General features: G+C 68.7%; 52 protein-coding genes and 1 CRISPR repeat array (1 of these 53 running past the window's edge). Of the genes, 39 read left to right on the top strand and 13 right to left on the bottom strand.

Features of this window, described 5'->3' with window-relative positions; translation table 11 throughout:
- Window positions 1-600, bottom strand: partial view of an acetyl-CoA C-acetyltransferase gene (locus EV683_RS04960; protein WP_131862049.1) — the 5' portion only. 582 nt of this gene lie to the left of the window's left edge; the window shows 600 of its 1182 coding nt (coding positions 1-600); it begins with the start codon at window positions 598-600; its stop codon lies off the left edge, out of view.
- Between the two features lie 156 nt (window positions 601-756).
- On the bottom strand, window positions 757-2454 hold the full coding sequence (locus EV683_RS04955) for a PHA/PHB synthase family protein (RefSeq protein ID WP_207910402.1): 1698 nt from the start codon (window positions 2452-2454) through the stop codon (window positions 757-759).
- A 277-nt stretch (window positions 2455-2731) separates the two neighbouring features.
- Here EV683_RS04955 and EV683_RS04950 point away from each other — a divergent pair, with 277 nt between their 5' ends.
- From EV683_RS04950 to accD, 17 genes are all read left to right on the top strand, one after another.
- Window positions 2732-3388, top strand: a complete 657-nt coding sequence (locus EV683_RS04950; protein ID WP_131862047.1) for a fumarylacetoacetate hydrolase family protein — start codon at window positions 2732-2734, stop codon at window positions 3386-3388.
- On the top strand, window positions 3385-3804 hold the full coding sequence (locus EV683_RS04945) for an RNA-binding S4 domain-containing protein (RefSeq protein WP_131862046.1): 420 nt from the start codon (window positions 3385-3387) through the stop codon (window positions 3802-3804). Before EV683_RS04950 ends, EV683_RS04945 begins: the two co-directional genes overlap by 4 nt.
- A 103-nt stretch (window positions 3805-3907) precedes the next feature.
- On the top strand, window positions 3908-5062 hold the full coding sequence (locus tag EV683_RS04940) for an MFS transporter (RefSeq protein WP_165916788.1): 1155 nt from the start codon (window positions 3908-3910) through the stop codon (window positions 5060-5062).
- 165 nt (window positions 5063-5227) lie between these two features.
- A complete protein-coding gene (gene leuC, locus EV683_RS04935) occupies window positions 5228-6634 on the top strand; it encodes a 3-isopropylmalate dehydratase large subunit (RefSeq protein ID WP_066610488.1) in 1407 nt (468 codons plus the stop codon).
- Window positions 6635-6810: 176 nt separating this feature from the next.
- Window positions 6811-6939 (top strand): entericidin A/B family lipoprotein, encoded by a 129-nt coding sequence (locus EV683_RS04930; RefSeq protein ID WP_082824107.1) that lies wholly within the window; start codon window positions 6811-6813, stop codon window positions 6937-6939.
- Entirely contained in the window at window positions 6939-7577 is a 639-nt protein-coding gene (leuD, locus tag EV683_RS04925; protein ID WP_131862044.1) for a 3-isopropylmalate dehydratase small subunit, read from the top strand. The genes EV683_RS04930 and leuD overlap by 1 nt, the downstream gene beginning before the upstream one ends.
- Before the next feature lie 10 nt (window positions 7578-7587).
- A complete protein-coding gene (locus EV683_RS04920; RefSeq protein WP_131862043.1) occupies window positions 7588-7917 on the top strand; it encodes a hypothetical protein in 330 nt (109 codons plus the stop codon).
- Between the two features lie 4 nt (window positions 7918-7921).
- The gene (gene leuB / locus EV683_RS04915; protein WP_131862042.1) at window positions 7922-8992 is read left to right on the top strand and encodes a 3-isopropylmalate dehydrogenase; all 1071 of its coding nucleotides are present in this window, start codon (window positions 7922-7924) and stop codon (window positions 8990-8992) included.
- 43 nt (window positions 8993-9035) lie between these two features.
- Window positions 9036-10148, top strand: a complete 1113-nt coding sequence (asd, locus tag EV683_RS04910; protein ID WP_066609465.1) for an aspartate-semialdehyde dehydrogenase — start codon at window positions 9036-9038, stop codon at window positions 10146-10148.
- Between the two features lie 74 nt (window positions 10149-10222).
- The gene (locus tag EV683_RS04905; protein WP_131862041.1) at window positions 10223-11179 is read left to right on the top strand and encodes an Asd/ArgC dimerization domain-containing protein; all 957 of its coding nucleotides are present in this window, start codon (window positions 10223-10225) and stop codon (window positions 11177-11179) included.
- A gap of 82 nt (window positions 11180-11261) precedes the next feature.
- Window positions 11262-13490: a FimV/HubP family polar landmark protein gene (locus EV683_RS04900; protein ID WP_131862040.1), complete on the top strand. Its 2229-nt coding sequence runs from the start codon at window positions 11262-11264 to the stop codon at window positions 13488-13490.
- A 60-nt stretch (window positions 13491-13550) separates the two neighbouring features.
- A complete protein-coding gene (locus tag EV683_RS04895; protein WP_243694712.1) occupies window positions 13551-14195 on the top strand; it encodes a hypothetical protein in 645 nt (214 codons plus the stop codon).
- Complete coding sequence (gene truA / locus EV683_RS04890; protein ID WP_131862039.1) at window positions 14192-14980, top strand: tRNA pseudouridine(38-40) synthase TruA; 789 nt, start codon at window positions 14192-14194, stop codon at window positions 14978-14980. The genes EV683_RS04895 and truA overlap by 4 nt, the downstream gene beginning before the upstream one ends.
- A 2-nt stretch (window positions 14981-14982) precedes the next feature.
- Window positions 14983-15606, top strand: a complete 624-nt coding sequence (locus tag EV683_RS04885) for a phosphoribosylanthranilate isomerase (protein ID WP_131862038.1) — start codon at window positions 14983-14985, stop codon at window positions 15604-15606.
- Window positions 15593-16792, top strand: a complete 1200-nt coding sequence (gene trpB / locus EV683_RS04880; protein ID WP_131862037.1) for a tryptophan synthase subunit beta — start codon at window positions 15593-15595, stop codon at window positions 16790-16792. Before EV683_RS04885 ends, trpB begins: the two co-directional genes overlap by 14 nt.
- An 8-nt stretch (window positions 16793-16800) precedes the next feature.
- Entirely contained in the window at window positions 16801-17592 is a 792-nt protein-coding gene (gene trpA / locus EV683_RS04875) for a tryptophan synthase subunit alpha (RefSeq protein WP_066609458.1), read from the top strand.
- 90 nt (window positions 17593-17682) lie between these two features.
- Window positions 17683-18552: an acetyl-CoA carboxylase, carboxyltransferase subunit beta gene (gene accD, locus EV683_RS04870; RefSeq protein ID WP_131862036.1), complete on the top strand. Its 870-nt coding sequence runs from the start codon at window positions 17683-17685 to the stop codon at window positions 18550-18552.
- Window positions 18553-19044: 492 nt separating this feature from the next.
- Here the strand turns inward: accD and EV683_RS04865 are convergent, their stop codons facing one another.
- Together EV683_RS04865 and tsaD are read right to left on the bottom strand one after the other, a co-directional pair.
- Entirely contained in the window at window positions 19045-20955 is a 1911-nt protein-coding gene (locus EV683_RS04865) for an ATP-binding cassette domain-containing protein (protein WP_131862035.1), read from the bottom strand.
- A 47-nt stretch (window positions 20956-21002) separates the two neighbouring features.
- The gene (tsaD, locus tag EV683_RS04860) at window positions 21003-22028 is read right to left on the bottom strand and encodes a tRNA (adenosine(37)-N6)-threonylcarbamoyltransferase complex transferase subunit TsaD (RefSeq protein WP_066609455.1); all 1026 of its coding nucleotides are present in this window, start codon (window positions 22026-22028) and stop codon (window positions 21003-21005) included.
- A gap of 112 nt (window positions 22029-22140) precedes the next feature.
- Here tsaD and EV683_RS04855 point away from each other — a divergent pair, with 112 nt between their 5' ends.
- The 12 genes from EV683_RS04855 to flgL all read left to right on the top strand — a co-directional run bounded on the left by EV683_RS04855 (window position 22141) and on the right by flgL (window position 32995).
- Window positions 22141-22560 carry an OsmC family protein gene (locus EV683_RS04855; protein ID WP_066609454.1) on the top strand — a complete coding sequence of 140 codons (420 nt, stop codon included), beginning with the start codon at window positions 22141-22143 and terminating at the stop codon, window positions 22558-22560.
- Window positions 22561-22790: 230 nt separating this feature from the next.
- Window positions 22791-23201 carry a flagellar basal body rod protein FlgB gene (flgB, locus tag EV683_RS04850; protein WP_131862034.1) on the top strand — a complete coding sequence of 137 codons (411 nt, stop codon included), beginning with the start codon at window positions 22791-22793 and terminating at the stop codon, window positions 23199-23201.
- Window positions 23202-23203: 2 nt separating this feature from the next.
- Window positions 23204-23614, top strand: a complete 411-nt coding sequence (gene flgC / locus EV683_RS04845) for a flagellar basal body rod protein FlgC (RefSeq protein ID WP_066609452.1) — start codon at window positions 23204-23206, stop codon at window positions 23612-23614.
- A 23-nt stretch (window positions 23615-23637) separates the two neighbouring features.
- Entirely contained in the window at window positions 23638-24312 is a 675-nt protein-coding gene (locus tag EV683_RS04840) for a flagellar hook assembly protein FlgD (RefSeq protein ID WP_066609451.1), read from the top strand.
- 36 nt (window positions 24313-24348) lie between these two features.
- A complete protein-coding gene (gene flgE, locus EV683_RS04835; RefSeq protein WP_066609450.1) occupies window positions 24349-25602 on the top strand; it encodes a flagellar hook protein FlgE in 1254 nt (417 codons plus the stop codon).
- A 29-nt stretch (window positions 25603-25631) separates the two neighbouring features.
- Window positions 25632-26366 carry a flagellar basal body rod protein FlgF gene (locus tag EV683_RS04830; RefSeq protein ID WP_243694718.1) on the top strand — a complete coding sequence of 245 codons (735 nt, stop codon included), beginning with the start codon at window positions 25632-25634 and terminating at the stop codon, window positions 26364-26366.
- A gap of 20 nt (window positions 26367-26386) precedes the next feature.
- Window positions 26387-27169, top strand: coding sequence for a flagellar basal-body rod protein FlgG (gene flgG / locus EV683_RS04825; RefSeq protein WP_066609448.1), 783 nt, complete (start codon window positions 26387-26389; stop codon window positions 27167-27169).
- 7 nt (window positions 27170-27176) lie between these two features.
- Window positions 27177-27854: a flagellar basal body L-ring protein FlgH gene (locus tag EV683_RS04820; RefSeq protein WP_066609447.1), complete on the top strand. Its 678-nt coding sequence runs from the start codon at window positions 27177-27179 to the stop codon at window positions 27852-27854.
- 58 nt (window positions 27855-27912) lie between these two features.
- Window positions 27913-28968 (top strand): flagellar basal body P-ring protein FlgI, encoded by a 1056-nt coding sequence (locus EV683_RS04815; protein ID WP_066609446.1) that lies wholly within the window; start codon window positions 27913-27915, stop codon window positions 28966-28968.
- Between the two features lie 98 nt (window positions 28969-29066).
- Entirely contained in the window at window positions 29067-30035 is a 969-nt protein-coding gene (gene flgJ, locus EV683_RS04810; protein WP_131862032.1) for a flagellar assembly peptidoglycan hydrolase FlgJ, read from the top strand.
- A gap of 67 nt (window positions 30036-30102) precedes the next feature.
- Window positions 30103-31962 carry a flagellar hook-associated protein FlgK gene (gene flgK / locus EV683_RS04805; RefSeq protein WP_131862031.1) on the top strand — a complete coding sequence of 620 codons (1860 nt, stop codon included), beginning with the start codon at window positions 30103-30105 and terminating at the stop codon, window positions 31960-31962.
- A 22-nt stretch (window positions 31963-31984) separates the two neighbouring features.
- Window positions 31985-32995 (top strand): flagellar hook-associated protein FlgL, encoded by a 1011-nt coding sequence (gene flgL / locus EV683_RS04800; RefSeq protein ID WP_131862030.1) that lies wholly within the window; start codon window positions 31985-31987, stop codon window positions 32993-32995.
- 61 nt (window positions 32996-33056) lie between these two features.
- Here the strand turns inward: flgL and astE are convergent, their stop codons facing one another.
- From astE to EV683_RS04785, 3 genes are all read right to left on the bottom strand, one after another.
- Window positions 33057-34052, bottom strand: a complete 996-nt coding sequence (astE, locus tag EV683_RS04795; RefSeq protein WP_131862029.1) for a succinylglutamate desuccinylase — start codon at window positions 34050-34052, stop codon at window positions 33057-33059.
- Between the two features lie 122 nt (window positions 34053-34174).
- A complete protein-coding gene (locus EV683_RS04790; RefSeq protein ID WP_131862028.1) occupies window positions 34175-34960 on the bottom strand; it encodes an enoyl-CoA hydratase-related protein in 786 nt (261 codons plus the stop codon).
- A gap of 64 nt (window positions 34961-35024) precedes the next feature.
- A complete protein-coding gene (locus EV683_RS04785; RefSeq protein WP_066609440.1) occupies window positions 35025-35816 on the bottom strand; it encodes an alpha/beta fold hydrolase in 792 nt (263 codons plus the stop codon).
- Here EV683_RS04785 and EV683_RS04780 point away from each other — a divergent pair.
- The gene (locus EV683_RS04780; protein ID WP_131862027.1) at window positions 35815-36012 is read left to right on the top strand and encodes a hypothetical protein; all 198 of its coding nucleotides are present in this window, start codon (window positions 35815-35817) and stop codon (window positions 36010-36012) included. The genes EV683_RS04785 and EV683_RS04780 overlap by 2 nt on opposite strands.
- Window positions 36009-37766, top strand: coding sequence for a GGDEF domain-containing protein (locus EV683_RS04775; RefSeq protein ID WP_131862026.1), 1758 nt, complete (start codon window positions 36009-36011; stop codon window positions 37764-37766). The genes EV683_RS04780 and EV683_RS04775 overlap by 4 nt, the downstream gene beginning before the upstream one ends.
- A 5-nt stretch (window positions 37767-37771) precedes the next feature.
- Here the strand turns inward: EV683_RS04775 and EV683_RS04770 are convergent, their stop codons facing one another.
- Both EV683_RS04770 and EV683_RS04765 read right to left on the bottom strand, forming a co-directional pair.
- Window positions 37772-37960, bottom strand: a complete 189-nt coding sequence (locus tag EV683_RS04770) for a hypothetical protein (RefSeq protein WP_131862025.1) — start codon at window positions 37958-37960, stop codon at window positions 37772-37774.
- A 75-nt stretch (window positions 37961-38035) separates the two neighbouring features.
- Window positions 38036-38215 carry a hypothetical protein gene (locus tag EV683_RS04765; RefSeq protein ID WP_131862024.1) on the bottom strand — a complete coding sequence of 60 codons (180 nt, stop codon included), beginning with the start codon at window positions 38213-38215 and terminating at the stop codon, window positions 38036-38038.
- 145 nt (window positions 38216-38360) lie between these two features.
- Between EV683_RS04765 and speA the strand changes: the two genes are divergently transcribed.
- Complete coding sequence (gene speA, locus EV683_RS04760; protein ID WP_131862023.1) at window positions 38361-40241, top strand: arginine decarboxylase; 1881 nt, start codon at window positions 38361-38363, stop codon at window positions 40239-40241.
- Between the two features lie 95 nt (window positions 40242-40336).
- Here speA and EV683_RS04755 read toward each other — a convergent pair whose 3' ends face one another.
- The 3 genes from EV683_RS04755 to EV683_RS04745 form a co-directional block, all read right to left on the bottom strand.
- Window positions 40337-41527 (bottom strand): EAL domain-containing protein, encoded by a 1191-nt coding sequence (locus EV683_RS04755; RefSeq protein WP_131862022.1) that lies wholly within the window; start codon window positions 41525-41527, stop codon window positions 40337-40339.
- Window positions 41524-43668 (bottom strand): methyl-accepting chemotaxis protein, encoded by a 2145-nt coding sequence (locus EV683_RS04750; protein ID WP_243694711.1) that lies wholly within the window; start codon window positions 43666-43668, stop codon window positions 41524-41526. The genes EV683_RS04755 and EV683_RS04750 overlap by 4 nt, the downstream gene beginning before the upstream one ends.
- A gap of 159 nt (window positions 43669-43827) precedes the next feature.
- A complete protein-coding gene (locus EV683_RS04745; RefSeq protein WP_131862021.1) occupies window positions 43828-45111 on the bottom strand; it encodes an MFS transporter in 1284 nt (427 codons plus the stop codon).
- 110 nt (window positions 45112-45221) lie between these two features.
- Here EV683_RS04745 and EV683_RS04740 point away from each other — a divergent pair, with 110 nt between their 5' ends.
- Complete coding sequence (locus tag EV683_RS04740) at window positions 45222-46127, top strand: LysR substrate-binding domain-containing protein (RefSeq protein ID WP_131862020.1); 906 nt, start codon at window positions 45222-45224, stop codon at window positions 46125-46127.
- A gap of 40 nt (window positions 46128-46167) precedes the next feature.
- Here EV683_RS04740 and EV683_RS14255 read toward each other — a convergent pair whose 3' ends face one another.
- Window positions 46168-46332: a hypothetical protein gene (locus tag EV683_RS14255; protein WP_165916787.1), complete on the bottom strand. Its 165-nt coding sequence runs from the start codon at window positions 46330-46332 to the stop codon at window positions 46168-46170.
- 20 nt (window positions 46333-46352) lie between these two features.
- On the opposite strand from EV683_RS14255, the gene cas1f reads away from it, so the two are divergent.
- The 6 genes from cas1f (at window position 46353) to cas6f (ending at window position 54763) form a co-directional block, all read left to right on the top strand.
- On the top strand, window positions 46353-47327 hold the full coding sequence (gene cas1f / locus EV683_RS04735) for a type I-F CRISPR-associated endonuclease Cas1f (protein ID WP_131862019.1): 975 nt from the start codon (window positions 46353-46355) through the stop codon (window positions 47325-47327).
- Window positions 47324-50638, top strand: a complete 3315-nt coding sequence (gene cas3f, locus EV683_RS04730) for a type I-F CRISPR-associated helicase Cas3f (RefSeq protein ID WP_131862018.1) — start codon at window positions 47324-47326, stop codon at window positions 50636-50638. Before cas1f ends, cas3f begins: the two co-directional genes overlap by 4 nt.
- Before the next feature lie 145 nt (window positions 50639-50783).
- The gene (gene csy1 / locus EV683_RS04725; RefSeq protein WP_131862017.1) at window positions 50784-52175 is read left to right on the top strand and encodes a type I-F CRISPR-associated protein Csy1; all 1392 of its coding nucleotides are present in this window, start codon (window positions 50784-50786) and stop codon (window positions 52173-52175) included.
- A complete protein-coding gene (gene csy2, locus EV683_RS04720; protein ID WP_066609430.1) occupies window positions 52162-53157 on the top strand; it encodes a type I-F CRISPR-associated protein Csy2 in 996 nt (331 codons plus the stop codon). The genes csy1 and csy2 overlap by 14 nt, the downstream gene beginning before the upstream one ends.
- Complete coding sequence (gene csy3 / locus EV683_RS04715) at window positions 53154-54176, top strand: type I-F CRISPR-associated protein Csy3 (protein ID WP_131862016.1); 1023 nt, start codon at window positions 53154-53156, stop codon at window positions 54174-54176. Before csy2 ends, csy3 begins: the two co-directional genes overlap by 4 nt.
- Complete coding sequence (gene cas6f, locus EV683_RS04710; protein ID WP_082824067.1) at window positions 54176-54763, top strand: type I-F CRISPR-associated endoribonuclease Cas6/Csy4; 588 nt, start codon at window positions 54176-54178, stop codon at window positions 54761-54763. The genes csy3 and cas6f overlap by 1 nt, the downstream gene beginning before the upstream one ends.
- 165 nt (window positions 54764-54928) lie before the next feature.
- A CRISPR array of direct repeats spans window positions 54929-56337; the repeat unit is 28 nt; unit sequence GTTCACTGCCGGATAGGCAGCTCAGAAA.
- Window positions 56338-56350: the final 13 nt, after the last annotated feature.

Below are 56350 nucleotides of genomic sequence, written 5' to 3'. Positions count from 1 at the left end.
GACGATCTCGGCGTCGAACTTGCCGGCGGCCTGCGCGGCCTCGGCGCGGTTCTGCGAGGTCACCGCCAGTTGGTCCTGTTCTTCGCGGCTGATGCCGTATTTGGCGGCGATGTTCTCGGCGGTGATGCCCATGTGGTACTGGTTGTAGGCGTCGGTCAGGCCGTCGTACACCATGGTGTCGATCAGCTGCGCGTTGCCCATGCGGAAGCCGTCGCGCGAACCCGGCAGGATGTGCGGCGACAGGCTCATGTTCTCCTGGCCGCCGGCGATCACGATGTCGGCGTCGCCGTTGGCGATCGCCTGGGCGGCCAGGTGGGTGGCGCGCAGGCCGGAGCCGCACACCACGTTCAGCGTCGAGGCCGGGGTGGTGACCGGCAGGCCGGCCTTGATCAGCGCCTGGCGGGCCGGGTTCTGGCCGGCGCCGGCGGTGAGGACCTGGCCGAGGATCACTTCGGAGATCTGTTCCGGGGCCAGGCCGGTTTTTTCCAGCAGCGCCTTGATCACGGTGGCGCCCAGTTCCGGGGCGGCGATCTTGGCGAGCGAACCGCCGAAGTTGCCGATGGCGGTGCGGCTGGCTGCAACAATCACAACGTCTTGCATGGGGCTATCTCCGTCTTTCTAGTCAGTTGGCCGACCGTGCGGCCGTAGCACGCGCCCGGCAGAGCCGGCCGGGTCGCGGGTCCCGCCCCCTGGGGGCAGATTCGAGTATCGCACCCGTGCAAAGGGTGCGAGCGGGTTTTTGCGTTGCCTACCGGTTCAGTGCAGGTTGACCAGCGCCGGCGGCAGCGCCTTGGCGCGGACGTACTCGCCCGGCGCGGGGCAGATCGGCGGCAGCGCCTTGCTGCCGGCGGTCTTGGGCGCGGCGACCTTGTTGCCCGACTGCGGAGCAAGCCACGCGTCCCAGTCCTTCCACCAGCTGCCCGGCATGCTTTGCGCACCTTCGAACCAGGCGTTCGGATCGTCCGGCAGGGCGTCGTTCACCCAGTAGTTGCGCTTGTCCTTGGTGACCGGGTTGATCGAGCCGGCGATATGACCCGAGGCGCCGAGCACGAAGCGGCGGCTCGGCGAGCCGGCCAGGTATTTGAGGCCCGAGTAGGCCGAGGTCCACAGTACGATGTGATCCTCGCGCGCGGCGAACACGTAGACCGGGATGGTGATGGTCGACAGGTCGATCGGCACGCCGCACAGCGTGATGCTGCCCGGGCGGGTCAGCGCGTTGTTGAGGTAGAACTCCTTCAGGAAGAAGGTGTGCATCGGCATCGGCAGGTCGACCGCGTCGTTGTTCCAGAACAGGAGGTCGAACGGCGGCGGGGTCTTGCCCAGCAGGTAGTTGTTGACGACGTAGTTCCACACCAGGTCGTTGGCGCGCAAGGATGCGAAGGTGCGGCCCAGTTCCTTGCCGCTGACGATGCCGCCGCCGCCGTGGGCGATCTTGGCCTCGCGGGCGCGGATCAGGTTCTCGTCGAAGTAGACCTTGATGTCGCCGGCTTCGGAATGGTCGATCAGCGAGGTCATGAAGGTGGCCGAGTCGATCCAGTCGAGCTTCTTGGCCTTCATCACCGCCAGCGAGGTCGCGAGGATCACGCCGCCGATGCAAAAGCCCAGCGCGTTCATCGTCGGCTGGCGGGTGATGCTCTTGACCGCCTCGGCGCCGGCGATCACGCCCTGCTCGATGTAGCTCTCCCAGGTGAAGTGCTTCATCTCCGGCACCGCCGAGCGCCACGAGATCAGGAATACCCGGTAACCCTGGCCGACGAAGTGGCGCACCATCGAGTTCTCGGGCTGCAGGTCCATCAGGTAGTACTTGTTGATGCACGGCGGCACGATCAGCAGCGGCTTCTCGTACACCTCGCCGGTGGTCGGCGTGTACTGGATCAGCTCGATCAGCTCGTTGCGGAACACCACGTCGCCCGGCGTGACGGCGATGTTCTCGCCGATTTCGAAGTGGCTTTCGTCGGACATCGAGATGTGGCCCTTCTGCAGGTCCTCCATCATGTTCTTCATGCCCTCGACCAGGCTCTCGCCCTTGCTCTCCATCGCCCGCTTGATCACCTCGGGGTTGGTCAGGAGGAAGTTGGACGGCGCCATCGCGTCGACGTAGTGGCGGGTGACGAAGGCGAGGCGTTCCTTGCTTTCGCCCTCGAGCTGCGCCTTGTCGACCAGGTCGAGCATCCACTTCGAGGTCAAGAGGTAGCTTTGCTTGAGGAAGCTGTAGAACGGATGCTCGTTCCATTCCGGCGCGGCGAAGCGACGGTCGGCCGGCTTGGCTTCGGCCTCGCCGGCCGGCTTCTGGCCGAGAAAGCGCATCCACAGGTCCATCTGCTGCTGGTAAAGGTCGGTCTGCAGCGCGATGAACTGGTTGGCGTTGTTCATCATCTGCGACCAGGCCTGATTGATCGGGCTGTCGCTACCGGCAGTCTGGCCCAGGCTGATCGAATTCACGAACTGCTGCATCCACTGCTGGTTGGCGGCCGAGAGGCTGGCGAAAAACTGCTCCAGCGAAGCGGTCGAATCCTGACTCAAGATCGTCTCCTTTGCGGACCGGTACCGTTCCGGTCGACTGTCGAACAAACTAACAACAGTCTATGACAATTTCAATTCCTGTTGTGTGTTGCAGCGCAAAAAAATCGGCATCCCCGACGGCGCGGCAACGCCCGGGGGTGAGACGACGGCAGGATTGCGCGATAATCGGCCATCGACGGCCATCAGGGCCGCTCATCCGGAGATCGCTGTGACGAACGCCCCGCTCCTCGACGGCAGGCCCTGCCGCATCGCCAATCTGTTCTGCATCGGTCGTAACTTTGTTGCACACGCAGCAGAACTTGGCAATACGGTCGAACCCGAGCCGCTGGTTTTTCTGAAGCCGACCTCGGCGCTGCTGCTCGAGGGGGCCCCCATCGTGCTGCCCGGCTACTCGGGCGACGTGCACCACGAGTGCGAACTGGTGGTGCTGATCGGCAAGGGCGGCGACCACATCGCCGAGGCCGACGCGCTGTCGCACGTCGCCGGCTACGGCATCGGCCTCGACCTGACCGCGCGCGACGTGCAGAACGAAGCCAAGGCCAAGGGCCACCCGTGGACCAAGGCCAAGGGCTTTCGCGGTGCCGCCTGCGTCTCGGCGCTGGTGCCGGCCGCGCGGGTGGCCAACCCGCAGGCCTTGACCTTCTCGCTGAAGGTCAACGGCGAGATGCGCCAGCAAGGCGATACGTCGCTGATGTTGTTCGGCGTCGCGCGGCTGATCGCCGAGCTGAGCGAACGTTACGGCCTCTCCGACGGCGACCTGATCTACACCGGCACGCCGGCCGGCGTCGCGGCGCTGCGGCCGGGCGACACGCTGGAATTGACGCTAACCGGCCTGGTGTCGGCGCGCTGGGAGGTGGCGGCATGAGCCGGAAGGGGGCGAAGCCGGACGAGGACGACGGCAAGGTCAGGCTCGACAAGTGGCTGTGGGCGGCGCGCTTTTTCAAGACGCGCCAGCTCGCGCACGAGGCGATCGAGCTCGGTCGCGTGCTGGTCGGCGGCGAACGCGTCAAGGCGTCGCGCGTGGCGCGCGAGGGCGACGAGCTCTTGGTGCGCGTCGGCCAGCTCGAATACCGGGTGACCATCCTGTCCTTGTCGACGCAGCGCAAGGGCGCCCGCGACGTCGGCCTCTTGTACAGCGAGGACGACGCGTCGCGGCTGGCGCGCGAAGAGAAGGTCGCGCTGTTGAAGGCCGAGCGCGCCAGCTTCCCGTACGGCGACGGCAAGCCGACCAAGAAGGGGCGGCGCGACATCGCCGCCTTCCGGCAGAAGCTGCGCGATTGACTTCGCAGCGTTGGCCGAGGCTCGGCCAACCTGCTTGCGCACCCCGTCTTTCGACCTCCTCAACAATCCCGCTCAAACCGGCCCGCAACGCGGGCCGGGCCTCGTGAAGCCCGCCGCCGTGTCCTTGCTGCCGTTCTCGCGTTTCTACTTCTGCTATTTCGCCTTCCTCGGCCTGTTCAACCCTTACTGGCCGCTGTACCTCGCGCGGCTCGGCCTGTCGCCGTGGCAGTTGTCGGTGCTGGTGTCGCTGCTCGGCGTCGCGCGCATCGTCGCGCCGACCTTCTGGGGCGGACTGGCCGACCGGCTCGGCCGGCGCAATCCGGTGCTGCGCGCGACGACGCTGCTCGCCGCGCTCGCCTTTGTGCCGATTCTGTGGCTGCACGATTTCTGGCCCTTGTTCGCCTTGCTGTCCTTGTCGCACTTTTTCTGGGCGGCGTCGCTGCCGCTGGTCGAGGCCGGCGCGGCCGAGGCGACGCGCGCCGCGCCGGGTCGCTACGGCCGCACGCGCGTCTGGGGCTCGATCGGCTTCATGCTCGTGGCGCTCGCGGCCGGTTACGCGCTGACGACGGTGTCGCTCGCCGCGCTGCCGGCGCTGCTGCTCGCCGGCCTGCTCGTGCTGATGGCGGCCGCCTGGCGCGTGCCCGAGACCGGGGCTCGGCCAACGTCGGGCGCGCCGCCTGCCTCGCTGCGCGCGCTCATCGCGCGCCCCGGCCTGCCGGCGCTGCTGGCCGCCTGCTTCCTGATGGCGTTCGCGCACGGCCCCTATTACACCTTCTACTCGATCGCGCTCGCCGGCCTCGGCTACGGGCAGGGGGCGATCGGCGCGTTGTGGGCGCTCGGCGTGGTATGCGAGATCGTGTTGTTCTGGAAGCTGCCGACCCTGGTCGGACGGCGCGATCCGGCCGTGCTGCTGTTCGTGTCGCTGGCGGTCGCGGTGCTGCGTTTCGTGCTGCTGGCGACGGCGCTCGGCCAACCTGCGCTCGTGCTGCTGGCGCAGACCCTGCACGCCTTTACCTTCGGCCTGCATCACGCCGCGTCGGTCGCGCTTTTGCAGCGCATCGTGCCGCCGGCGCAGGCGGCGCGCGGCCAGGGCTTGTATCTGGCGGTGTCGTTCGGGCTGGGCGGCACGCTCGGCGGTCTCGTCGCCGGTGCGCTGTGGCCGGCCGGCGGCGCGGCGCTGGCCTACGGGCTGTCGGCGCTGGCCGCGCTGGGCGGTTGTGCGATCGTCTGGCGGGCGCGGCGCACGCTCGGGGCATGACGTCCGGGTAAGTCGGAACGGGCCTTGCGCAGTGCGGCAAACGCGACTTGTAAGGGGCAAACCGGTATGCAAGAATGACTTTTCCATTAAAAGTGCGGGGCTGGCGCGCGTGCGCCGCCGACCCACGCGCACCGAGATTCGCCATCAACCTGCATTGCTAGACCCATGACCGCCCAGACGCTCTACGACAAACTCTGGTCGAGCCACGTGGTGCACGAAGAAGCCGACGGCACCGTGCTCCTCTACATCGACCGCCATCTCATCCACGAAGTCACGAGCCCGCAGGCCTTCGAAGGCCTGAAACTGGCCGGCCGCCAGCCGTGGCGCAACTCCTCCATCGTCGCGACCGCCGACCACAACACGCCGACCGACCACTGGGACGAGGGCATCAAGGACCCGATCTCGCGCCAGCAGGTCGAGACGCTGGACGCCAACATCAAGCACTTCGGCGCGCTGGCCTACTTCCCGTTCAAGGACCGTAACCAGGGCATCGTGCATGTGGTCGGTCCGGAGCAGGGGGCGACGCTGCCGGGCATGACCGTGGTGTGCGGCGACAGCCATACCTCGACGCACGGCGCCTTCGCGGCGCTGGCGCACGGCATCGGCACCTCCGAGGTCGAGCATGTGCTCGCCACGCAGACGCTGGTGGCCAAGAAGTCCAAGTCCATGCTGGTCAGGGTCGACGGCCAGTTGCAGCCGGGCGTGACCGCCAAGGACATCGCGCTGGCGATCATCGGCAAGATCGGCACCGCCGGCGGCACCGGCTACGCGATCGAATTCGGCGGCTCGGCGATCCGCGCGCTGTCGATGGAAGGCCGCATGACGCTGTGCAATATGGCGATCGAGGCCGGCGCCCGCTCGGGTCTGGTCGCGGTCGACCAGATCACGCTCGACTACGTCAAGGGCCGTCCGTTCGCGCCGAGCGCCGAGCAGTGGGAGGCCGCCGTCGCCTACTGGAAGACGCTGGTGTCCGACGAGGGCGCGCAGTTCGACGCCGTCGTCGAGCTCAAGGCCGAGGACATCGCGCCGCAGGTCACCTGGGGCACTTCGCCGGAAATGGTCACCGACGTCAACGGCCGCGTGCCGAACCCGGCCGAACAAGCCGACCCGGTCAAGCGCGAGGGCTACCAGCGCGCGCTGAACTACATGGGTCTTGCCGCCGGCACCCCGATCCAGCAGATCGGCATCGACAAGGTGTTCATCGGTTCCTGTACCAACTCGCGCATCGAAGACCTGCGCGAAGCCGCCGCCGTGATCAAGGGCCGCAAGAAGGCCGACAGCGTCAAGCTGGTGCTGGTCGTGCCGGGCTCGGGCAACGTCAAGGCGCAGGCCGAGGCCGAGGGTCTCGACAAGGTGTTCACCGACGCCGGCTTCGAATGGCGCGAGCCGGGCTGCTCGATGTGTCTGGCGATGAACGCCGACCGCCTCGAGCCGGGCGAGCGTTGCGCGTCGACGTCGAACCGCAACTTCGAAGGCCGTCAGGGCCAGGGCGGGCGCACCCACCTGGTGAGCCCGGCGATGGCGGCGGCGGCGGCGATCGCCGGCCACTTCGTCGACGTGCGCACGTTCTGATCCCGCTTTCCGTTTTTCGCGGCGCGGCCGGGTAGGATTTCCGCCGTCGTCGCGCCGAAGACGGTCTCCGTCCGCTGACGGTCGGGGCCGGCCTCGGTGCGGCGGCGAGCGGGCCAGATCTCCGGTCGTGCGGGCGCCCCGGCAGCGGGCGTCCTCCGATACTCAGGAAGAGCACCATGGCAACCATCAAAACTCTGATCGCAGTGGCTTTGGCCGCGACGGCGCTGGCCGGCTGCAACACCGTCAGCGGCCTCGGCAAGGACCTGAAGGCCGGCGGCCAGGCGATCGAAAGGGCGGCACAATAATGAAGGCGTTTACCACCGTTAAAGGGCTCGTATGCCCGCTCGATCGCGCCAACGTCGACACCGACGCGATCATTCCCAAGCAGTTCCTCAAGTCGATCAAGCGCTCCGGCTTCGGCCCGAACCTGTTCGACGAATGGCGCTACCTCGACCACGGCGAGCCGGGCATGGACAACAGCGTCCGCCCGGTCAACCCCGACTTCGTGCTGAACTTCCCGCGCTACGCGGGCGCGCAGGTACTGCTGGCGCGCGAAAACTTCGGTTGCGGCTCCAGCCGCGAGCACGCGCCGTGGGCACTCGAGGACTACGGCTTCCGCGCGGTGATCGCGCCGAGCTTCGCCGACATCTTCTTCAACAACTGCTACAAAAACGGCCTGTTGCCTATCGTGCTGCCGGCCGACGTGGTCGACCAGCTGTTCCGCGAGACCGAAGCGAACGAAGGCTACGCGCTGACCATCGACCTGGCCGCGCAGACCGTCACCACGCCGTCGGGCGCTTCGTTCGGCTTCGACATCACCGCGCACCGCAAGCACTGCCTGCTGAACGGCCTCGACGAGATCGGCCTGACGCTGCAGCACGCCGACGCGATCCGCGCCTACGAGGCCAAGCGTCGCGCCGAGCAGCCCTGGCTGTACCGCTGAGCCGCGACGCATGGGCGTCGCCGCCCGCTCCGGCCCGCTCGCCCGCCTCGGCGGGCGCCCGCTCGTCGCGTTCGCGCTGATGGGGGCGGGCTTTTTCGGCTTCGGGCTGGCGACGCTGAACGTGATCGCGCTGTTGCAGGCGAATCTGCAGCTGGTCGCCGAGCACGGCTGGATGGCGTTGATGGACGGCGCCTTGCGCCAGTTCGTCGAGCTGATGGCCTCCGGCTACCTCGGCCTCGTGTGCTGGCTGTTGTTCAAGAGCTGCGAAAAGCTGCTGGTCGACCGGCTGACGGCGCCCGCGTTGGCCGAGCCCATCCAGAACATCGAATCGAAAGAATAAAGACATGAAGATTGCCATTCTCCCGGGCGACGGTATCGGCCCGGAAATCATCGCCCAGGCCCGCCGCGTGCTCGACGTGCTCGCCGCCGACGGCCTGGCCTTCGAAGCCGAAGAAGCGCCGCTGGGCGGCGCCGGCTACGACGCCTACGGCCACCCTTACCCGGAATTCACCCAGAAGCTGTGCCGCGAGGCCGACGCGGTGCTGCTGGGCGCCGTCGGCGGTCCCCAGTACGACACGCTCGACCGCCCGCTGCGCCCGGAGCGCGGCCTGCTGGCGATCCGCAAGGACCTGAACCTGTTCGCCAACCTGCGTCCGGCCATCCTGTACCCGGAACTGGCGAACGCGTCGACGCTGAAGCCGGAAGTGGTGTCGGGCCTCGACATCATGATCGTGCGCGAACTGACCGGCGACATCTACTTCGGCCAACCGCGCGGCATCCGCGTCAACGAGGCGGGCGAGCGCGAAGGCTTCAACACCATGCGGTACAGCGAGAGCGAGATCCGCCGCATCGCCCACGTCGCCTTCGGCATCGCGCAAAAGCGCAACAAGAAGCTGTGCTCGGTCGACAAGGCCAACGTGCTCGAGTGCACCGAGTTCTGGAAGGAGATCTTCATCGACGTCGCGAAGGAATACCCGGACGTCGAGTTGAGCCACATGTACGTCGACAACGCCGCGATGCAGCTGGTGCGCAACCCGAAGCAGTTCGACGTGATGGTGACCGGCAACATCTTCGGCGACATCCTGTCCGACGAGGCGTCGATGCTGACCGGCTCGATCGGCATGCTGCCGTCCGCGTCGCTCGACGCGAACAACAAGGGCCTGTACGAGCCGAGCCACGGTTCGGCGCCGGACATCGCCGGCCGTGACCTGGCCAACCCGCTGGCGACCATCCTGTCGGCAGCGATGATGCTGCGCTACACCTTCAACCGCGAAGCCGAGGCCCAGCGCATCGAGAACGCCGTCAAGACCGTGCTCCAGCAGGGCTTCCGCACCGCCGACATCTACGAGGCCGGCTGCCAGAAGGTCGGCTGCTCGGGCATGGGCGACGCAGTAGTCGCCGCGCTCAAGGCCTGATAAGCTGTCGGAAAGAATTCTCAAACATAATCAAGGAATTGCAATGCGAGTAGGGTTTGTAGGCTGGCGCGGCATGGTCGGTTCGGTGCTGATGCAGCGCATGCGCGAGGAGAACGACTTCGCCGTCATCGACGAGCCGGTGTTCTTCACCACCTCCAACGTCGGCGGCGCCGCCCCGGCGATCGGCAAGGACGTGCCGGCGCTGAAAGACGCGCGCGACATCGACGCGCTCAAACAGATGGACGCCATCGTCACCTGTCAGGGCGGCGATTACACGAGCGAAGTGTTCCCGAAACTGCGCGCCGCCGGCTGGCAGGGCTACTGGATCGACGCCGCCTCGACGCTGCGCATGGACGACGAGGCGATCATCATCCTCGATCCGGTCAACCTGAACGTGATCCGGGACGGCCTCTCCCGCGGCGTGAAGAACTACGTCGGCGGCAACTGCACCGTCAGCCTGATGCTGATGGCGCTGGGCGGCCTGTTCCAGAACGACCTGGTCGAGTGGACCACCTCGATGACCTACCAGGCCGCCTCGGGCGCCGGCGCGCAGAACATGCGCGAGCTGATCGCCGGCATGGGCGCGATCAACGCACAGGTCGCCGACAAGCTGGCCGACCCGGCCTCGGCCATCCTCGACATCGACCGCGGCGTGGCCGACTTCCTGCGCTCGGACGCCTTCCCGAGCCAGCACTTCGGCGTGCCGCTGGCCGGCAGCCTGATCCCGTGGATCGACAAGGACCTCGGCAACGGCCAGTCGAAGGAAGAATGGAAGGGCGGCGTCGAGACCAACAAGATCCTCGGCCGCTCGGCCAACCCGATCCCGGTCGACGGCCTGTGCGTGCGCGTCGGCGCGATGCGCTGCCACAGCCAGGCGCTGACCATCAAGCTGAAGAAGGACGTGCCGCTCGACGAGATCGAGGCGATGCTCGCCGCCGCCAACCCGTGGGCCAAGGTGGTGCCGAACACCCGCGAAGACAGCATGCGCGACCTGACCCCGGTCACCGTCACCGGCACGCTGACCGTTCCGGTCGGCCGCCTGCGCAAGCTCTCGATGGGCAACGACTACCTGTCGGCCTTCACCGTCGGCGACCAGCTGCTGTGGGGCGCGGCCGAGCCGCTGCGCCGCATGCTGCGCATCCTGATCGAACGCTGATCGCGCGCGCCTTCGGGCGCACGCTGACAACCCAAGGGCGCTTAACCGCGCCCTTTCTGTTTGGAGAAGAATTGATGAGTGCAAACCTGCAAATCGCCGTCGTCGGCGCCACCAGCCCGCTCGGCGCCGCGCTGCTCGAAAGCTTGGCTGAGCTCGTGCCGCCGTCGGTGCGCGTGTTTGCGGTCGACGCGGACGAGCGCGACGGCGAGACGGTCGAGTTCGGCCACCGCGAGCTGGCGGTGCAGCCGCTGTCCGAGTTCGACTTCGGCAACGTCGGCGCGGCCTTTTTCACCGCCGACGGCTTCGACGCGGCGCGCCGCGAAGCGCTCGACGCCGGCACCATCGTGCTCGAAGCGGGCGAGGCCGCGACGCTCGCCACGCCGGCGCTCGACGGCAACGTGATCGCGCTGCCCGACAGCGCCGTGCTGCCGCTGGCGCGCGCGCTGGCCGCGCTGGGCGGGCTGTCCGCCGTCACCGTGTCGGCCTACCAGTCGGCCAGCCGCTTCGGCCAGGGCGCGCTCGAGGAGCTGGCGGCGCAGACCACCGCGTTGTTTACCCAGCGCGACGCCGAGGTCGAGCACTTCCCGAAACGGCAGGCGTTCAACCTGCTGCCGCTGATCGGCGACGCGGAGGAGGGCGGCGCGAGCGCCGCCGAGCGCCAGTTGGCCGAGAGCCTGCCCGCGCTGCTCGGCCAAGCCCGGCTGCCGGTGTACGCCAGCGTCGTGCACGTGCCGATGTTCTTCGGCGCCGCCTGGTCGGTGAGCGTCGAGTTCGCCGGCGAGGCGCCGTCGCTTGCCGAGGTCAAGCAGGCCTTCCTCGCCGCCGGCCTGTGGCTGAACGCCGAGCCGGGCAAGGCCGACAGCACCGTCAGCCCGATGGACGTCGCCGGCACCGACCTGCTGGCCGCCGACCGCGTCCGCCTGAGCGGCTCGCGGCTGATGTTCTGGCTGACCGCCGATCCGGCGCGCGTCACCGCGAAAAACTGGTGCGAACAGTTTGCCAAGGCGATGCAAACTGGGTATTTTGCCTGACGCGAAGCCCCGCCTGGCGCTGGCAGGGCGGGGCACTTAAGATGGTCGGGCGGTCGACCGATGCGTTCGGAACGCCGCGTGCATGCTGACAACATCAAGAACAAAAGCCGGAAGGTGGATCGTGATAAGACAGGCACCCCTCAAACTCACCGTGCTGCTCGTGGCGGCCCTCTGTTCTGCCGGCGCGTCGGCAGGCCTGGGCCCGATCAGCGTGCGCTCCAACCTCGGCGAGACCTTTCGCGCCGACATTCCGCTGAGCGGGGTGGCCGCCGCCGAGTTCGACAGCGTACGGGTCGGACTGGCGGGCAACGAGACCTTCCGCGACCTGGGGGTCGACTACCCTGCGACGCTGTCGTCGTTGCGCTTCTCGCTGGTGCGCGGCGCCTCGGGGGCGGTGGTCAGGGTCACCTCGGTCAAGCCTGTCCGCGACCCCTTCCTGCGCTTCGTCGTCGAGGCGCGCGGCGGCACGACGCGCTCGGTGCGCGAGTACACCGTGCTGCTCGACCCGCCCGAGTACCGCGTCCGCGGCGGCCAGGACCTGGCGCTCGACGACGAGCTGCCGGCGCGCCCACGCGCGGCGCCGGCCGAACGCGCCGTCGCCACCGCCACGCCTGCCGGGCTGCTCGTGACGCCGGGCAGCACCCTCTACAGCCTGGCCGCCCGCGTGCAACCGCCGGGTGCCAGCCTCGACCAGACGCGCGCCGCGTTGCTGAAGCTGAACCCCGACGCCTTCATCGGCGGCGACCCGGACCGGCTGCGCGCCGGCGCGCGGCTCAAGGTGCCGTCCGCCGCCCGCATCCGCGCGCTGTCCGCCGCCGAAACGCGGCGCCTGCTGGCCGGCGGCGAGCCGGCGCCGGTGCCGGCATCGCCGGGCGGCGCGTCGTTCGTCCCGGCGGCGCAAGGCGTGTCGCCGCCGCCCGCCGCCGCGCCCGTGCCTGCCACGCCCGCGCTCGTCGCCCCGGTGGCCGCGGCGAGCGCGGGCGCCGCGCAGGCTCAGCCGGTGCTTGCCGACGAGGCGCTCGGCCAACTCGAAGCGCAGGTCGCCGAACGCGACAAGTCGCTGAAGGCGGCCGAGGCGCGGATCGCCGCGCTGGAGGCGAAGCTCAGGACGCTGCAGCAAGATGCGCCGCCGCCCGCGCCGGCGGCGGCGGAGGGCGGCGGCTGGCTGGACGCCATCGTCGCGCGTCTGCCGCTGATCGGCGGCGTCGCCGCCGGCGCCCTGCTGCTCGCGCTGGCCGGCCTGGGGCTGGCGCGGCGTCGCCGTGCGAGGCAGGTCGCCGACGCCGGGCTGGTGAGCCCTGGCCTGGCCGGCGGGGCGAGCACCGTGACCTCCCCTGTGTTGCGCGGCGCGACGACCGCCGGCGCGCCGAGCTTCATGTCCGACTTCACCCGCTCTTTCGGCGAGATCGACGCCGGCGAGGTCGACCCGGTCGCCGAGGCCGAGGTCTACATCGCCTACGGCCGCGACCAGCAGGCCGAGGAAATCCTCAAGGATGCGCTCGCCCGCGACCCGGCCCGCCACGAGGTGAGGCTGAAGTTGCTGGAAATCTACGCGGCGCGCGAGGACCGGGAGAGTTTCGAGCCGGTGGCGCGCGAGCTGCACCTGGCCTTCGACGGTCGCGGCCAGCAATGGGCCAAGGCGGCCGCGATGGGGCAATTGCTCGACCCGGAAAACCCGCTCTACCACAGCGGCGAGGTGCTGGCCACGCAGCCGCCCGATGCCGCCGAGTCCTTCGGCCCCATCGACCTCGACCAGGAACTGATGGCGGTCGCGCAGGCCGCACCGCCGCCACCTTCGGTGCCGGCCGCGACCGAGGCGGCGCCGACGGCGGCAGAGGAGGTGGCCGACCCGCTGCGCGCGGCGCTGTTCGGCGAGGACGACGTGCAGCCCGGCGCGGCGTCGAGCGGACCCGCCCCGGACGCGCTGCTCGACTTCGACCTTGACGCGCTGGTGGCCGCGCCGGCCGCCGAGACGGCGCCGCCCGCCGCCGAGGGCAAGGTCGACGACAAGCTGCTCGACTTCGACTTCCAGCTCGACGACGCGCCGCCGGCCAAGGCGCCGGACGCGGCGCCGCAGCAGGACGACGCGCTCGGCGATTTCGCCGCGCTGTTCCAGGACGACGCGCCGACATCGATGAGCGGCGTGTCGGCGGGCGACGATCCCTTGAGCACCAAGCTCGACCTGGCCAGGGTCTACCTCGACATGGGCGACAGCGAGGGCGCGCGCGAGGTGCTGACCGAGCTGGCCGGCGAGGCGAGCGGCCCCTTGAAGGACGAGGCCGAGTCGCTGCTGGCGAAGATCACCCCTTGACGGGACCGCAGTTGACGACGACCCGCCGGAAGGCGGGTCTTCGCGCGTCCGGGGCCGGCGATGGCTGAGGTTGTGGCCCGGACGGCCTTCCATCCCTCGGTCGCGCTGCTGCTCTGGCTCGCCGGTGCGATCGCGCTGCAGTGCCTGCCGCTGGCGGTTCTCGCACCGGCGGCGCTTTTGGCGGCGCTGGCGGTGACGCGCTTCGAGCGCCGCGCCGTGCCGATGAGCCTGCGGCGCATGCGCTGGCTGCTCGTCGCGCTCGTCGCGGTAATGGGCTGGACGCTGCCGGGCCGCGCGCTGTGGGACGCTACGTGGGCGCCGACGCGCGAGGGCCTGGCCGCCGGGCTCGCGCACGCGCTGCGGCTGCTGACGCTGGTGTGGTGGATGCGCGCGCTGTGGCTGACGCGCCCGCGCGACGCGCTGCTGTCCGGGCTCGTGGGCCTGGCGGCGCCGCTTTCCCGCGTCGGCGTGCCAATCGAGCGCGCGGCGCTGCGGCTGTGGCTGACGCTTTACTACGCCGACGCGATGTTGGCCGAGCCGCCCGGCCTCTCGCTCGCGCGCTGGCGCGCGCTGTGCCGGGACGACGTGGTCAAGGCGGGGCCCGATGCGGTAGAGTTGCGCTTTTGCCGCTGGCGCGCGCGCGACCTGTTCGCTGTGCTCGCCTGGGGCGCCGCGATGGGAGGGGTGGTGATAGCGTGGGCATGAGGATTGCGCTCGGAATCGAATACGACGGCCGCCGTTTCGCCGGCTGGCAGAGCCAGCCGCACGGCAACACGGTGCAGGACGCGCTCGAGCGCGCGTTGGGTCAGATCGCCGGCGCCAAGGTCGGCGTGGTCGCCGCCGGCCGCACCGACGCCGGCGTGCACGCGAGCCAGCAGGTGGTGCATTTCGACGCGCCGCTCGAGCGGCCGCTGAACGCCTGGGTGCGCGGCGTCAACCGCTTCTTGCCGCCCGAGGTGGCGGTGCTGTGGGCGCGGCCGGTATCGGACGACTTCCACGCGCGTTTTTCCGCCTTCTCGCGCTCCTACAGCTACTTCCTGCTCAACCACCCGGTGCGCCCGGCCCTGTCCGCCGGCCGGGTCGGCTGGTACCACTCGCCGCTCGACGTCGCCGCGATGCGCGAGGCGGCCGGGCTCCTGGTCGGCCGGCACGACTTCTCCAGTTTTCGCGCCGCCGAATGCCAGGCGAAGAACCCGGTCAAACAACTCTCCCGGCTCGACATCGTCGCGGCGGGCGGGTTGATCCGCTTCGATTTTTCCGCCGACGCCTTTTTGCACCACATGGTGCGCAACATCGTCGGCGCGCTGGTCTACGTCGGCAAGGGCAGCCTCTCGGCCCAAGGGTTGGCCGAGCTGTTGGCCGCGCGCGAACGCCGGCTCGCGCCGCCGACCTTCATGCCCGACGGCCTGTTCCTGACCGGCGTCGGCTATCCGGCCGAATTCGGCCTGCCGGCCTGCGCCGATTCGGCGCGCCTGACCTTCTGGAGTTGACCGTGCGACCCCGTATCAAGATTTGCGGCCTGACGCGGCCCGAGGACGCGCGCGACGCCGCGCGGCTCGGCGCCGACGCGATCGGCCTGGTGTTCTACGACAAGAGCCCGCGCAACGTCGACATCGCCGCCGCGCGCGCGGTGATCGCCGCCTTGCCGCCCTTCGTGTCGGTGGTGGCCTTGTTCGTCAATCCGGAGCGCGAGCGCGTCGACGAGATTCTGGCGGCGGTAGCCGTAGACATCCTGCAGTTCCACGGCGAGGAGACGCCAGAGTTCTGCGCGAGCTTTCACCGCCCGTATCTGAAGGCGGTCAGGGTAAAGCCGGGGGTCGATCTGGTAGAATGGGCCGATCGATACAAGAACGCCCGCGGCCTGTTGGCCGACGCCTTCGTCGAGGGCGCGCACGGTGGCACCGGCGCGACCTTCGACTGGCGCCTGATTCCGGACAATCTGCCGATCCCGCTGATCCTGTCGGGCGGGCTGACGCCCGACAACGTCGCCGACGCGGTGCGCCGCGTGCGCCCGGCGGCGGTCGACGTCTCCAGCGGCGTCGAGGCGGGCAAGGGAATCAAGGACGCCGAGCGGATGCGGGCCTTCATACAAGGAGTGACAGATGGATCGCTATGACATGCCCGACGCGCGCGGCCACTTCGGCCCGTACGGCGGGATCTACGTCGCCGAGACGCTGATGGCGGCGCTGGACGAGCTGAAAGCCGAATACGAACGCGCGAAGAACGACCCGGCCTTCTGGGAAGAGTACCGCTACGAGCTCAAGCACTACGTGGGTCGGCCGAGCCCGGTCTACCACGCCCGCCGCCTGTCGGAAAAACTCGGCGGCGCGCAGATCTACCTCAAGCGCGAAGACCTGAACCACACCGGCGCGCACAAGGTGAACAACACCATCGGCCAGGCGCTGCTCGCCCGCCGCATGGGCAAGAAGCGCGTGATCGCCGAGACCGGCGCCGGCCAGCACGGCGTCGCGTCGGCCACCGTCGCCGCCCGCTACGGCATGGAGTGCGTCGTCTACATGGGCGCCGAGGACGTCAAGCGCCAGGCGCCGAACGTCTACCGCATGAAGCTGTTGGGCGCGACCGTCGTGCCGGTCGAGTCCGGTTCCAAGACGCTCAAGGACGCGCTGAACGAGGCGATGCGCGACTGGGTGACCAACGTCGACTCGACCTTCTACATCCTCGGCACCGCCGCCGGCCCGCACCCTTACCCGATGCTGGTGCGCGACTTCCAGTGCGTGATCGGCGACGAAGCCAAGGTGCAGATGCCCGAGATGATCGGTCGCCAGCCGGACGTCGTCGTCGCCTGCGTCGGCGGCGGCTCCAACGCGATCGGCATGTTCTACCCCTACATCGACGTGTCGGGCGTGCGCATCGTCGGCGTCGAGGCGGGCGGCGACGGCGTCGCCAGCGGCCGCCACGCGGCGCCGCTGTCGGCCGGCAAGCCGGGCGTGTTGCACGGCTTCAAGAGCTACCTGATGCAGGACGAGAACGGCCAGATCGTCGAGACCCACTCGGTGTCCGCCGGGCTCGACTACCCGGGCGTCGGCCCCGAGCACAGCTACCTGAAGGACCTCGGCCGCGCCGAATACGACGCGATCAACGACGACGAGGCGCTCGCCGCCTTCCACGAGCTGTGCCGCAGCGAGGGCATCATTCCGGCGCTCGAGTCGAGCCACGCGCTCGCCTGGGCGATCAAGCACGCGCCGACGATGGGCAAGGACCAGGTGATCCTCGTCAACCTGTCCGGCCGCGGCGACAAGGACATCAACACCGTCGCCGGTCTCTCCGGCATCCAACTGTGAGACCGAGCATGTCGCGCATTGCCAACCGTTTCGCCGCCCTCGCGGGCAAGAAAGCCCTGATCCCCTTCATCACCGCCGGCGACCCGAACCCGGGCCTGACGGTGTCGCTGATGCACGGCCTCGTCGAAGGCGGCGCCGACATCATCGAGCTGGGCGTGCCGTTCTCCGACCCGATGGCCGACGGCCCGGTGATCCAGCGCGCGTCCGAGCGCGCGCTCGCGCACAAGGTCGGCCTGAAGGACGTGCTCGCCATGGTCGTCGAATTCCGCAAGACCGACGATGTGACGCCGGTGGTGCTGATGGGCTACCTTAACCCGGTGTTCGCGATGGGCTATACCGAATTCTCGAAGGCGGCCCGCGCGGCCGGCGTCGACGGCGTGCTGACCGTCGACTGTCCGCCCGAGGAGGCCGGGGAACTGGCCGCCGCGCTGAGCGCCGAGAGCGTCGACCCGATCTTCCTGCTGGCGCCGACCACCCCCGAAGCGCGCGTCGCCGAGGTGGCCCGTCTGGCGCGCGGCTACGTCTACTACGTGTCGCTCAAGGGCGTGACCGGCGCCGCGAATTTGGACATTGACGAGGTTGGGCGTAAAATCGCCGCCTTGCGCCAACACCTGAGCCTGCCCATCGGCGTCGGCTTCGGCATCCGCGACGGCGAAACCGCGCGTCGCGTCGCCGAGGTGGCCGACGCGGTCGTCGTCGGCAGCCGGCTGGTGCAGGAAATCGAGGCGGCGACGCCCGAAACCGCCAAGGAACGGCTGACCGCCCTGGTCGCCGGGCTGAAGTCCGCGATCGGCGCCTGAGCCATCCATGCCAAGGGGCCCCGTCGGGGCCCGTGTCACAACTGACGGGTTCGCGCACACGGCGCGAACGATGTTTTTTAAGGAGTCAGCATGAGCTGGTTGAACAAGCTCCTCCCGCCGAAGATCAAGCGCGACAGACGCGCCAGCAAGCCTTCGGCGGTTCCCGAGGGGCTGTGGAGCAAGTGCTCGGCCTGCGAGGCGGTGCTTTACTACACCGATCTCGAAAGCAATCTGCAAGTCTGCCCGAAGTGTAACCATCACCATCCGATCAGCGCGCGCGCGCGGCTCGACATGCTGCTCGACGCCGAGGGTCGCCGCGAGATCGGCGCCGAGGTCAAGCCGGTCGACATCCTGAAATTCAAGGACGGCAAACGCTATCCCGACCGGCTGGCCGCCGCCGCGGCCAGCACTGGCGAGGACGACGCGCTGGTGGTGATGCAGGGCAGCATCCACAACATCCCGGCCGTGGTCGCCGCCTTCGAGTTCAAGTTCATCGGCGGTTCGATGGGCTCGGTGGTCGGCGAGCGCTTCGTGCGCGGCGTGCAGGCCGCGCTCGAGGCCCGCGCGCCGTTCATCTGCGTGGCGGCCTCCGGCGGTGCGCGCATGCAGGAAGGCCTGAACTCGCTGATGCAGATGGCCAAGACCAGCGCCGCGCTGACCTGGCTGGCCGACGCCAAGCTGCCGTTCATTTCGGTGCTGACCGACCCGACCATGGGCGGCGTGTCCGCCTCGTTCGCCTTCCTCGGCGACGTGGTGATCGGCGAACCGGGGGCGCTGATCGGCTTCGCCGGTCCACGCGTGATCGAGCAGACCGTGCGCCAGACGCTGCCGGAAGGCTTCCAGCGCGCCGAGTTCCTGCTCGAGAAGGGCGCGATCGACATGATCGTCGACCGCCGCGAGCTGAAGGAAGAGGTCGCGACGCTGCTGGCCCTGCTGATGCAGGAGCCGGCGGTCGCCTGAGGCCGCCGTGCCGCCCCATCGCAAAAGCACCCCTGCGGGGGTGCTTTTTTCATGCCGCGTCCCGGGTGGGGCGCCATGTCATGCTACGACGGATGTTGTTTGCCGAACGTCGAGGCACGGGAAAGGGGCACGCGATGGCGTGTGCCCGTTTTTTGAGCGCCCGGTTTTTTTGCCATTACCGTCAATGGCTTGGCGCGACTATCCACAGTTTTCCCCCATGTTTGTGCCCGCCAGACGTGAATAAAACGCGGATTTCGCCATTTTTTTGCACGAAATTGCAAGTATCTGTCAAAAAAGCAGAATATGCGCTTACCCCAAGCTTATCCACACCCTTATCCTCATGTTCCTGTGGATAGGTTGCCAAACGAACGCGTCGATGTTGTCATGCGAACATCATCGCTGCGCGCGGTGGGGCGAATCGCGGCCTGGGCGCCGCCGGGCAAGCGGGCATGAAAAACGGCCGCGTTGCGGCCGTTCGGGGAGGGGCGGGGCTCAGGCCTCGGCTTCGAGCTGCTCGAGTTCCTCTTGCACATTCATCCAGTCTTCTTCGACCTCGGCCAACCTTGAGCCGATCTCGCCGAGCTGCTTCACCGCGTCGGCGAGCTTGGCCTTGTGGGCGTCCTGGTAGGCGTCCTCCGACGCGACGAAGCCCTCGAGTTCGGCCTTCTGCGTCGCTAGCGCGTCCAGCTCCTTCTCCAGCCTGGCGAGGCGGCCCAGCAGCGGCTTCTTCAGCGCCGACAGCCGCTGGCGCGCCTCGGCCTCGAGCCGTTTCTGTTCCTTGCGGTTGACGTTGGCCGAGAGCGCCTCGCCATTGGAGGGGGCGGCGGCCTCGGCCGCCTGCTCGATGCGCCAGCGCCGGTAGTCTTCGAGGTCGCCGTCGAAGGGTTCGACGCGGCCGGCGGCGACCAGCCAGAAGCGGTCGGTGGTCGCCTCCAGCAGCGCACGGTCGTGCGAGACGACGATCAAGGCGCCGGCGAAGTCCTGCAGCGCCAGCGTCAGCGCGTGGCGCATTTCCAGATCCAAGTGGTTGGTCGGTTCGTCGAGCAGCAACAGGTTGGGCTTCTGCCAGACGATCAGCGCCAGCGCGAGGCGCGCCTTCTCGCCGCCCGACATCGGGCCGACCGGCGCGAGTGCGGCGTCGCCGTGGAAGTTGAAGCCGCCGAGGAAGGTGCGCAGCTCCTGCTCGCGCGCGGTCGGCGCGAGCTTCTGCAGGTGCCACAAGGGCGATTCGTCCATGCGCAGCGTCTCGAGCTGGTGCTGCGCGAAGTAGCCGATGTTGAGCATCTGCGCGCCGACGCACTGGCCCGCCAGCGGCGAAAGCTCGCCGGCCAAAAGCTTCACCAGCGTCGACTTGCCGGCGCCGTTGACGCCGAGAAGGCCGATGCGGCTGCCGGCCTCGACCGACAGGTTGACGCGGTCGAGGATGACCTTGTCGCCGTAGCCGACGCGCGCGGCGTCGAGCCGCAACAGCGGGTTCGGCAGGTTGTCGGGCGTGGCGAACGCGAAGTCGAACGGCGAGTCGACGTGGGCGGCCGAGATGCGTTCGAGCTTCTCGAGCGCCTTGACGCGGCTTTGCGCCTGGCGCGCCTTGGTCGCCTTGGCCTTGAAGCGGGTGATGAACGACTCGAGGTGGGCGATCTGGCGCTGCTGCTTTTCGAACGCCGCCTGCTGGCGCGCCAGTTTTTCGGCGCGCATCGTCTCGTACTGGCTGTAGTTGCCGGTGTAGACGGTGAGCTGGCCGTCGGCGAGCTCGGCGATCTGGCCGCACACCGAGTCGAGGAAGTCGCGGTCGTGCGAGATGACGAGCAAGGTGCCCGGATAGCCCTTGAGCCAGTCCTCCAGCCACAGCACCGTCTCGAGGTCGAGGTGGTTGGTCGGCTCGTCGAGCAGCAATAGGTCGGAGCGGCACATCAGCGCCTGCGCGAGGTTGAGCCGCATGCGCCAGCCGCCCGAGAAGCTGGCGACCGGGCGGCGGATCGCCTCCGGCGCGAAGCCGAGGCCGGAGAGCAGCTTGGCGGCGCGCGCCTCGGCCGACCAGGCGTCGATGCGCGCCAGCTCCGCGTGCAGGTGGCCGATCGCCTCGCCGTCGTGCTTGTCCTCGGCCTCGGCCAAGCTTTGCTGCAGGGTGCGCAGCTCGGCGTCGCCGTCGAGCACGTAGTCGAGCGCCGGCGTGTCGAGCGCCGGGGTTTCCTGCGCGACGTGCGCCTGCGTCCAGTGCGCCGGCACGACGAGGTCGCCGCCGTCGGCGATCAGCTCGCCGCGCAACAGCGCGAACAGGCTCGACTTGCCGGCGCCGTTGGCGCCGACGACGCCGGTGTTCTGGCCGGGCAGGAAGCTGGCGGTCGCGCCGGACAGCAGCTCCTTGCTGCCGCGGCGCAGCGTGAGGTTTTTCAGTTGGATCATGGTCTGCGGCGTCGCCCCGGTTGCCCGGCGCGGCGCGAATCAAGGGTTCAGGCGGCGGGCAGCGCCGAGAGGTCCCAGCGCGGCTTGATGGTGAAGGCGCCGGCGGCGTGCGCGTGTTTCAGGCGCATCGCGCCGGCGAAGGCGATCATCGCGCCGTTGTCGGTACAGAGCGCCAGCGGCGGGTAGAACACCTCGAGGCGGCGGCGCGCCGCCGCGTCGTTAAGGCCGGCGCGCAGCTGCTTGTTGGCGCCGACGCCGCCGGCGACCACCAGCCGCTTCATGCCGGTTTCCTTCAGCGCCTTCAGCGACTTTTTCACTAGCACCTCGACGATCGCCTCCTGGAAGGCGTGGCAGATGTCGCAGCGCAGCTGTTCGGTCAGCTCGCCGTGCTCGGCCTCGACCTGGCGCACCAGCGTCAGCACCGCGGTTTTCAGGCCGGAGAAGCTCATGTCGAGGTCGGGCGAGTTGAGCATAGGGCGCGGCAGCGTGAAGCGGTGCGGCGTGCCGCGCTCGGCCAGGCGCGACAGCATCGGGCCGCCCGGGTAGTCTAGCCCCAGCAGTTTGGCGGTCTTGTCGAAGGCTTCGCCGGCGGCGTCGTCGAGCGTCTCGCCGAGGATCTGGTAGTCGCCGACGCCGCGCACCGCCATCAGCTGCGTGTGGCCGCCGGAGACGAGCAGCGCGACGAAGGGGAAGTCGGGGCGCGGCTCGGACAGAAGCGGCGACAACAGGTGGCCTTCGAGGTGGTGGACGCCGATCACCGGGATGCCGAGGCCGAAGGCCAGCGCGTTGGCGAAGCTGGCGCCGACCATCAGCGCGCCGCCGAGGCCCGGTCCCTGCGTGAAGGCGATCGCCGACAGGTCGGCGAGCGTCTTGCCGGCGTCGGCCAGGCAGGCGCGCGTCAAGGGCAGCACGCGGCGGATGTGGTCGCGGCTGGCCAGTTCGGGCACCACGCCGCCGTACTCGGCGTGCAGCGCCATCTGCGTGTGCAGATGGTGGGCCAGAAGCCCCTTGTCGAGGTCGTACAGCGCGACCCCGGTTTCGTCGCAGGACGATTCGATTCCGAGTACCAGCATGGCTTGCGTCTATCAAAGGCGAAAACGCCATTTTAGCGGTGATTCTTTATGACCCCAACCGGGGGTGGTAGTCTTGCCCTTTTTTGCTGGTTTGCAGGAAGGAGGAGGGGAGATGAAGGCACGACTCAAATGGGTGGAGGGCGTCTGCTTCATGGGCGAGACCGGTAGCGGCCACGCCGTGGTGATGGACGGCGCGCCCGAGGGCGGCGGCCGCAACCTCGGCCCGCGTCCGATGGAACTGGTCTTGCTCGGCACCGCCGGCTGCACCAGCTACGACGTGATCACCATCCTGAAAAAGGCGCGCCAGGACGTGCGCGACTGCTGGGTCGAGATCGAGTCGGAGCGCGCCGGTGAAGACCCCAAGGTGTTCACCAAGATCCACTTCCACTTCGTCGTCGTCGGCCACGGCGTCAAGCCCGAGTCGGTCGAGCGCGCGATTCACCTGTCGGCCGAGAAGTACTGCTCGGCGTCGATCATGCTGGCCAAGACCGCCCAGATCACGCACGACTTCGAGATCCGCGAAGAGGACTGAGGCCGCGCTCGCGTCGCAAACGCCACCGCCGCCGGTGGCGTTTTCTTTGCCGCTGGCAAAACTTGCCGCCCGTCTTGCCGGCGGCGGCAAGCGGGTGCCGGCAAGACGTTGCGGCGGGATAGCTTCACGATTGCCGCGCCAATTGCAAACAAACGTTAAGGATGGCTCGGCCAAGTTCGACGATGGGTTGGCACGTTTCATGCTTATGAGTTGCGTCCCGGGGAGATGAGATGCTCGACAAGATCGCCAAACACTTCGACTTCCAGCAGCGCGCGCTGGGCCTGCGCGCCTACCGCGCCGAAGTGATCGCCAGCAACATCGCCAACGCCGATACCCCGTACTACAAGGCGGTCGACTTCGACCTGGGGGCGGCGCTGAAGTCGGCCGAGGCTGCACAGCGGCGCCTCGCGCTCGCCGCAACCGACGCGCGTCACCTGTCCGGCCGCGCCGCCGGTGCCTCGGCCAACGGCGCCGAGCTGCAGTACCGCAGCGCGGTGCAGCCCAGCATCGACGGCAACACGGTCGACATGGACGTCGAGCGCGGCGCCTTCACCGACAACGCGATGAAGTACCAGGCGACGCTCACCTTCCTCAACCGCCGCATCGCCGGCCTGAACAACGCCATCAAGGGAGGCCAGTAAGCATGTCCCTGTCCAATGTGTTCGGCATCGCCGGTTCGGCGCTGACCGCGCAGTCGCAGCGCCTCAACCTGGTCGCGAGCAATATCGCCAACGCCGAAAGCGCGACCAGTTCGACCGGCGAGCCCTACCGCGGCCGCCACGTGGTGTTCACCGCGATCCCGGTGTCGGCGGCGCAACCGCAGGTCGCCGGCGTGCGCGTGACCGCGGTGGTCGAGGACGAGAGCCCGTTCAAGCTCAAGTACGACCCGGCCAACCCGCTGGCCGACGACAAGGGCTACGTTCGGCTGCCGAACGTCAACCCGGTCGAGGAGATGGCCGACATGATCTCGGCCGCGCGCTCCTACCAGACCAACGTCGAAATGATGAACACCGCCAAGACCCTGCTGCAGAAGACGCTGCAGCTGGGTCAATAAGTCCCCGATTCGAAAGGCACGCCATGGCCACCATCGACCAGAGCCTCCTGAACAAGATCAACGGCGCCACCGGCACGAGCGCGAGCGGCAAGGACGTCAACAGCGCCGACGCGATCCAGGACCGCTTCCTCAAGCTGTTCACCACCCAACTGCGCGCGCAGGACCCGCTGAACCCGATGGACAACTCGCAGATGACCGCGCAGATGTCGCAGATCAGCACCGTCACCGGCCTCGAGAAGCTCAACCAGTCGATGGCCAGCCTGACGCAGGCGCAGATGGCGGCCCAGTCGCTGACCGCGGCCGGCCTGATCGGCCGCAGCGTACTGGTCGCCGACAACGGTCTCACGCTCAAGGGCGGCGAGGTGCGCGGCGCGGTCGGCCTGACGCAGAGCGCCGACCAGCTCAGGATCGAGGTCAAGGACAGCAAGGGCAGCGTGGTCGACAGCTTCGACATCGCCCAGCCCGGCAGCGGGCTGACCTATTTCAACTGGGACGGCAAGAACGCCGCCGGCGAGACGCTGCCGGACGGCGAGTACAGCTTCTCGGTCAGCGCGACCAAGGCCGGCAAGGCGATCGAGGCGACCGCCTTGTCCTATCAGCAGGTCAGGAGCGTCGGCATCGACGGTCTGACGCCCAACCTCGCGCTGTCCAACGGCCGGCGCGTGACGCTGGACACCGTGGTGGAAGTGGCCGCCTAAGGCCGCGGTCGCGAATCAAAGCAGCAGGAGCGGAATATGGGTTTTCAGCAGGGTTTGAGCGGTCTGTCGGCGGCTTCCAAGCAACTGGACGTGATCGGCAACAACGTCGCCAACGCCAACACCGTCGGCTTCAAGGGCTCGCGCGCCGAGTTCTCCGACATCTACGCGGCGAGCATCTACGGCGTCGCGGCGACGCAGAGCGGCATCGGCGCCAAGACGGTCAACGTCACGCAGCAGTTCACCCAGGGCAACATCACCACCACCAGCAACCCGCTCGACCTGGCGATCGCCGGCAACGGCTTCTTCCGCGTCGATCGCGCCGGCGACGTCGCCTACATGCGCAACGGCCAGTTCCAGCTCGACCGCGACGGCTATTTCGTCAACAACGGCTTCAGGCTGACCGGCTACCAGGCCGACACCGACGGCAACATCATCGCCGGTCCGCCGGTCGACCTGAAGGTCAACGCCGCCAACATCGGCGCCGAACCGACCACCTCGCTGCTGTTCGGCGCCAACCTCGACGCCAAGCAGACCGCGCCGGCGGTCGCCTTCCCGGGCGCCGACCCGGCGAACCCCGACCCGAACTCGGTCAACCACTCGCGCTCGGTCACGCTGTACGACAGCCTCGGCGTCTCCCACCTCTTGACGCTCTACTACGTCAAGAGCGCGACCGACCCGCTGCAGTGGGACGTGTACACCCGCTTCGACACCGATCCGATCGCGGTTCCCGCCACGCCGCTGACCACGCTGACCTTCAACAACAACGGCACCTTCAACAGCGCCTCCGGCGCGACGGTGCCGGGCACGGTGACCTTCAACGCGCCGGCGCTGACCAACGGCGCCGCGCCGCTGGTCGTCAACGTCGACCTGAGCAAGACCACCCAGTTCGCCGGGCCGTTCTCGGTCAACACGCTGACCGCCGACGGCTACGCGGACGGCACGCTGACCGGCCTGGCGACCACGCCGGAGGGCGTCGTCGAGGCGCGCTTCTCGAACGGCCAGACCAAGGTGATCGGCCAGGTGGTGCTGACCAGCTTCGCGAACGTGCAGGGCCTGAAGCCTTCCGGCGACAACCGCTGGGTCGAGAGCTTCGAGTCCGGCCGCCCCAAGGTCAACACGCCGGGCAGCAGCAACGTCGGCCTCATCCAGTCGGCGGCGCTCGAGGATTCGAACGTCGACCTGACCTCGGAGCTGGTCAACATGATCACCGCGCAGCGCTTCTACCAGGCGAACGCGCAGACCATCAAGACGCAGGACGCCATCCTGCAGACGCTGATCAACCTGCGTTAAGCCGCATAAGGGGGCGATTCGTGGACCGCATGATCTACCTGGCGATGAACGGCGCCAAGCACGTCGCGTGGCAGCAGGCGACGACCGCGCACAACCTCGCCAACGTCAACACCAACGGCTTCAAGGCCGACCAGGTGTCGTTCCGCGCGCTGCCGGTCGTCGGCGACGGCTCGCCGACCCGCACCTACGTGGTCGACAACACCGTCGGCCACGACCTGTCGCAGGGCAGCCTGCAGCGCACCGGCAACGCGAACGACTTCGCGCTCGGCTCGCCGGGTTTCTTCGCGGTGCAGGGGCCGGACGGCCAGGAGGCCTACAGCCGCGACGGCGGTTACGAGGTCGACGCGGCCGGCATGATGCGCACCCGGAGCGGCCTGCCGCTGCTCGGCCTGGGCGGACCGATCACCGTCCCCGAGGGCTTTCGCGCCGAGCTCGGCCAGGACGGCACGGTGACGGCGGTGCCGCTCAACGGCGAGGACCGCGCGCCGCAGATCGTCGGCCAGATCAAGCTCGTCAACCCGGGCGCGCGCGCGGTGTTCAAGGGCGAGGACGGGCTGTTCCGCCTGCACGCCGGCGGCGTCGCCGCGCAGGACGAGAACGTCAAGCTGGTGCCCGAGGCGCTCGAGGCCAGCAACGTCAACGCGGTCGACAGCCTGGTGCAGATGATCTCGCACGCGCGCCAGTTCGACCTCAACATCAAACTCATGCAAACCGCCGACCAGAACGCGCGCTCCGCGACGCAGGTGCTGGCGATGACGGCCTGACGGCCAGGAGAAACCGCACCATGATGCGCGCGCTGTATATCGCCAAGACCGGCATGGATTCGAGCCAGTTCCAGCTGGACATCGTTTCCAACAACCTCGCCAACGTCAACACCAAGGGCTTCAAGCGCAGCCACGGCGTGTTCGAGGACCTGTACTACCAGACGCTGCGTCAGCCCGGCTCGCAGCTGAGCAACGGCAACACGCTGCCGACCGGCCTGCAGGTCGGCACCGGCTCGGCGCCGGTCGCCACCGCGCGCATCCACTCGCAGGGCAACCTGGTGCTGACCTCGCAGTCGCTCGACCTGGCGATCACCGGCGACGGTTTTTTCCGCGTCCAGCGGCCGGACGGCACCATCGCCTACACCCGCAACGGCGAATTCCGCCGCAACGAGAACGGCGATATCGTCAACTCCTCGGGCTATCTGCTCGACCCGCAGATCAACATCCCGGCCGACGCGACCCGCATCAGCATTTCCGACTCGGGCATCGTCCAGTACTTCCTGCCCGGCAACCCGGACCCGCAGAACGCCGGCAACATCCAGTTGACGACCTTCGTGAACCCGCAGGGCCTTGAGAGCATCGGCGAGAACCTCTACCTCGAGACCGCCGCGTCGGGAGCGCCGCAGGACGGCGACCCGCAGACGGACGGCCGCGGCAAGGTCAGCCAGGGTTTTCTCGAGGAGTCGAACGTCAACGTGACCGAGGAGCTGGTGAAGATGATCGTCGCGCAGCGCTCCTTCGAGATGAACTCGCGCGCGATCAAGACCGCCGACGAGATGCTGCAGCGCATCGCCCAGCTTTAAGACCCGCATGAAACGACTCGCCGCCTTCTTCTGCCTTGTCGCGCTGTCCGCGTGCAGCGTGCCGCAGCCCCCCATCGTGCAGCAGCCGATGACGGCGCGCCCCCAGCCTCGGCCGGTCGCGCCCGTCAGCAATGGCGCGATTTTCCAGGCGGCCACTTACCGTCCGCTGTTCGAGGACAAGCGGCCGACCCAGGTCGGCGACACGCTGACGGTGACGATCGAGGAGCGCACCACGACCTCGAGCAGCGCCGAGACCAAGGGTTCGCGCAGCGCGTCGACGTCGAGCGGCATCGACGCGGGGATCAATCTGCCGTTCTTCTCCAACTTCCTCGAGAACAAGCTCGCCGGCGCCCGCTTCGGCGCCGAGGGCAGCGTCAACAACAACGGCAAGGGCAGCACCTCCGGCTCCTCGTCGTTCAACAGCTCGATCACCGTGACCGTGATCGAGGTGCTGGCCAACGGCAACCTGGTCGTCAGCGGCGAGAAGCAGATGAGGCTGAACGGCGACACCGAATTCATCCGTCTGTCCGGCGTCGTCAACCCGGTCGACGTCAAGCCGGGCAACCTCGTCTCGTCGACCAAGTTGGCCGACGCGCGCATCGAACAGGAAACCGAGGGCAAGCAGCGCCGCTACATCGAGCCGGGCTGGCTGTCGCGCTTCTTCCTGTCGGTGCTGCCGTTCTGATAGGCTTTCGCCTCCGGGCGAGCTCTGTCGCGACGCCCGCGTTTTGCAAGGAGAAGGCATGAAACGGCTCTGGCTCTGGCTGGTGCTGGCGGCGCTGGCGCTGCCGGCGCACGCCAACCAACGCATCAAGGAGCTGGCGACCGTCGGCGGCGTGCGCAGCAACCAGCTGCTCGGCTACGGCCTGGTCGTCGGCCTCGACGGCAGCGGCGACAAGCGCAGCTCGTCGCCGTTCACCGCCCAGTCGATGGCCAGCATGCTCACGCAGTTGGGCGTGCAGCTGCCGCCCGGCACCAAGATCGACTCGAAGAACACCGCCGCGGTGACGATCACCGCGAGCCTGCCGCCGTTCGCGCGCCGCGGCCAGGCGATCGACGTTACCGTCTCGTCGATCGGCGACGCCAAGAGCCTGCGCGGCGGCACCTTGCTGATGGCGCCCTTGAAGGGCGCCGACGGGCAGATCTACGCGATGGCCCAGGGCAACGTCGTCGTCGGCGGCGCCGGCGCCAGCGCCGGCGGCAATTCGGCGCAGATCAACCAGTTGTCGGTCGGCCGCATTCCGGCCGGCGCCACCGTCGAGCGCGAAGTGCCGACCGCGCTGGGCGGCAACGACGCGATCCAGCTCGAACTGCTCGAGGCCGACTTCACCACCGCCAACCGCGTCGTCGAGGCGATCAACCGCCAGTTCGGCGCCGGCACCGCGCAGGCGGTCGACGGCCGCTTGATCGAGGTGCGCGCGCCCTACGACGGCAACCAGCGCGTGCAGTTCCTGTCGCGACTCGAGAACCTCGTCGTCAAGCCGGCGGAAACCCTGCCGTTGGTCATCGTCAACGCGCGCACCGGGTCGGTGGTGATGAACCGGGCGGTCACGCTGGACGCGGTCGCGGTGTCGCACGGCAACCTGTCGGTCACCGTCGGCAACAACGACCGTGCCGGCAACCCCGACATCAATATCCGCACCGACCGCGGCGAAGTGGTCAACCTGCCCAAGAGCGCCAACCTCGCGCAGGTCGTCAACGCGCTCAACGCCGTCGGCGCGACGCCGCAGGACCTGGTCTCCATCCTGCAGGCGATCAAGGCGGCCGGCGCGCTCAGGGCCGAGCTGCAGATCATCTGACGGCCGGCCTCGGCCAAGTCCGCCAGCGGCCAGTCGGCCGCTTTTGCTTTTCTGGCCCGGATATTGCTTATATCGACCGGTCACGGAGCCGAACCCGCATGAACCCACTATCGAACGCCTCCTTTTCTTCCGCCGACGCCGCCCAGCGCTTGGCCGTCGACCCCGGCAGCCTGGAAGCGCTGCGCGCGCGCTCGGCGCAAGACCCCAAGTCGACCGTCAAGGAAGCCGCGCGCCAGTTCGAGGCGCTGTTCATGGACAAGCTGATGCAGGCGATGCGGGAGACCCGCTTCGACGGCGAGGACGACTCGCCCGAGATGGACACCTACAAGGGCCTGCTGGACCAGCAGCTGGTGCAGACCTTGTCCAAGACCGGCGGGCTCGGCCTGGCCGAGGTGCTCAGTCGCCAGCTGGCCAAGCTGGCGCGGGAGGAGGGCGGCGAGGCCGGGGCGGTGCGGCGCTTCTACGCCCAGCCCGAAGGGCTGAGCCTGCCTGCGGTCAGGAAGGCGCTGGCCGCCTACGGCGCGCCGGCTCCCGCGCCGGCGACGGAGGCAATTTCTGCCGCCGGCGCGGCCGACTCTGCCGCCGCGGGCAAGAGCTTGCCGGGCACGCCGCAAGCCTTCGTCGAGACGATGCTGCCGCACGCACGCGGCGCGGCGGCCGAGATCGGCGTCGCGCCCGAGCTGGTGGTCGCGCACGCGGCCCTCGAGACCGGCTGGGGGCGGCGCGCGATCCGGCATCCGGACGGCCGCGACAGCCACAACCTGTTCGGCATCAAGGCCGGCGGCAGCTGGAAGGGGGCGACGGTGGACGTGATGACCACCGAGTACGTCGGCGGGGTGGCGCAAAAGCGCGTCGAGACCTTCCGCGCCTACCCCTCGTATCAGGCCGCCTTCGACGATTACGCGCGGCTGCTGACCGACAATCCCCGCTACGGTCGGGCCCTCAACCAGGGGGACAACGCCGACGGCTTCGCGCGCGCGCTGCAGACGGGCGGCTACGCGACCGACCCGCGCTACGCGAAGAAGCTGGCCGACGTCGCCGGCGGACTGATCGGCCGCGGCAGCTGAGCCGGCGGCGAATCCGGCCTCAAGTTTTCGCCGGGGCGGCCGATAAAGGCATTCAGGAGAGAGGGTTATGGGTAGCGGAATTTTCGGAATCGGCATCAGCGGCCTCAACGCCGCGCGCGCCTCGCTGGAAACGACCAGCCACAACATCAGCAACGTCAATACCGCAGGCTACCACCGGCAGACGAACAGTCAGACGGCGCGCACGCCGTTCTTCGAAGGCTACGGCTTCGTCGGCCGCGGCGTCGACACCACCCAGGTATCGCGCGTCTACGACCGCTATCTCGAAAGACAGCTCAACGGCGCGATCTCGCTCGACAGCTACTACGGCACCCAGGAGAGCTTCCTGGCGCAGATCGACAACATCGTCGCCGACCAGACCGCCGGCCTGTCGCCGACGGTGCAGGATTTCTTCCGCGGCCTGCAGACCCTCTCGGCCAACCCCAAGTCGATTCCCGCGCGGCAGGACGTGATCAACCTGGCGCAAAGCCTCGCCGGCCGCATCCAGTCTTTGCACGGCCGCTTCGAGGACATCCGCCGCAGCGTCAACGGCCAGATCCAGAGCGTCACCGAGAACATCAACGCCTACTCGGAGCAGATCGCCAGCGTCAACCAGCGCATTCTCGCGTTGAACCAGGGCAGCGCCCGGGTGCCGAACGACCTGCTCGACCAGCGCGACCAGCTGGTCGCCGAATTGAACAAGCTGGTAAAGACCGACGTGATGCTGCAGCCGGACGGCAGCTACAGCGTGTTCATCGGCAACGGCCAGGGGCTGGTGACCGGGACCTCGGCCAACAAGCTGGTCGCGGTGCCCAACGCCGACGACCCCGAGCAGCTGGACGTGGCCTACGGCTACGGTGGCGGCGAGGTACGCATCCCGGAGAGCATGCTCGACGGCGGCCAGCTCGGCGCGCTGCTCAATTACCGCTCGGGCACGCTCAACCGCGTGCAGGCCGACCTCGGCCGGCTGTCGATCTCGATCGCCGACACGATGAACCGCCAGCACGCGCTCGGTCGCGACCTCGACAACCAGCCCGGTTCGGCGCAGCTTTTCAACGACCTGAATCCCTATCTGGACGGCGCCGCGCCGCCGTCGCCGCTGGTCGCCATCGACAACGCGCCGACCTATCTGCAGCTCAAGCAGCTGCGCGAGGCGACCGGCTCGTTCGCGGTCCGGCTCGACGACCCGGCCAAGCTCGCCGTCGGCTCCTCGCTGAAGGCGACGTCGGCGGGCGTCGTTTCGCCGCCGGCGCCGGCGCCCGACACGCCCAGCCTCGCCTTCGTGTCGTCGGTGTGGCAGGAGGCCGGCGCGCGGCCGGCGCCGCTGGTCGATTTCGCGACCGCCTACCCGGCCGGCGTCGATCTGACCTACGACGCGGCGGCGCAGACCTTCAGCGCGCCGGCGCCCTTCGTCGTCACCGCGTCCAGGGACATCGCCGGCGGCTTCCGCCTGACCGACAACAACGGCGTGACGGTCGAGTTCAAGCTCGAGGGTTCGCCCAAGGACTTCGAGGTGCTCCAGATCCGTACCCGCGGCACCGGTCCGGCCTCGGCCGACGCCGCGCCGTCGGACAACGCCAACATCCTGGCGCTGGCCAAGATCCAGAACCAGAACACGGTGGTGAACACGCCGAGCAGCAACAGCGACTTCGTCCCGGCCGGCAACCTCGCCCCCAACACCAACTTCCAGAGCTTTTACGGGCAGATGGTCAGTTTCGTCGGCAGCTCGGCCAACGTCGCCAAGGTGGCCGCCCAGAGCCAGGCGACGACGCTCAAGGAGGTCCAGCTGGCGCGCGAATCGTTCTCGGGCGTGAACCTCGACGAGGAGGCCGCCAACCTGATCCGCTTCCAACAGGCCTACCAGGCTTCGAGCAAGGTGATCCAGATCGCCGAGAAAATCTTTTCCGACCTGCTGCAGCTGGGCGGTTGATCGCTAAGCGGAGAAACAGTCGATGCGCGTCAGTTCCAACACCCAATTCCTTACCGGCACCTTCGGCCTGCAAAGGCAGCAGGGCCAGCTCGTGCGGCTGCAGGAACAGCTCTCCACGCTCAAGCGCGTGGTGCGGCCGTCGGACGACCCGGTCGCCTCGTCGCAGGTCGTCAACATCATGCAGGCGCAGTCGCGCAACACCCAGTTCCTCGAGAACGCAAAGAACGTCGGCACGCGGCTGGCCGTCCCCGAGGCGACGCTGCGCAAGGCGTCCGAGGTGATCCAGAACATGAAGACGCTGGCGGTGCAGGCCGGCAACGGCGCGCTGACCCCCGAGGACCGGCGCATCCTGCAGACCGAGTTCCGCGAGCAGGTCAAGGAACTGGTCGGCCTGGCCAACACCACCGACGCGAACGGCGACTATCTGTTCGCCGGCACCCGGACGCAGAGCAAGCCCTTCGACCTCGTCGTCAACAACGGCATCGATATCAGGTACAACGGCGACTACGGCCAGGTCGACGTCCAGGTCTCGACCGGCCGCGACCTGTCGATCACCGACCCGGGAGGGGCGATCTTCGGCGTGACGAGCGCCAGCCCCGTTCCGGTACCCGCGCCGGTGCCGCCGGCGGTGGCCGACCCGAACGCGACCACGCCGGGCAGCGAGCTTTTGCAGGGCATGCGCCGGCTCGACGAGATCCTCAGCGCGCAGCGGGTGCAGGTCGAGGGCGACGCCGCCTCCGCCGTCTACCCGAGCTACGACGACAGCCTGGCGATGGTGCTCGACGCCTTCGACACCGGCCTCGAGCAGCTGCTCAGGACCGAGGCGAAGATCGGCGCGCGGATGAAGGAGGCCGAATCGCTGCAGTCGGTCGGCGAGGACATCAACGTGCAGTACGCGGCGCAGATCAGCAACCTGCAGGATCTGGACATCCCGAAGGCGATCAGCGACTTCCAGATGACGCTGAACGCGCTGCAGGCGTCGCAGAAGACCTACCAGCAGGTCTCGCAGCTGAGCCTGTTCAACTACATCTGACGCGACCGAAGCGACGAAAAAACCCGGCTTTGCCGGGTTTTTTGCTGCGTTCGCGCGGGGCTCAGGCGAGCGCGACCGGCTCGACGACGATGCCGGCGCGCAGGCCGTTCTTGACCCGCGGGTTGGGGAACAGGATGCGCTCCTCGCCGCCGCGCGCGACGTAGCGGACCTCGCCGTCCTCGGCGATCAGCATGCCGTCGGGCAGCGCGGTGAAATTCTCCACCGCGTCGGCCAGGTGCAGCCGGAAGCCGTCGCTGTGCTTGACGATGTCGAACTTGGCGCGGAAGCCGCGCAAGGTACGCGGGGTGGCGTGCCGGTCGACGTCGCCGCCGGCGATCAGCGCGCGCAGCGCGCGGTCGATGCCGGAAAAGCGTGCCAGCTCGTTGTGGCCGAAGGGGCGCGCCTTGCCCAGCTCCAGCGTGAACGCGTCGGCGCCGTGCCGGTGGCTGGTGCAGTAGGTGAAGGTCGCGGCGGGGGCGCTGTGCAAGAGCACCGCCTCGACGCCGGCGGCCTCCAGCCAGGCCAGCTGTTCGGCGGGCGCGGCGCGACCGTCGAGGTAGGGGCAGATCGCGAACTTCTCGAACACCGAGCCGCGGATCGCGGTGTGCAGGTCGTAGTGCAGGCGCCTTGCGCCGGCGTCGGCGAAGAAGCCGGCGGCGAGCGCCTCGAGCTGGGCCGCGCGCGACGCCTCGCGCGTGCCGGCGTGGCGCGCGTGCGCGCCGTCGAACAGCCGGTTCAGGTCGTAGTCGAGGTAGCGCTCGCCGGCCAGCAGCGCGGCGGGGTTGCCCAGCAGCACCATCAGCCGCAGCGCCGGCGCGAGCCGGCCGGCGAATAGGTCGGCGAGGATGGCTTCGACCACCTCGACCGGTGCGGTCTCGTTGCCGTGGATGCCGGCCGACAGCAACAGGTCGGCGTGCGGCGCGCCGGTCGGTTCGATCAGCAGCGCGCCGACGTCGAGCCAGCGCGCGGTGGCGCCGCCGGGCAGCGTCCACGGTTGCGGGTCGGGCGTCTCGGCGGCGAGGGTGGCGGCGAGGAGGCTGAAGTCGGGTCGGGTCATGGCGGTCGCGTCGTCATCGGGATGTCACGATTCTAGCGGCGTGGCCGCCAAGGAAAACACGCCATGCCGCGCTTTTGAACGCGGATGGCGTGTTTGTGAAGCGTTGCGCGCCGGCGCGAGCTTCAGCCGGCGCTCCAGCGGGGTTTGCGCTGTTCGAGAAAGGCACGCAGCCCCTCGCGCCCCTCGTCGCCGGCGCCGACGCGGACGGCGCATTCGACGGCGAAGCGTTCGCGCGCCTCGCCGGGCGCCTGCGCCATGAGGTCGCGCACCAGCGCCTTGGTCTCGCGCATCGCCTGCGGGCCGTTCAGCAGCAGTTGTTCGATCAGGCAGCGGACCGCGGCGTCGAGTTCGTCGGCTTCGACGTCCTGGTGGATCAGGCCGAGCCGTTTGGCCTTGCCGGCGTTGAAACGCTCGCCGGTCACGAAGTAGCGCCGGGCGGCACGCTCGCCGATCGCGCGGATCACGTGGGGAGCGACGACGGCCGGCAGTTGGCCGAGGCGGACGTCGGAAAAGCTGAACAGCGCCTCCGAGGCCGCGACCGCGACGTCGCAGCACGCCACCAGGCCGGCGCCGAGGCCGAAGGCCGAGCCCTGCACGCGCGCGACGGTCGGCAGCGGCAGCGCATCGAGGGTGGCGAGCAGCCGCGCCTGGCCGAGTGCGTGGCGGCGTCGCGCCTCGTCGTCGTGCTCGAGCTGGCGGCGCATCCACGCGTGGTCGTGGCCGGCCGAGAAGCTGATGCCGCTGCCGGTCAGTACGACGATGCGTACCGAGTCGTCCTCGGCCAGCGTTTCGAAGGTCGCGGTCAGCAGGTCGACGGTTTCGCCGTCGAGCGCGTTGTGCAGTTCGGGGCGATTCAGGGTAACGGTCGCGACGCCTCTGGCGTCGACCGACAGGCGGACTTCGTCCATGCGGGCCCCCTACGGTGGTGTCGATGGCATATCTTGGCCGAAAGCGACTTCCCGGCCAAGCCCTTCAGTCTGCCGGGCAGAAGTCCTCGATCGCGCGCGCGAAGGCGTCGGGCGCCTCCAGGTGTAGCGCGTGGCCGGTCGACGGCAGCCGCAGGAGCTTCGCGCCGGGGATGCCGCGTACCAGCAGCTCGGCCTGGTAGGGCGGTGTGAGACGATCCTCGTCGCCGACGACGACGAGGGTCGGCATCGCGAGCGCGTCCAGCCAGGTGCGTGCGTCGTGCAGCTTGACGCCGTTGATCAACCGGATCACCGACGGCCAGTCGGCCAGCCCTGCCATGATCTTCAGTTCCGGCAAGAGCGCGTAGTGCTGGCTCAGGTAGCGGCTGGAGAACAGCCACGGCAGGCTGACGGCGAAGCGCAGGTCGAGCCCGCCGATCTGGTTGGCGGCGATCCAGCTCTCGGCGATCTGGTTGTTGGCGTCGTCGGACCACGCCAGCGTCGAGGCGAGCACCAGGTGGTCGACGCGCTCGGGGTGGCGGCGCGCGAAGTGCTGCGCGACCATGCCGCCGTAGGAGAGGCCGGCCACGTGGACCTTGTCCCAGCCGAGCACGTCGAGCAGGTGCGCGGCGTGGTCGGCCTGTTCGGGCAGCAGGTAGGCGTCGGTCGCCGGTTTGTCGCTCTGGCCCTGGCCGAGGAAGTCGAGCCGGATCACCTGGTAGTGCGCCTCGAGCTGCGGCAGCAGCAGCGCCCAGGCGACGCTGGACATGGTGATGCCGTTCATCAGCAACAGCGGCCGCTTGCCGTGACCGCTGCTTTCGTAATACAGGCGATGCGTTCCCGCGCTCACGAAGGGCATGATGATGTCCTTTTATGCGGTGGTTTCTTGCAGCATAGATGGCTTTATGCCGTCCGGACGGCCGCTGGCGCAAAAAAGCCGTCATCTGGCGGGGCGGCGCGCGCGGCACAATAAAACGGTCATCTGCATGATCTACAGTCGCTTATCCGTTTTTGTTGCCTTGAGTCGTCTTTTTATGACGATTTTGCCTTTATGACCGACCTCGCCGCCGGACCGACCGTCCGCTGCACCGAACTCGAACTGATCATCCACGAGCGCCGCCTGTCGCCGGTTTTCCAGCCCATCGTCGACCTCGAGTCGGGACGCATCCTCGGCTACGAGGGGCTGATCCGCGGTCCGTCCAACAGCAGCCTGCATTCGCCGCTGAACCTGTTCAGCCGAGCCGCCGAATGCAACCTGACGCTGGCGCTCGACCGCGCCTGCCGGCGCGTCACCGTCGAGCGTTTCGTCGAACTCGCGCTGCCCGGCCGGCTCTTTCTCAACATCAGCCCCGACTCGCTGCTGGCGCCCGAGCACCGACGCGGCGAGACGCTGGCCTTCGTCGCGATGCTCGGCCTGTCGCCCGACCGCATCGTGATGGAACTGACCGAGACCAAGCCTAACGCGGCCTACGAGGCGCTCAAGGAGGCGACCGACCACTACCGCGACGGCGGCTTCCACATCGCGCTCGACGACCTCGGCGAGGGTTTTTCCAACCTCAGGTTGTGGTCGGAGTTGCGGCCGGACTTCGTCAAGCTCGACAAGCACTTCGTGCAGAACATCCACCACGACCCGCTCAAGGAGCAGTTCGTCAGGTCGCTGGTCGACATCGCGCGCAAGTCCGGCGCGCGGCTGGTCGCCGAGGGCATCGAGTCGGTCGCCGAATTGCGCACGCTGCGCCGGCTCGGCGTGCAGTACGGCCAGGGCTACCTGATCGCGCGGCCGAGCCCGGTGCCGGCGCTGGAGCTGCAGGCCTCGATCGACGGCGTCGCCTGGCCGGGCGGGCGCGGCCGCCTCGGCCAACGCCGGCAGCCGGCGGCGCGCGACCTTCTGGTCGAGGTCGCGCCGATGTCGGTCGACGCGCCGACCGACGAGGCCTACCGGCGCTTCGCCGACGACGCGGCGCTGTTCGCGATCCCGGTGCTCGAGGGCGAGGTGCCGGTCGGCCTGCTGCGTCGTCACCATCTGCTCGAGAGCTTCGCGCGGCCGTTCAACCGCGAGCTGTACGGCAAGAAGCCGTGCCGGCTGATGATGGACAAGCAGCCCTTGATCGTCGCGGCCGACCTCAAGCTCAACGAGCTGTCCGGCCTCGTCGTCGCCGCCGAGCGGCGCTACCTGATCGACGGCTTCATCCTCGCCGAGGACGGCAAGTATCTGGGCATGGGCACCGGCTACGAGCTGATGCGCAAGCTCAACGAGCTGCAGGTTTCGGCGGCGCGCTACGCCAACCCGCTGACCGGCCTGCCCGGCAACGTGCCGATCAACGAGACGATAGACCGGCTGATCGAGACCGAGCAGCCCTTCATGGTCGCCTACGTCGACCTCGACCATTTCAAGCCTTTCAACGACCTGTACGGCTACGCGGCCGGCGACGAGCTGATCGAGCTGCTCGGCCGCTTGTTGGCCGAGACCGCCGACCCGGAGCGCGACTTCGTCGGCCACGTCGGCGGCGACGATTTCGTCGTGCTGCTGCAAAGCCCGGACTGGCGCGAGCGGCTCGAGGGGGTGATCGCCGCCTTCGACGCGGCGGTGCCGGACTTCTTCACCGCCGAGCACCGCGCGGCCGGCGGCTTCGAGCTGCCCGGCCGCGGCGGCGAAACGACCTTCTTCCCGTTGACCGGCGTGTCGATCGGCGCGCTCAGGGTCGTGCCCGGTGCCTTTCCGTCGCACCACGAGGTCGCGGCGGCGGCGGCCGAGGCGAAGCGGCAGGCGAAGCGGCGCGCCGGCAGCAGCCTGCACGCCCGGGGGTGATGGGGTCAGTAGCGGCGCTGCGTCGGGCGGTCCGGGCGGCCGAGGCCGCGCGCGAGGGCGAAGGAGGCGGTCAGCAGCGCGTAGGCGCTGGCACGGCCCAGCAAGAACGGGGAGGAGGCGGGACGGGCGGGGGCGGCGAGGGACGGGGCGATGTCGGTTTGGCGGCGGGTCGGATAGTCGGGCAGGGTAAACATGCGGAGCCTCTGTGGGTGATGAAGACCCGGTCAGTTTAACGCGCGAACATGAAAATGCCGTTAATAAACAACCGATTAGACAGGTTTTGTCGCCTGAATGAAAGTATGTGGCGCATTTTTGTTTTCTGCCGCAGGCGCGTGCTTTTCGCCACAGTCATGCGGCGACGGCGGCGAAAAATCGCGACGCGCCGGCGAGGGCAAGCGCTTGTTCCGGAAGGGAAAAACCGCGCCGATGCTGCGGTGCGGCAAAATCATGCCGAAATATCGTCCGACTATGCTTGTCAAGCAGGGGTGGGCTTCCTACAATCCGCGCTCGATTTTTTCGCTCCGACATCCTAGGCCAGCACAGTCCTTGTCCCTGCCGCGCACTAAGGAGCACCCGTTTCTCAAAGGAAAAGCGATGGCTTGGACAGTGGCTGACAGCCGGAGCCTGTACGGCATCCGGCACTGGGGTTCCGGTTACTTCAATGTGGGCGACGACGGCCGCCTGCACGTACGCCCGAACGTCCATCACGATTGCGACGTCGACCTGTACGACCTGGTGCACCGCTTCTCGGCCAAGGGGCTCGATCTGCCGCTGCTGGTGCGCTTCCCCGACATCCTGCAGGACCGCGTGACACGGCTGTGCCGCGCCTTCGACGCCGCGATCGCGGCGCAGGGCTACGGCAACCGCTACACCGCGCTCTATCCGATCAAGGTCAACCAGCAGGAGGCGGTGGTGAAGAACATCATCGCGACCCGCGACGTGTCGATCGGCCTGGAGGCCGGCTCCAAGCCCGAGCTGATGGCGGTGCTCGCCTTGGCGCCCAAGGGCGGCACGCTGGTGTGCAACGGCTACAAGGACCGCGACTTCATCCGGCTGGCGCTGATCGGCCAGAAGCTCGGCCACAACGTGTTCATCGTGATCGAGAAGGAATCCGAGGTCGAGCTGGTGATCGAGGAGGCCAACCGCCTCAAGGTGCGCCCGCAGGTCGGCGTGCGCGTGCGGCTGTCGTCGCTGGCGTCGAGCAAATGGGCCGACACCGGCGGCGAGAAGGGCAAGTTCGGCCTGTCGGCCGCGCAGCTTCTGTCGGTCGCGCGCCGCCTCGACGAGGCCGGCATGGCCGACTGCGTGCGGCTGCTGCACTTTCACATGGGCTCGCAGATTTCCAACATCGCCGACTACCGGGCCGGTTTCCGCGAGGCGATCCGCTACTTCGGCGAACTGCGCGCGCTTGGCCTGCCGGTCGACCACGTCGACGTCGGCGGCGGCCTCGGCGTCGACTACGACGGCACGCACTCGCGCAACGCCAGCTCGATCAACTACGACATGGGCGAGTACGCGCAGACCATCGTGTCGATGTTGGCCGAGTTCTGCGACGAGGCCAGCATCCCGCACCCGAGGATTCTGTCGGAGTCCGGCCGCGCGATGACCGCGCACCACGCGGTGCTGATCATGAACGTCACCGACGTCGAGCGGCTGCCGGACACGCTGCCCGAGCTCGACGCGACCGACGAGCTGTCGGCGCCGGTCAAGAAGCTGTTCGAGCTGACGCAGGCGGTCGACGCCGAAACGGTCACCGAGACCTACTACCGCGCCAGCCACTACGTCGCCGACGTCGCCGAGCAATACGCCGAAGGGCGCATCTCGCTGACCGAGAAGGCGCTGGCCGAGCAGATGCACGCCGCGCTGTGCCGCAAGCTGCACAGCCAGTTGCAGGCGTCGCAGCGCAGCCAGCGCCAGGTCTACGACGAGCTGACCGACAAGCTGGCCGACAAGTACTTCTGCAATTTCTCGGTGTTCCAGAGCCTGCCGGACACCTGGGCGATCGACCAGGTGCTGCCGATCATGCCGATCCACCGCCTGGCCGAGCAGCCGACGCGTCGCGCGGTGCTGCAGGACCTGACCTGCGACTCGGACGGCAAGATCAAGCACTACGTCGACGGCCAGAGCATCGAGACCAGCATGCCGGTACACGACGTCGAACCCGGCGGCGAGTACCTGATCGGCGTCTTCCTGGTCGGCGCCTACCAGGAGATCCTCGGCGACATGCACAACCTGTTCGGCGACACCGACTCGGTCAACGTCTACGTGCGCGAGGGTTGCCGGCTCGAGTTCTCCGGCGTCGAGGAGCACGACACCATCGAGGACATGCTGCGCTACGTGCACCTGTCGCCCGAGGAGATCCTCAACCGCTACGAGGAGAAGGCGCGCTCGGCGCAACTGTCGAGCGAGGAGCGCAACGCCTTCTTCGCCGAGTTCTGCCGCGGCCTCAAGCAATCGTCCTACCTGTCGGTCTGAACCGGACCGGCGATACGGCAAAAAAGGTTGGCTCGGCCAACCTTTTTTCTTTTCCGATGCCGCAGGGCGCGAAGGCCGGCTTGCCGGCCGGCGCCTCAGCCCTGCTCCCAGTCGAGGTCGCAGCAGAACACGTACTGGCGCTCGTCGGTCTCGAAAGCCAGCGACAGCGTCACGCACAGCCGACCGGTGCCGACCGACGGGTAGGGGCGGCTCATCTGCCACTGGCCGGGTGCGGCGAGCGCGCGGCGGTAGTAGGGCTTGCGCGACCAGTCGGCGCCGGCCGCTTCCTCGAGCGGGTTGAAGCGCGCGCGCGGCCCCGGCGGGTCGTGGCGCACCACGCTCGCGCCCTGCTGCACGCCGGCGGCGTCGATCAGGTAGCAGCGGTCGACGGCCGGATCGGCCAGCAGCGCGGCGCAGGCGGCGGGCAGCGGTGCGCCGCCCGCCAGCCGGCGCACCGCCGCGTGGAAGGCCGGCAGCAGCGGGGCCAGACGCGCGCGCTGCGCGGCCTCGTCGCGCGGCGCGCTATCCCATGCCCGTGACAGACGCGCGAGCACGTCGGGCCGCGCCGTCTCGGCGCGCGGGCCGGGGTGGGCGAAGTAGAAGCCCTGCACCAGGTCGGCGGCGGTGTCGAGCGCGACGCGCGCCTCGGCCAACGTTTCGACGCCTTCGATCAGCGCGAGGCTGCCGGCCTCGTGCACCAGCGACACCAAGGCCGGCAGTACGCGCCGCGCCGCCGCGTCGACGCCGGCCGCGCGCACGATGCGGCGGTCGAGCTTGACGATGTCCGGTTCGAGCCGCCACAGCCGCTCGACGTTCGAGGCGTCGGCGCCGAAGTCGTCGATCGCGACGCGGCAGCCGAGCGCCTGAAAGCCGGCCACCGCGCGCGACAGCGCGGCAAAGTCGGCGATGCGGCCTTCGAGGATCTCGATCACCAGCCGCTCGGGCGGCACGCCGCAGGCGTCGAGCAGCGCGGCGAGGCCGCAGACGCCGCAGTCGGGCGACAGCAGCAGGTCGGTCGACAGGTTCAGGAACAGCCAGCAGCCGGCGGGGCTGGCGCGCGCGAACGCCGACAGGTGCTGGCGGCAGGCGGCCAGGTCGAGCGCGCGCCGGGCCTGCGGCGTGGGGGCCGCCGCGAACAGCGCGGCCGGCGACAGCGGCGCGCCGTGCTGGTCGCGGCCGCGCAGCAGCGCCTCGAAGCCGACCAGGCGGCGGTGTGCCGGCGACACGATGGGCTGGAAGGCGCTCGACAGGCAGGCGGGCGGTGCCGGGGTCACGGCGGCGTTCATGGCGCGTCCGCCTCGGCCCTGGCGCTGACCTGGAAGCGGCCGGCCAGCTGCGCCAGCTCGGCGATGGTGTGGCGGGTGTGCTCGACGCTGCCCGACAGCGCGCGCTGCGTCGCCTCGAGGCCGGCGGCGACGCTGTCGAGCCCGGCCGCCTTGTCGGCCTGCTCGCGGCTGGCGCGCGTCAGCGCGCGGATGGTCGCCATCAGCCCGGCGACGATCGCCTCGGTTTCGCGGTTCTCGCCGGCCGACGCCTCGGCCAACCTCAGCCCCTCCTCGAGGTGGGTCATGCCTTCCTGCATCGCGCCGACCGCGCCGGCCGCCTGCGCCTGGATCGCCTGGATGCGCGCGTCGATCTCGCCGGTGTTGATCCGCGTGCGCTCGGCCAGCTTGCGCACCTCGTCGGCGACCACCGCGAAGCCGCGCCCCGATTCGCCGGCGCGCGCCGCCTCGATCGCCGCGTTCAGCGCCAGCAGATTGGTCTGCTCGGCGATTTCCTGGATCAGGCCGACCACCTGGCCGATGTCGCGCGTGCTTTGCGCGAGCTGCTCGATGGTCGCCGCCGACGCGCCGACCGTCTCGCGGATCGAGCGCGTGCGCGCGCCGACCTCGGCCAACTGCGTTTTCGCCGCCACCCGTTGCGCGTCCATCTCGGTCTCGATCGCCTCGGCGTCGCGGTTGGCCGCGTCCAGCGCCGCCAGTTGCGCGGCGAGGCCGGCGCGGCTGTGCTCGACCGTCGCCGACAGCGCCTGCGCCGCGCGCTCGGTCGCGCCGTTGTGCTCGGCCATCTGGCGGTTGCGGCCGGTCAGCCTTGCGCTGACGCGGATCACCTGGCCGAGCGTGGTGTCGAGGTGGTCGATCAGGCTGTTGACCCACTGCGCCATCACGCCGGTCTCGTCGCTGGCCAGCCGCTGGCGGTCGATGCGCATCGTCAGGTTGCCGTCGCCTTCGGCGATGTTGCGCACGCGCGACGACACCTCGCGCAGCCGCGTCGCCAACGGGCGCGTGTAGGCCTGGCGGTAGAGCAGCGCGGCCAGGAGGCCGAGGGCGGCGTAGCCGGCGGCGGCGAGCGGGCCGGGCGCGTACGCGACCAGCGCCGCGCCGCCGGCGAACAGCGCGGCCTGCACCGCGAAGAAGCCCTGCATCAGCCGGAAGCTGACCGAGCGGTAGCGGTAGACCTCCTCGAGGTCGGCCTCGCACATCATGCCCCAGCGGTCCGGCGAGCCGGGCAGGCTGAAGGTGACGCCCTTGCCGATCACCGGCACGTGGCGGTAGTCGGCGTAGCCGGGGTAGGCGACGAACAGGTTGTCGCCGTGCCGTATCGTCTCGCGCACGCCCGGGTGCAACTGGCCGGTCGCCGGGTCGGTGAACACCAGTTCGAACTCGGTGTGGTCCTTCACGCGCACCGTGCCGAAGGCGGTGCGCACGCCGTCCTTGAGGTTGTCGCCGCCCGAGAAGGTGCGGTCCTCGAAGCGCGAGCGCGACAGCGCGGTGCCCGGCGCGATCGTGGGGTCGAAGCCGGGCGAGACCATGAACAGGTAGTTGTCGCCCGATTCGTGGAAGATGTGCCCGGCCTCGCGCTGGATCAGGTCGCCGAGCACGTCGTTCGGCACCCGCGCGACGAGCACGCGTCCGTCGCCGGTCGCTTGCAGGAAGAGCAGCGTCACCGCGTCGTGAAAGCGCGACGAGCGCGGGCCGAGCTCCAGCGTGGTTGCGTCCTTGAGCGGCCCGAGCAGCAAGGGCGCCTGGCGCGCCATGTCGAGCGCGGCGCGCGGCGGCGCGCTCTTCGCGCCGCGCCGGCCGGCGCTGCTGGCCTCGACCGCGTCGTCGGCGCCGATCAGGAACAACTCGGTCGCGTCGGGCAGCTCGGCCAACTGCGCGGCGAGGAAGTCGGCCAGGTTGGCCGAGCCCGTCGCGCCGAGCTGAGCGGCGACGCTTGCGAGCGCCTGCCATTGCTGCTCGGCCCACTGCGTCAGCACGCGCACGCGGGTCTGCGCGAAGCTGTCGAAGGTGCTCTCGATCGCCGGCAGGCGGTCGCGGTTCAGGAAGGTGGCCCAGCGCATCGCCAGCTTGCCGGTCTTGCCCCAGATCGGCAGCCAGCGGCGCTCGGCCGGGCTCAGGTTCATGCTGCGGGTCGGTCGGTTCATGATCGCTTGGACATGTTATTGGTTTGTGCGATGCAAAAGCATGAACTGTACCTGTAGCGCATGCCCATTTGTCGTGTTGCGGTGCAAAAAAACGCACCGGAACGGTGCGTTCGAACCGGTCAGAGCGCAGGGCGTGCCCCGGAGTGGGGCACGCCATCGTCAACGAGGCGCGTGCGGTAGCGGCGCCAGCGTGCGCAGCTTGAGCGCGGCGGCCAGGCAGACGAGCAGGGCGGCGCCGAGCAGCGCGGCGACGCCGAACCAGCCGCCCGCATGCCACATCAGCCCGGAGGCGCTGCCCAGGGTGCTCGCGCCGAGGTAGAAGGCGGTCAGGTACAGCGCGGAGGCCAGCGCGCGGTGCTCGCTCACGCGGCGGCCGACCCAGCTGCTGGCGACCGCGTGCGCGCCGAAGAAGCCGAAGGTGAACAGCGCGACGCCCGCCACGATCACCCACAAGCTCGGCGCGACGGTCAACGCGAGGCCGGCGGCCATCGCGGCGACCATCCACCACAGCACGTGGCGGCGGCCCCAGCGGTCGGCCAGCCGGCCGGCCCACGCCGACGCGGCCATGCCGACCACGTAGAGGCCGAACACCGCGCCCTGCGCGCTGTGGCTGAGCGAGAACGGCGCGTCGCCGAGCCGGTAGCCGAGGTAGTTGTACAGGCTGACCATGCAGCCCATCAGCACGAAGCCGACCAGGAACAGCCACGGCAGGCCGGCGTCGGCGAAGTGGCCGCGGGCGCCGGCGGCCAGCGCCGCGAGCCGGACGCGGCGCGCGCGAAACTGCCGCGAGGCCGGCAGGCTGTGCCAGAACAAGAGCGCGGCGGCGAGGCCGAAGACGCCGAGCGCACCGACCGCCCAGCGCCAGCCCAGCGCATCGGCCAGCAGCGACGCGGCCAGCCGGCCGCTCATGCCGCCCAGCGCGTTGCCGGCGATGTAGAGGCCCATCGAGCGGCCGAGCGAGGCCGGGTCGATCTCCTCGGCCAGGTAGGCCATCGCCACCGCCGGCAGGCCGGCGAGCGCGACGCCCATCAGCGCACGCAGCCAGACGAGCTCGGCAAAGTCGTGCGCGAAGGCGGCGGCGAGCATCAGGACGGCGCCGGCGAACAGCGCCGCGTTCATCAAGGGCTTGCGGCCGTAGCGGTCGGCCAGGAGGCTGGCCGGGATCAGCATCGCCGCCATCGTGCCGGTGGCGGCCGACACCACGCCGCTGGCGGCGGCGGGACTGGCGCCGAACTCGGCCGAGAACAGCGGCATCAATGGTTGCAGGCCGTACAGCATCGCGAAGGTGGTGAAGCCGCCGACGAACATCGCCGCGCTGGTGCGGCGGTAGCCGGCGGAGCCGGCGACGTGGCGGGCGGCCGGCGCGCAGGCCGCCGACGCGGCGGGGGAGGGGGCCGGGAGCGCCGGGTAGGCGCAGGTCGGGACGGATGGGTCGCTGGGCATGATGGGTCGGGTGGTTGACGCACGGAAGGTGCCGATGGACGTAGCGTAAAAACCCGCCAATAATCAGTCCAATAGATATTTATTTAGCCTGTGATACGTTGAAAATATCAATGGAACTGCGACACCTGCGTTACTTCGTCGCGGTGGCCGAGGAGCTGCACTTCACCCGCGCCGCCGAACGGCTGCACATCGGCCAGCCGCCCTTGAGCCAGCAGATCCAGGCGCTCGAGGCCGAGCTCGGCGTACTGCTGTTCGAGCGCAACCGACGCCGCGTCAGGCTGACGCCGGCCGGCGAGCGCTTCCTCGCGCACGCGCGCCAGATCCTCGCCGCGACCGACGCCGCCGCGCGCGACGCGCGCCGCGCCGCCTGCGGCGAAGTCGGCGAGCTGTCGGTCGGCTTCACCTCGTCCTTGCCGTTCACCAGCCTGCTGCCGGCGGTGCTCAACGACTACCGCCACGACTACCCGGACGTGACGCTGACGCTGCGCGAATCGTTCACCGCCGAGCAGTTCGCCGCGCTCGCGCACGGGCGGCTCGACGTCGGTTTCGTGCGCTTCACCGGGATCGAGCCGCCGCCGGGGCTCGCGGTGCGCGAGATCCGCCGCGACGCGCTGCGGCTCGTCATCCACGCGCGCCACCCCTTGGCCGAGGCCCCGATGCTGTCGCTGGCGGCGCTGCGCGACGAACCCTTCATCACCTACCCGCGCGACGCCGGCACCGGCCTCGGGCGGCTGGTGCGCCGGCTGTGCCTGGCCGCCGGCTTCGAGCCGCATATCGTGCAGGAGGCGCGCGAGGCGACCACGCAGATCGGCCTGGTCGCCGCCGGCCTCGGCGTCGCGCTGTTGCCGGCGCCGCTCGAGTGCGTGCGCCTCGCTGGCGTGCGCTACCTGCCGCTGGCCGACGCCGGCGCGCATGTGTCGCTCGGCGTCGCCACGCGCGCAAACGACGCCTCGCCGCTGCTGGCCCACTTCCTCGCGACGCTCGACGCGCGGCTGCGCGCCGGCGACGCGCAATGAGGGCGCGGCGTCGGGTCGGCCCCTGCCGCACCGGACGCCGTCAGCGCCCGTCAATCGGCAAAGCCCGCCCGGCCTTGCCGCGCTTTGTTTCAGGACGGATCGAGGCGAGCGCAAGTGATCGGTCTGGGCGGGCCTTCTGGCGTTGGGGGCGGGCTGCAACGGGTTTGTAGCGCAAAACAAATGATGCTAAATAGATATCTTTCATCGTGATTCTTGAGCCTCTTCATGCGGGACATCGCGCCGTCCGACCTCAAAACCATCCTGCATTCCAAGCGTGCCAATCTCTACTACCTCGAACACTGCCGCGTGCTGGTCAACGGCGGGCGGGTCGAATACGTGACCGAGCAGGGCAAGCAATCGCTGTACTGGAACATCCCCATCGCCAACACCACCACGCTGCTGTTGGGCACCGGCACCTCGGTCACGCAGGCCGCGATGCGCGAGCTGGCCAAGGCCGGCGTGATGGTCGGCTTTTGCGGCGGCGGTGGCACGCCCTTGTTCACGGCCGGCGAGCGCGAGCTGGACATCGCCTGGCAATCGCCGCAGTCCGAATACCGTCCGACCGAATACCTGCAAGCGTGGGTGCGCTTCTGGTTTGACGATGACAAAAGACTGGCCGCCGCCCGGCAGCTGCAACAGGCGCGGCTCGCGCGCATCCGCGCCCACTGGCTCGATAGCCGCCCCCTGAGCGACGCCGGGTTTGACGTGGAGGCGGCCAGGCTTGACGCGCTGCTGGCTGCCGCCAGTCATGCCATCCAGCACGCGCCCGACCACACAAGCCTGCTCACCGAGGAGGCGCGGCTATCGAAACAGCTGTTCCGCCTCGCAGCGCAGGCCACGCGCTACGGCGAGTTCACCCGCGCCAAGCGCGGCAGCGGCAGCGACCCGGCCAACCGCTTTCTCGATCACGGCAATTACCTCGCCTACGGCCTGGGTGCGACCGCCACCTGGGTGCTGGGCCTGCCGCATGGCCTGGCGATTTTGCACGGCAAGACGCGGCGCGGCGGGCTGGTTTTCGACACGGCGGACCTGGTCAAGGACGCCATCATCCTGCCGCAAGCCTTCGTCAGCGCGATGCGCGGCGACGACGAGCAGACCTTCCGCCAGCAGTGCATCGGCCAGCTCACCCGCAGCGAGGCGCTGGATTTCATGATCGACCAGCTCAAGGCCATCGCCGAGCAGCAGGGAAGGGCGGCATGAACATCCTGCTGGTGTCGCAGTGCGACAAACGGGCGCTGACCGAGACGCGCCGCATCCTCGACCAGTTTGCCGAACGGCGCGGCGACCGCGTGTGGCAGACGCCGATCACGCAAGCTGGCCTCGACACCTTGCGCAAGCTGCTGCGCAAGACCGCGCGCAAGAACACCGCCGTCGCCTGCCACTGGCTGCGCGGGCGCGACCACAGCGAGCTGCTGTGGATCGTCGGCGATGCGCGCCGTTTCAATGCCGACGGCGCGGTCCCGACCAACCGCACCGAAAACGACATCTTGCGCGCCGGCGACGAAAACGACTGGCTGACGGGCGAGGACATCCGCCTCATCGCCACCCTCGCCGCGCTGTTTCACGATCTGGGCAAGGCGTGTGCGGCGTTTCAGGCGCGGCTGCGCGACAACGGCCCGGCCTCGGCCAACCTTTATCGTCACGAATGGGTGTCGCTGCGGCTGATCCAGGCCTTTGTCGGGCAGGACGACGACGCCGGCTGGCTGGCGCGCTTGCAGGCGCCGGCGCAGATGACGACCGCGTATTGGGAAACATGCCTGAAACAAGCCGGCCTGCGCGACGGCGAAGACGTCAAGGCCCGCGATAGCAAGCCGTTTGCCGACGGCGTGCTGCCACCGTTGGCCGCCGCGGTATGCTGGCTGGTGCTCAGCCATCACCGCCTGCCGGTGAGCCGCGACCAGACCCTGAACGCCGAGCAGATCGCCATCGGCCTCGCCGCGCTGGACAGCCAGTGGAACCAGCCCTTCGACAGCGTGACCGTCAAGGAAGCCAAACCGTACTGGCGCTTCCCCTACGGCCTGCCGTGCGACGACAGGCTGTGGCGCGAGCGGGTGGCCGATATCGCGCGCCAGCTCGCCAGCCGCCTGCGGCCAACCTTGTGGCTGGATCAGCCTTATCCGCTGCACCTGGCGCGGCTGACGCTGATGCTGGCCGATCATCACTTCTCCAGCCAGACCGTCAAGCAAAGCTGGCCGGTGGAGCAAAAAGACCGCATCGCTTTCGCCAATACGCTGAAGAACGACCGCGACCGCCACTTCAACCAGACGCTGCCCGAGCACCTGACCGGCGTCGCCCGCCACGCGCTGATCATCGCGCGCGCCTTGCCGGAGCTGGCGCGCGGCCTGCCGGTGCTGGGCCGCCACCCGCTGCTGCAAAAACGCAGCGGCGATGCGCGCTTCGCCTGGCAGGACAAGGCTTACGATCTGGCCGCCAGCGTGCGCGAACGCGCCGCCGCGCACGGCGCCTTCATCGTCAATATGGCGTCCACCGGCTGCGGCAAGACGCTGGCCAACGCGCGCATCATGTACGCGCTGGCTAACCCTGCCACCGGCTTTCGCTGCGCCTTTGCGTTGGGCCTGCGCACGCTGACCTTGCAAACCGGCCACGCCTTTCGCGACAAGCTGAAGCTGGGCGAAGACCAGCTCGCCATCCGCGTCGGCGGCGCGGCCAGCCGCGAGCTGTTCGAGCATCAGGCTGCGCAGGCCGAAGCCAGCGGCTCGGCCTCGGCGCAGCGACTGCTGGACGAAGACGCCGCGATCCACTTCGAGGGCAATCCGGTTCACCCGCTGCTGCAACAGCTCGGCCACGACCCGCGCTTGAACAAGCTGCTGGTCGCACCGCTGCTGGTCTGCACCATCGACCACCTGACGCCGGCGACCGAAGGCACGCGCGGCGGGCGGCAGATCGCGCCGATGCTGCGGCTGATGAGTTCCGACCTGGTGCTGGACGAGCCGGACGATTTCTCGGTGGAAGACCTGCCGGCGCTGACCCGCCTCGTGTACTGGGCGGGGCTGCTCGGCAGCCGCGTGTTGCTGTCCTCGGCGACCTTGCCGCCGGCGCTGGTGCAGTGCCTGTTCGATGCGTGGCTGGCCGGCCGCGCCCAGTACCAGCAACATCGCGGCCAGCCCGGCCTGCCGCTGCACCCCTGCTGCCTGTGGGTGGACGAAAACGGCAGCCATGCCGCCGACTGTGCCGACAGCGCCAGCTTCGCGCAGCAGCACCAGGCGTTCGCCGGCGCCCGTCGCGACTGGCTGGCCAGGCAGGCGCCGCGCCGCACGGCGGCCCTGCTGGCGCTGAGCGGCGTGCCGCGTAATGAACAAGACCTGTTCGCACCCTTGGCCAGCCTGCTGCGCACCCACGCGCTGCAACTGCATGCGGCCAACCACGATGTGGATCCGCACAGCGGCAAGCGCGTCAGCATCGGCCTGATCCGCCTCGCGCATATCGACAAAATCTACCCGCTGGCGCGGGCGCTGTACGCGCAAGACGCGCCGGACGGCGTGCACATCCACCTCTGCGTCTACCACTCGCAATACCCGCTCTTGTTGCGCTCCGCCATCGAGCGGCGGCTCGACGCCGCGCTCACCCGCCACGATGCGCAGGCGCTGTTCGCCTTGCCCGACATCCGCGCCCGGCTGGACGCCAGCTCCGCGTCCGATCAGTTGTTCATCGTGCTGTCCTCGCCGGTCAGCGAGGTTGGCCGAGACCATTGCTATAACTGGGCGATCGCCGAGCCGTCGTCGATGCGCTCGCTGATCCAGCTCGCCGGCCGCGTGCGCCGCCACTGGCCGGCGCCTTACGCGGCGCAGAACCTGCTGATCCTGCAGCACAACCTCGCCGCCTGGCTGGGCGGCAAGCCCGCCTACTGCCGCCCCGGTTTCGAGAATGGCGATTTCCCGCTAGCCAAGCACGATCTGGCCGACATCCTGCCCGAGGACGACTACCGCCACCCCGACGCGCGCCCGCGGCTGCTGGCGCGGCCCGATTTGCAGGCCGGCAGCAATCTGGCCGATCTCGAGCACGCGCGCCTGCAGGCCGACCTCAACCGGACGCACCAGCCGGCCTCGCGGCGCGGCGAAGCGCCACGCCTGCGCCTGTGCGCCGCCAGCTGCTGGGCTTTGGCGCACGCCACGCTGCACGGCGCCTTGCAGAAAAAGCAGCCGTTCCGGCCAAGCCACGGCGAGGAGTGGGACATGCTGCTGCTGCCCGATGGCGAAGGCGGCGTCACGCTGCAGCGGCTGCTCGACGGTGAGCGGCGCGGCGAGACGCGCGAGCAGCAAAACGACCAGCTGCTGCACCGCATCGCCGACGGCGAGCTGATGACCGGGCAGGGCATCCGCCCCTGGGGCAATGCCGACTACCTCGACGAGCTGGAAAAACTGGCCGACGCCCTGGACATGACGGACGCCGACTGCGCGCGCCGTTACGGCAGCTTCACGCTACGCGTCGACAGCGGCAACCATCAGGGCTGGTGGTTCCATCCGGCGCTGGGGTTTTGTCGCCGCGGATGATCGTCGGCGCTTAAGCCAGATCAAGGTCCCTTTATTTTATTGGCATCTCATTTGTCATTGTTCGGTGCGGCTGATAACGTTTCTAGTTGTCGTTCCGGGCCGCCAGTGCAGTCCGGGGCTTTCTAGCCATGCACAGGTGGAGGATATGAGCGAACTCACCCCCTGCAGCAAAGCCATCGCGGCCTTGGTGGCCGAATTCATCAACAAGCGCCTCGCCGACAAGCTGGCCGAAGACGATCCCAAGCGCGACGCGCTGGCTGCGCAATACCAGCCGGCGGCGTGGCTGGCGGATGCCGCGCGCCGCGTGTCGCAGCTGCAGCTGGTCACCCATCCGCTGAAAGCCAGCCACCCCGATGCACGCGGCAGCAGCCTGTTTGTCACGCCGGACAGCCTGCCGGCGCGACAGGAGGTCGGCACGCATTGCCTGGCCGAGTTTGCCTGCGACGTGGTGGGCAACGCCGCCGCGCTGGATGTCTACAAATTCCTCAAGCTGGAGCACGCAGGGCAAAGCCTGCTGGCCCTGCTGCAGGCGGGCGACGCCGATGCGCTGGCGGCGCTCAGCGATGATGCAGAACAGGCCGCCCAGTGGCGCGAGGCGTTTTGCAGCATTACCGAGCCGGCCGGCGGCCCCGCCAGTCATGGTCTGGCCAAGCAGATCTACTGGCCGGTGTCGCCGGATGCCTTCCTGCCCGACGCGCACGACGACAGCCATTTCCACCTGCTGTCGGTATTGAATTCCAGCGCGCTGTCGCACTGGTTGTACGGCCGCATCCAGGCGCACCGCTTCGGCGACGAGGCCAAGGCGGCGCGGCAGGCACGGCGCGATGGCGTGAACCACCCGCACGGCTACCACGACTACCCCCAGTTGGCCGAGGAGAAAAAGGGCGGCACCAAGCCGCAGAACATCTCCCAGCTCAACAGCGAGCGCAAGGGCAGCAACTACCTGCTCGCCTCGCTGCCGCCGCAGTGGGACCGCAGCGCCACCCGCCCGCTGTACGGCGTGGACAGCCTGTTCGTGCGCTTCGGCAGCCTGCCGCAAGTGCGCCGCCTGTTGCGCGAGTTGCGCGACTATCTGGGCAAACAGAAGCCCGACGCCAACAACGTCCATATCCGCAACCGTCGCGACACCTGGCTGGACGAACTGTTCACCGAGCTGCTGCAGTTCGGCGCGGCGTTCAGCAACGGCCTGCCCAGGGGCTGGACGGCCGATAGCGCCTGCCACCTGCCGCTGGAAGAACAGTGCTGGCTGGACCCGTCCCGCGCCGAAGACGACGAGGACTTCAACAAGGCTTTCCAGTGGCAGGACTGGCCGACCCAACTGGCCGAGCGCTTTGCGCGCTGGCTCAACGGCAGCCTGGGCGCGGAGCGGCTGAGCAAGCACCAGCTGGCGCTGGGCGAGGCCGAGTTCGACTACTGGCGGCGCGAACTGGCGCACGATCTGGCCTGGCAGGCCGATCTGGACGGCAAGCGGCGCGAGCTGGACCACCGCCTGCTGCCTGCAGCCGGCACCGAGGAGGCGCAATATGAGCCAGCGTAAATTGCCCGACATCGACGCGTTGCTGCACATCCCGCAGCTGAGCGTGCAAAACGCCAACGCCATCAGCGGCCCGCACAGCTGGGGCCACCCCGGGCCGACGCACTTCACCGGCCTGATGACGGCGCTGGAGCGCAAGCTCGGGCCGGCGTGCGGCCTGCACTTTGTCGCCGTCGGTATCGTCAGCCACGGCTACCAGGCGCAGACCTATGGCGACTATGTGCAGCGTTTCAAGCTGACGCGCAACCCGGTGGGCAAGGATGGCGCAACCGCCGCCATTGTCGAGGAAGGCCGCATCCACCTGCAGCTGTCGCTGCTGTTCGGTCTGCAACTGGACGAGGCGCGCCGTGCCGCGACCGATGAGGAACTGGACGGGCTGGCGCACAAGGTTGGCCGCACGCTGCAAACGCTGCGCATTGCCGGGGGCAGCGTGCTGCCCGGCCACAGCCGGCTGCAGCCGCGCCTGATCCGGCTCGACGAATCGGAGGACGTGCGGGCGCAGCAGTTCCGCCGTCTGCGCCGTTATCTGCTGCCCGGCTACGCGCTGGTGGCGCGCGACGAGCTGTTGCACGCTCATCTGGCCACCCTGCGCCAGGAGGCGCCCGACGCCACGCTGCTGGACGCCTGGCTGGACCTATCGCGTATCAATCATCGCCCCGTGCTTGGCGACGAGGGCCGCATCGAGTGGCAGCACGGGCGCGCAGGCGGCCGCGGCTGGATCGTGCCGCTGCCGGTGGGCTACGGCGCCCTCTCGCCGCTGTACGGCGCCGGCAGCGTGGTCGGCACCCGTGACGACTGCACGCCGGTACGCTTTGTCGAAAGCCTGTATTCGCTGGGCGAGTGGCTCAGCCCGCACCGCATCAGCGACTACCGCCAACTATTGTGGTACCCGACGCACGACGCAGAGCGCGGCGTCTACCGCTGCCGCAACGATTATCAAGCCGCCAACCCGACCGAACACCACTCCCTGGGAGTTATCGCATGAGCAAACTGGAAAACGCCTCCGTCCTCGCCTTCGAACGCAAGCTGGACCCGTCCGACGCGCTGTTTTTTGCCGGTAATTGGGCCGGGCGCGGCAATAGCGAAGCCTGGCCGCACGTCGAAGTGCGCGAAAAATCCGTGCGCGGCACCATCTCCAACCGCCTGAAAGCCAAGGATCAGGACCCGGCCAAGCTCGACGCCGCCATCGAAAACCCCAATCTGCAAACCGTCGACGTCGCCACCCTGCCGCACGATGCCGACACCCTGAAGGTCCGCTTCACCCTGCGCGTGCTGGCCGGCGTGGGCGAGCCATCCGCCTGCAACAATGCCGGCTACCGCGCCAAGCTGCTGCAAACCGTCGCCGCCTACCGCGAGGCGCACGGCTTTGGCGAGCTGGCGCGCCGTTATGCGGCCAACCTCGCCAATGGCCGCTTCCTGTGGCGCAACCGCGTCGGGGCAGAGCAGGTGGAGGTGCGCGTGGAGCAGTTGCAGGACGGCAAGGCGGTGCAAGGCTGGACCTTCGACGCGCTGGCGCTGAGCCTGCGCGAGATGCCCACCGGCGGCAATATCGCCGAGCTCGGTGCGCTGATCGCAGACGGCCTCGCCGGCCGCCAGCACGTGCTGCTGCAGATCACCGCCTACGTGCGCATCGGCGCCGGGCAGGAGGTGTTCCCGAGTCAGGAGCTGATTCTCGACCGTGGCCGTGGCGACAAGAGCAAGACGCTGTACTTCGTGCAGCAGCGCGACTCGCGCATCGCCGCCATCCACTCGCAAAAGATCGGCAACGCGCTGCGTACCATCGACACCTGGTACGAAGACGCGGCGGCGGGCGGCCCCATCGCCATCGAGCCGTACGGCTCCGTCACCACCCAGGGCCGCGCCTACCGCCAGCCCAAACAGAAGCTCGACTTCTATACCCTGCTCGACAACTGGGTGCTGAAAGACCTCGCCCCCGCGCCGGAGCAGCAGCACTTCGTCATCGCCACCCTGATTCGCGGCGGCGTGTTCGGAGAGGCCGGCTGATGGACCACTACCTCGATATCCGCCTGCTGCCGGATGCCGACTTTGCCGCCCCGGTGCTGCTGAACGCGCTGTACGCCAAGCTGCACCGCGTACTGGCCGCGCAGCAGCGCCGCGACATCGGTGCGAGCTTTCCCGGCTATGCGCTGGCGGCCCCAAGCGGCAACGGCAAAACCGTGCCACCCACGCTGGGCGACACCCTGCGCCTGCACGGCAGCGCCGCCGCGCTGGATGGATTGATGGCCGCCAACTGGCTGGCCGGCATGCGCGACCATGTCACGCTGGGCCACATCCTGCCGGTACCGGCCGCGGCCAACCTTGTCCGCGTGCAGCGCAAACAGGTCAAGAGCAATCCGGCCAAAGAGCGCCAGAGGCTGATGCGGCGCAAGGGCATCAGCGAAGCCGAGGCGCTGCGGCTGATCCCCGACGACAAGGCCAAATGGCTGGACTTGCCTTACCTGACGCTGACGAGCCAGAGCACCGGCCAACGCTTTCTGCTGTTCATCGCGCAGCAGGCAGCCACACAGGCGGCAGTCGGCGAGTTCAACGCCTACGCCCTGAGCCAGACCGCCACGCTGCCGGCGTGGTAAGCCGGCACCTTGGGCCAACCTTGAACGTTGGCTGCACCCCTTTTTTTGTTGCGGGTTTCTGTTTCTTAAAAATCAGTAGCTTAGGAGGGGGTTCGGGAAAAGGGTTTTGACGGCTAAAATGGCTGACCGCCTCGTTGCACAAGGTGGTCAGCCGGAGGACCTCTAGTTCACTGCCGGATAGGCAGCTCAGAAAAATGGTGGTTTTTGCTTCATGCGCCTCAGCGAGTTCACTGCCGGATAGGCAGCTCAGAAATGCAGCAGCGCGTGCCCCGGCGACACCGGCGCGTTCACTGCCGGATAGGCAGCTCAGAAAACCGTCGCGAAGGCGGCCAGGCCGCCGGTCGCGTTCACTGCCGGATAGGCAGCTCAGAAAACCCGGCCGGTGAAGCGACGCCGCCACGGCCCGTTCACTGCCGGATAGGCAGCTCAGAAAACCTTCGGTCTGTTCTACGACGCCGGCCGCACGTTCACTGCCGGATAGGCAGCTCAGAAATGGCAGCGGGCAAGAAAATCGCGGCACATGGCGTTCACTGCCGGATAGGCAGCTCAGAAAGTCACCCTGCACGCGCAGGACGCGCGCCGCGAGTTCACTGCCGGATAGGCAGCTCAGAAAGCCTGCAGCATGTCGACGAACGGGTCGTAGTCGTTCACTGCCGGATAGGCAGCTCAGAAATTGGTAAATTATTGGCCGGCGACGAGGAACTGGTTCACTGCCGGATAGGCAGCTCAGAAATCAACGATGGGCTTCATCGGCGTGTATGCCTCGTTCACTGCCGGATAGGCAGCTCAGAAAATTGCGATTTCCGCAATGGTTGATGCAAATCGGTTCACTGCCGGATAGGCAGCTCAGAAAAGGAGCAAGCGCAGCCAGCGCAAGTCGCGCAAGTTCACTGCCGGATAGGCAGCTCAGAAAACCTTGGCCGCGACCGCCATCTTGGCGGACTCGTTCACTGCCGGATAGGCAGCTCAGAAAGGCGAGCGCGCGGTGATGCGGCAGCGTTTCGAGTTCACTGCCGGATAGGCAGCTCAGAAATCTTGTAGGGATGGTGATTTCCACCATCCCTTGTTCACTGCCGGATAGGCAGCTCAGAAACGCTCGCCGTCGAGTACGTGCACCGGCTGGCGCGTTCACTGCCGGATAGGCAGCTCAGAAAGATCGGCGGCCATGCCTGGGTCGACACCGACAGTTCACTGCCGGATAGGCAGCTCAGAAATTGCCTGCCTGCCGCCGCTGATCGGGCGGCAGGTTCACTGCCGGATAGGCAGCTCAGAAAGCATCGGCCGGTTGCGCGTCGGTGATGCCGTAGTTCACTGCCGGATAGGCAGCTCAGAAATGCTGCCGGAGACGGCCCGGCTGATCGCCGATGTTCACTGCCGGATAGGCAGCTCAGAAAGCTGGATATCGCGGGGGTGTGAGGCGGTCCGCGTTCACTGCCGGATAGGCAGCTCAGAAATCGAGGCGGTGGGCGATCACGCCGGCGCGGAAGTTCACTGCCGGATAGGCAGCTCAGAAATGCTGCCGGAGACGGCCCGGCTGATCGCCGATGTTCACTGCCGGATAGGCAGCTCAGAAAGCTGGATATCGCG

Source organism: Crenobacter luteus, from assembly GCF_004345725.1.
Lineage (GTDB): Bacteria > Pseudomonadota > Gammaproteobacteria > Burkholderiales > Chromobacteriaceae > Crenobacter > Crenobacter luteus.
This window is presented reverse-complemented; position numbering and strand designations above follow the sequence as displayed.

What these genes read in the sequence shown, in the direction of transcription:
- EV683_RS04955 (WP_207910402.1), bottom strand. Translation starts at nt 2,454, where the DNA reads ATGCAGCAGTTCGTGAATTCGATCAGCCTGGGCCAGACTGCCGGTAGC.
- EV683_RS04945 (WP_131862046.1), top strand. Translation starts at nt 3,385, where the DNA reads ATGAGCCGGAAGGGGGCGAAGCCGGACGAGGACGACGGCAAGGTCAGG.
- leuC (WP_066610488.1), top strand. Translation starts at nt 5,228, where the DNA reads ATGACCGCCCAGACGCTCTACGACAAACTCTGGTCGAGCCACGTGGTG.
- EV683_RS04930 (WP_082824107.1), top strand. Translation starts at nt 6,811, where the DNA reads ATGGCAACCATCAAAACTCTGATCGCAGTGGCTTTGGCCGCGACGGCG.
- leuD (WP_131862044.1), top strand. Translation starts at nt 6,939, where the DNA reads ATGAAGGCGTTTACCACCGTTAAAGGGCTCGTATGCCCGCTCGATCGC.
- EV683_RS04920 (WP_131862043.1), top strand. Translation starts at nt 7,588, where the DNA reads ATGGGCGTCGCCGCCCGCTCCGGCCCGCTCGCCCGCCTCGGCGGGCGC.
- leuB (WP_131862042.1), top strand. Translation starts at nt 7,922, where the DNA reads ATGAAGATTGCCATTCTCCCGGGCGACGGTATCGGCCCGGAAATCATC.
- asd (WP_066609465.1), top strand. Translation starts at nt 9,036, where the DNA reads ATGCGAGTAGGGTTTGTAGGCTGGCGCGGCATGGTCGGTTCGGTGCTG.
- EV683_RS04905 (WP_131862041.1), top strand. Translation starts at nt 10,223, where the DNA reads ATGAGTGCAAACCTGCAAATCGCCGTCGTCGGCGCCACCAGCCCGCTC.
- EV683_RS04900 (WP_131862040.1), top strand. Translation starts at nt 11,262, where the DNA reads ATGCTGACAACATCAAGAACAAAAGCCGGAAGGTGGATCGTGATAAGA.
- EV683_RS04895 (WP_243694712.1), top strand. Translation starts at nt 13,551, where the DNA reads ATGGCTGAGGTTGTGGCCCGGACGGCCTTCCATCCCTCGGTCGCGCTG.
- truA (WP_131862039.1), top strand. Translation starts at nt 14,192, where the DNA reads ATGAGGATTGCGCTCGGAATCGAATACGACGGCCGCCGTTTCGCCGGC.
- trpB (WP_131862037.1), top strand. Translation starts at nt 15,593, where the DNA reads ATGGATCGCTATGACATGCCCGACGCGCGCGGCCACTTCGGCCCGTAC.
- trpA (WP_066609458.1), top strand. Translation starts at nt 16,801, where the DNA reads ATGTCGCGCATTGCCAACCGTTTCGCCGCCCTCGCGGGCAAGAAAGCC.
- accD (WP_131862036.1), top strand. Translation starts at nt 17,683, where the DNA reads ATGAGCTGGTTGAACAAGCTCCTCCCGCCGAAGATCAAGCGCGACAGA.
- EV683_RS04865 (WP_131862035.1), bottom strand. Translation starts at nt 20,955, where the DNA reads ATGATCCAACTGAAAAACCTCACGCTGCGCCGCGGCAGCAAGGAGCTG.
- tsaD (WP_066609455.1), bottom strand. Translation starts at nt 22,028, where the DNA reads ATGCTGGTACTCGGAATCGAATCGTCCTGCGACGAAACCGGGGTCGCG.
- EV683_RS04855 (WP_066609454.1), top strand. Translation starts at nt 22,141, where the DNA reads ATGAAGGCACGACTCAAATGGGTGGAGGGCGTCTGCTTCATGGGCGAG.
- flgB (WP_131862034.1), top strand. Translation starts at nt 22,791, where the DNA reads ATGCTCGACAAGATCGCCAAACACTTCGACTTCCAGCAGCGCGCGCTG.
- flgC (WP_066609452.1), top strand. Translation starts at nt 23,204, where the DNA reads ATGTCCCTGTCCAATGTGTTCGGCATCGCCGGTTCGGCGCTGACCGCG.
- EV683_RS04840 (WP_066609451.1), top strand. Translation starts at nt 23,638, where the DNA reads ATGGCCACCATCGACCAGAGCCTCCTGAACAAGATCAACGGCGCCACC.
- flgE (WP_066609450.1), top strand. Translation starts at nt 24,349, where the DNA reads ATGGGTTTTCAGCAGGGTTTGAGCGGTCTGTCGGCGGCTTCCAAGCAA.
- EV683_RS04830 (WP_243694718.1), top strand. Translation starts at nt 25,632, where the DNA reads ATGATCTACCTGGCGATGAACGGCGCCAAGCACGTCGCGTGGCAGCAG.
- flgG (WP_066609448.1), top strand. Translation starts at nt 26,387, where the DNA reads ATGATGCGCGCGCTGTATATCGCCAAGACCGGCATGGATTCGAGCCAG.
- EV683_RS04820 (WP_066609447.1), top strand. Translation starts at nt 27,177, where the DNA reads ATGAAACGACTCGCCGCCTTCTTCTGCCTTGTCGCGCTGTCCGCGTGC.
- EV683_RS04815 (WP_066609446.1), top strand. Translation starts at nt 27,913, where the DNA reads ATGAAACGGCTCTGGCTCTGGCTGGTGCTGGCGGCGCTGGCGCTGCCG.
- flgJ (WP_131862032.1), top strand. Translation starts at nt 29,067, where the DNA reads ATGAACCCACTATCGAACGCCTCCTTTTCTTCCGCCGACGCCGCCCAG.
- flgK (WP_131862031.1), top strand. Translation starts at nt 30,103, where the DNA reads ATGGGTAGCGGAATTTTCGGAATCGGCATCAGCGGCCTCAACGCCGCG.
- flgL (WP_131862030.1), top strand. Translation starts at nt 31,985, where the DNA reads ATGCGCGTCAGTTCCAACACCCAATTCCTTACCGGCACCTTCGGCCTG.
- astE (WP_131862029.1), bottom strand. Translation starts at nt 34,052, where the DNA reads ATGACCCGACCCGACTTCAGCCTCCTCGCCGCCACCCTCGCCGCCGAG.
- EV683_RS04790 (WP_131862028.1), bottom strand. Translation starts at nt 34,960, where the DNA reads ATGGACGAAGTCCGCCTGTCGGTCGACGCCAGAGGCGTCGCGACCGTT.
- EV683_RS04780 (WP_131862027.1), top strand. Translation starts at nt 35,815, where the DNA reads ATGATGATGTCCTTTTATGCGGTGGTTTCTTGCAGCATAGATGGCTTT.
- EV683_RS04785 (WP_066609440.1), bottom strand. Translation starts at nt 35,816, where the DNA reads ATGCCCTTCGTGAGCGCGGGAACGCATCGCCTGTATTACGAAAGCAGC.
- EV683_RS04775 (WP_131862026.1), top strand. Translation starts at nt 36,009, where the DNA reads ATGACCGACCTCGCCGCCGGACCGACCGTCCGCTGCACCGAACTCGAA.
- EV683_RS04770 (WP_131862025.1), bottom strand. Translation starts at nt 37,960, where the DNA reads ATGTTTACCCTGCCCGACTATCCGACCCGCCGCCAAACCGACATCGCC.
- EV683_RS04765 (WP_131862024.1), bottom strand. Translation starts at nt 38,215, where the DNA reads ATGATTTTGCCGCACCGCAGCATCGGCGCGGTTTTTCCCTTCCGGAAC.
- speA (WP_131862023.1), top strand. Translation starts at nt 38,361, where the DNA reads ATGGCTTGGACAGTGGCTGACAGCCGGAGCCTGTACGGCATCCGGCAC.
- EV683_RS04755 (WP_131862022.1), bottom strand. Translation starts at nt 41,527, where the DNA reads ATGAACGCCGCCGTGACCCCGGCACCGCCCGCCTGCCTGTCGAGCGCC.
- EV683_RS04750 (WP_243694711.1), bottom strand. Translation starts at nt 43,668, where the DNA reads ATGAACCGACCGACCCGCAGCATGAACCTGAGCCCGGCCGAGCGCCGC.
- EV683_RS04745 (WP_131862021.1), bottom strand. Translation starts at nt 45,111, where the DNA reads ATGCCCAGCGACCCATCCGTCCCGACCTGCGCCTACCCGGCGCTCCCG.
- EV683_RS04740 (WP_131862020.1), top strand. Translation starts at nt 45,222, where the DNA reads ATGGAACTGCGACACCTGCGTTACTTCGTCGCGGTGGCCGAGGAGCTG.
- EV683_RS14255 (WP_165916787.1), bottom strand. Translation starts at nt 46,332, where the DNA reads ATGAAAGATATCTATTTAGCATCATTTGTTTTGCGCTACAAACCCGTT.
- cas1f (WP_131862019.1), top strand. Translation starts at nt 46,353, where the DNA reads ATGCGGGACATCGCGCCGTCCGACCTCAAAACCATCCTGCATTCCAAG.
- cas3f (WP_131862018.1), top strand. Translation starts at nt 47,324, where the DNA reads ATGAACATCCTGCTGGTGTCGCAGTGCGACAAACGGGCGCTGACCGAG.
- csy1 (WP_131862017.1), top strand. Translation starts at nt 50,784, where the DNA reads ATGAGCGAACTCACCCCCTGCAGCAAAGCCATCGCGGCCTTGGTGGCC.
- csy2 (WP_066609430.1), top strand. Translation starts at nt 52,162, where the DNA reads ATGAGCCAGCGTAAATTGCCCGACATCGACGCGTTGCTGCACATCCCG.
- csy3 (WP_131862016.1), top strand. Translation starts at nt 53,154, where the DNA reads ATGAGCAAACTGGAAAACGCCTCCGTCCTCGCCTTCGAACGCAAGCTG.
- cas6f (WP_082824067.1), top strand. Translation starts at nt 54,176, where the DNA reads ATGGACCACTACCTCGATATCCGCCTGCTGCCGGATGCCGACTTTGCC.